We start from the raw sequence: 56,640 nt of genomic DNA on the forward strand, positions 1-56,640 counted from the left end.
CTATCCTATTTTCAGCAAAATATAGTTAAGGCGATTCATCTCCCACTTACTCCGCTTTGCTTCGTTGAAGTGGGAGTCTTCTCGCCTAATTAAGATAAAAATTAGAACATGTCGATCCACTTCAAGTAGACATTCGCCAAGTGTTCGACTTCCCAGTGGTTCGCATGGAAGTCACTCAACATGAGTGGGAAATCAATCGTTTTCAATTCTAGCAATCCTAGTGGTATCGAAAGCCCTTACGAGACTTCCTTAATGTTGATTTCACCGCTAACATTATGGCCAGGATCTCGTCAGTGCTTTCTCTTTTTTGTCACTAAATCACAAAATTTGGTGATGAGCCAAAAAACAACTCGATAAAGCTTAAAAATCTTACTTTATGTGACAAAAAAACAAACAATTCAAATTTTTATTGACAATTTTAGTAAAGGAGAAATATAATCTAATTGTAAAATAAAGGTTAAAAAAGGGGGTGCGAATAGTTGCCGTCAAAATGTTTCGCGCTTAGAGATAGTGGGCAGATCGCGTTGCTTGGCTGCTTTTGGAGGACATAATTTTTGTAATTGGAGAGAGGTTATAATGATAAAAGATCTTCTCAAATCAATCCTTTCTTTTTCGTTAGTTTTCGGTCTGTTGCTGGGTGGCAGTATCATCGCTTCTGCCGAAGAAGGGACTTCAAATGCAGGATGTTCACTCAGTAGCAAGACGAATGTGACAGTAAATGGGTTTTTAGATAGAGCGAAAGAATCGAGTGTGGTCGTATCTCAAAGCGGGAACAAGGTGGTTGATAATAACAGACCTAGAATTTCTTAAAAGATTAGAAACTTCTGTTCCTGGACCAAAAGGGAAAAAACTAGTTGGGGTTTCAATCGCATACACTCAAGCACAAGAGTCATCCCTTCCAGGGGATCGTCCTGTGGTGACTCCACAATTAGGAACGGGTTATTATCTAAAAAACATTACTACTAGTGAAGCATGTGGAACAGAAATAATAAGACAATCTACTTTTAAAGGACCATCAACAGCTACCATGTCTATAAAACAAGGGGTTTCTGCCACATGGTCATCGAACACAAATATAAGCGCTGAAACAGTTTCGGCAGCGTTGGGATTTAACGTAACAAAATCTTATGAAGTTACAGACACTTATCAAATTCAAGTTCCAGCAGGAAAAACCTATACCATAATAGCTAGACCGTATTACAAAGTTTATAACTTTGAAGTTTGGTACGACCCACTTATTGGATGGGATTCTAAAGTAGGGTATGGATATGCTGCTAAGCCTGTAGGGGTATGTTTTTATTACTATGAGTAATGTTCTGTGTTCCGTTATTTATAGAAATATTGAAGCAAGTTTCCTGATGGAACTTGCTTCTGTTTTTTGTGTTTCGTTTAAGCATAACGGATAGTTAAAAAGGGGGATGCAAAATGAATATTTTAAAAAGTCCAAACAAAATGAAGTTTGTTTCACTCGTTCTTTCTCTCATCGGATTGTGGTTGATGTTAAATAGTCCTGAATTAGGGAGTCGTTTTGCTTCATCCTGGGTTCGATCCATGGGGGGATCTGTGGATTCTCAAGAATATTTGCAAATGTTAAAAGAATATATAAGCACTTATAAAACGCTAGGGGGGATTTTTTTGTTTGTGGGCTTGTTTTCTTTTCTTAACGATCATCATCAGTAAACATCGTATTTGCCTACAGGGCAGCGAGAGGTGTGTATTTGCGCATTTTTTGTTATCTTTTTTAATGGAGACGATGGCCGTCTGAGTTGGATGGATCGCGATATAGTGAAGTAAGGTGCGGTGTGAATGATTGCTCCGAAAAGAGCAAAAAGGGGCTGACTCAAAAGCCCCCTTTTTGGTGAAATTTAACCGAAGTATGTGAAAGAGACCACCTCTGAAACCCTTGGTTTTACCGGGTTTTTCGTGGTGGCCTGTTTTTCCATGTCGCCCTAAATAGGAACATTACCGCTCTTTTGGGTCAGCTCCTTTTTTTGCCGCACTTGCCCGTCAGTCAATGCTGCACAGCTCGGGCGGGCAGCCTTCGCAGGCGATTTCGTCGCGCAAGTATTGCAGGTCGTGGACGCGGATTTTGCCTTTTTGCACGGAGATGACGCCTTTTTTCCGCAAATCGCCGAGCATGCGGTTGACGACTTCACGGGCGGCGCCGCAAAAGTTGGCGAGCTCTTGGTTCGTCAGCGGCACGTCGATCAAAATGCCGTCTTCTTTCATGACGCCGTAGCTGTTGCACAAACGGATGAGCGTTGAATAGAGCGCTCCTTTTTTGCCGTGTAAAATCAAGTCGCGGAATTTCGTCTGCGTTTTGCGGAAATGGAGGCTCATCCATTTCATCAACTCGACCGCCAGCGTCGGATTGTTGGCAAGTTCTTGTTCGAGCGTCTCGCGCTTAATGGCGGAAACGACGCCGTCTTCCAGCACTTTCGCCGTCAGCATGTAGCGGGCCCCAGGACAAAACAGTGTCAGCTCGCCGATCAAATCTCCTTGGCTGCAAATGCGCAGCGCGAGCTCCTGTCCGTCCATGTCCATTTTGCTGATTTGGATTTTCCCCGATTGGATATAGTAAATATCGTCTGCTTTTTCCCCTTCTTGAAACAAGTACGTTCCCTTCTCAAGGCGAAGATCGCGCCCAAGCGATGTAAGCCACTTCTGCCATTCACGAGATTCCATCTCGTTCATCTGATCACAACCTTACGTAAAATGTATCGCTATATAAAAGTGTACAGGAAAAAAGAGGGAAGTCAATATAAGGATAGTGAAAAGATTGAAAACTTGTTGAACATCGGTGGAATCGTTTGTGAAAGTCTTTGCATCCCGAGAACATGAGGGCGATGGAGTCAAGGATGCACCTTGGCTGCCGGGACAAATCGGTATTCGTTTCCCATAGACGGAGGGAGGGGCAAGAAAAAAATCCTCAAAAATTATTAAATATACATTTGATTTTATTTTTATACAGTATTATAATGAGAACTACATGAGGCATACGGGTGAGGGGGAACGTCATGAAAGTGGCAATCATCGGGGCGACGGGGTACAGCGGCGCGGAGTTGTTCCGCTTGCTATACGGGCATCCGCATGTGAGCCGCTGCGACGTTTTCTCGTCGTCGCAGGACGGGGTTCATGTATCGGAAAGTTTCCCGCACGTCGGTTCGGTCGATGGTGCGGTGTTGCATAAACTTGAAATCGAGGCGCTTTCTCGTTACGATGCGGTCTTTTTCGCCACGCCGCCCGGGGTGTCCGGGGAGTGGGCGCCGGCGCTCGTGGATCGGGGAGTGAAAGTGATCGATTTATCGGGCGATTTCCGGTTGAAAGACGGCGCGGTGTACGCACAATGGTATGGGCGCGAGGCGGCGCCATCTGCGTATTTAGAGCGGGCGGTGTACGGATTGACCGAGTGGAACCGCGAGGCGGTGCGCGGAGCCGTGCTCCTATCCAATCCGGGCTGCTATCCGACAGCGACGCTGCTTGGCTTGGCGCCGCTTGTCAAAGAAGGATTAATTAAGGAAGACTCGATCATCGTGGACGCCAAATCGGGCGTATCGGGCGCGGGGCGGAAAGCAGGGCTTGGGACGCATTTTTCCGAAGTGAACGAAAACGTGAAAATTTATAAAGTGAACGTCCATCAGCACATTCCGGAAATTGAGCAAACGCTGCAAACGTGGAATGAAGCGATGGAGCCGATTACGTTCAGCACCCATTTGATTCCGATGACACGGGGCATTATGGCGACGATCTATGCGAAGGCGAAACAACCGATTTCGCCAAACGACTTGGTAGATTTATATAAAACAAGTTATGAAGGTTCGCCGTTTATCCGCGTTCGCAAGGTCGGGCAATTTCCGACGACGAAAGAAGTGTACGGCTCAAATTATTGCGACATCGGCCTCGCCTACGATGAACGGACGGGACGGGTGACGGTCGTGTCGGTGATCGATAACTTAATGAAAGGTGCGGCCGGGCAGGCGGTGCAAAACTTCAATTTGATGATGGGGTGGGATGAGGCCGAGGGCCTCCAATCCTTGCCGATCTATCCGTGAGGGAAGGGGAACGAACAATGACAGCGACGAAACAAACGGCGCAAGTAACGGCGGTCGCCGATGGAACGGTCGTCACGCCGAAAGGATTTCAAGCGGCTGGGGTGCATGCTGGGTTGCGCTATTCGAAAAACGATTTAGGGGTTATTCTATGCGACGTGCCCGCTTCGGCGGCGGCGGTGTATACCCAAAGCCATTTCCAGGCGGCGCCGCTCAAAGTGACGCAGGCGAGCCTCGCTGTAGAACAAAAATTGCAGGCGGTCATCGTCAACAGCGCGTGCGCGAACGCCTGCACCGGTGCGCAGGGGCTCAAGGACGCCTATGAAATGCGCGAGTTGTGCGCGAAACAGTTTGGCCTGGCGCTGCACCATGTGGCCGTCGCTTCAACGGGCGTGATCGGGGAATATTTGCCGATGGAAAAAATTCGCGCCGGCATCGAAAAGCTTGTTCCAGGGGCGACGATGGCGGATGCGGAGGCGTTTCAAACGGCGATTTTAACGACGGATACGGTGATGAAGCGCGCTTGTTACCAAACGACCGTCGATGGGAAAACGGTCACCGTCGGCGGGGCGGCGAAAGGATCGGGGATGATCCATCCGAACATGGCGACGATGCTCGCGTTCATTACGACCGATGCCAACATTTCTTCGGCGGTGCTGCATGATGCGCTCCGGTCGATTACCGATGTATCGTTCAATCAAATTACCGTCGATGGCGATACGTCGACGAATGACATGGTTGTGGTGATGGCAAGCGGTCTTGCCGGAAATGACGAGCTGACGCCGAATCATCCGGATTGGGAAAACTTTTATGAGGCGCTGCGGAAAACGTGCGAAGATTTGGCGAAGCAAATCGCCAGAGACGGCGAGGGGGCGACGAAGCTCATTGAAGTGCGCGTGCGCGGCGCGAAAACGGACGATGAGGCGAAAAAAGTCGCGAAGCAAATCGTTGGCTCCAACTTAGTGAAAACGGCCGTTTACGGCGCGGACGCCAACTGGGGGCGGATCATCGGCGCGATCGGCTATTCGGATGCCGAAGTGAACCCGGACAACGTCGATGTCGCCATCGGGCCGATGGTGATGCTGAAAGGAAGCGAGCCGCAGCCGTTCTCGGAAGAAGAAGCGGCGGCGTATTTGCAACAAGAGACGGTCGTCATTGAGGTCGATTTGCATATAGGCGATGGTGTCGGCGTTGCGTGGGGCTGCGATTTGACATACGATTATGTGAAAATTAACGCCAGCTATCGGACGTAAGGAGAGAGAACGATGGGGAAAACGGTCGTCATCAAATGCGGCGGCAGCGTGCTTGATGAGCTGTCTCCCGCCTTTTTTGCCAGCGTCAGAACGATGCGGGAACAAGGGATGGATGTCGTCATCGTCCACGGCGGCGGGCCGGAAATCGGGCAAATGTTGAAAAAACTGGCGGTGCCGAGCGAGTTTGTCAACGGCTTGCGGAAAACGACGAAAGAGGTGCTTGCCGTTGTGGAAATGGTGCTCTCCGGCAAAGTGAACAAACAGCTTGTCGCGATGCTCAGGCAGCACGGTTTGCCCGCGGTCGGTGTTTCCGGCGTGGACGGGGGGCTGCTTGAAGCAGAACCGATCGACTTGGCCAAACTCGGCTATGTCGGCCGTGTGAAAACCGTTCGTTCCCAGCTGTTGCGCACGCTGCTTGCGGCGGGCTACATTCCGGTCGTTTCGCCGCTTGGCATCGACCAAAACGGGCAAACATACAACATTAACGCCGACACGGCGGCTGGGGCGGTCGCAGCGGCCATCGGCGCCAGCCAGCTCGCGTTTGTGACGAACGTGCCCGGCATTTTGCGAGACGGCGCGCTCGTGGCCGAGGCGACGGCGGAAACGATTGAACGACTGATCGAAGACGGCGTCATTACTGGCGGGATGATTCCGAAAGTGCAAGCGGCGCTCTCCGCCTTGTCCGATGCGCTGCCCGAGGTGATGATCGTCAGCGGCAAAACGACGTTTTACCAGAACGGAACATGGCACGGCACAACGATTCGCAAAGAAGTGGGGGTATATTTATGAGCGCGCTGTTTCCGACATACAACCGTTGGAAGATCGCCGTCCAAGCCGCGGAAGGGACGGTTGTGACCGATGTGAATGGAAAACAATATCTCGACTTTGTCTCCGGCATTGCCGTCTGCAATCTCGGCCATCGCCATCCGCACGTCCAAAAGGGCATTGAACAACAGCTGAATCAATATTGGCACGTCTCGAACTTGTTTACGATCCCGATTCAAGAAGAGGTCGCCTCCTTGCTTGTCGCCCACAGCGCCGGCGATTATGTTTTTTTCTGCAACAGCGGGGCGGAAGCGAACGAGGCGGCGCTGAAGCTGGCGCGCAAACATACTGGGAGACACAAAGTCATTACGTTCCGCCAGTCGTTTCACGGCCGCACGTTCGCGACGATGGCGGCGACCGGGCAGGAGAAAGTGCATAGCGGTTTTGGTCCGCTGCTTCCGGAATTCATTCACTTGCCGCTGAATGATGTCGACGCTCTCAAGCAGGCAATGAGCGAAGAAGTGGCCGCGGTGATGCTTGAGGTCGTCCAAGGGGAAGGCGGCGTCCGCCCGGTTAACCCGGCGTTTTTGCAGACAGCGTCGGAGCTGTGTCAACAGCACGGAGCGCTTTTGATCATCGACGAAGTGCAAACCGGCATCGGCCGGACCGGAAAGCCGTTTGCGTACCAGCACTTTGATGTGGAGCCGGACATCATCACCGCAGCGAAAGGGCTTGGCAGCGGCATTCCGGTTGGGGCGATGATCGGCAAAGCGTTTTTGAAAGAATCGTTTGGACCTGGGGTGCACGGGTCGACGTTTGGCGGCAACCCGATCGCGATGGCCGCCGCCAAGGCGACGTTAGAAGTGGTGTTTGATCCGGCGTTTTTGCAAGATGTGCAGGAGAAAGGCCGCTATTTGCTTGCACGCCTCCATGACGCGCTCGCTTCGCTTGACATCGTCAAGGACGTGCGCGGGCTCGGGTTGCTGGTCGGAATCGAGTGCCAAACGGACGTCGCACCGCTGTTGCCATTGATTCACGAAAACGGCTTGCTCGTCCTTTCGGCGGGGCCGAACGTGATCCGCCTGTTGCCGCCGCTTGTCGTGACGAAAGCGGAAATCGATGAAGCGGTGGACATTTTGACAAACGTGTTGAACAACGCCAACGCCTCAGCCGTCTTGTAAACGGACGGCCGACGGCTTAATTTTTATTCCTGTTCATGCATAAAAATTCCTGAACGGTTATAAAAACTCAAACGATGAGGTGGCGCCAATGAAAGCGTATTTGCATGTGGCGAGCGGAAAAACGTTCAGCGGGGAGCTCGCCGCTCCGCTTGAAGAAAAGGTGAGCGGGGAGATCGTTTTTTTCACCGGCATGACCGGGTATCAAGAAGTGTTGACCGACCCGTCGTATAAAAACCAAATCATCGTTTTTACGTACCCGCTCATCGGCAATTACGGCATCAACGAAGATGATTTTGAAAGCAAGCGGCCGCACGTCGAAGCGGTCGTCGTCTACGAAGCGAGCCGAGAAGGGTTTCATTACGGGGCGAAATACAGTCTGGCGGAATACTTGCAGCATTGGAACATTCCGCTTCTCACGCATGTGGACACGCGCGCCCTTGTGAAAGAAATCCGCACCGCTGGAACGATGATGGCGGAATTAAGTTTGTCGCCGATTTCAGCCGTTGGAGGCGAGGAAGCAGTATTTCCCGTGCGCGCGGTGTCAACGAAAACGATCGAAACATACGGCGAAGGCGGCCCGCATTTGGTGCTCGTCGATTTCGGCTATAAAAAATCGATTTTGCAGTCGCTTCTTGCGCGCGGCTGCCGGGTGACGGTTGTGCCGCATGATACGGCGCCGGAAGCGATTGATGCGCTGAAACCGGACGGGCTTGTCCTCTCGAACGGCCCAGGCGATCCGAAACAGTTACGCCATCAGCTTCCCGCTATCCGTCAGCTGATCGACCGGTATCCGACGCTTGCGATTTGCCTTGGCCATCAGCTCGTTGCCTTGGCGTACGGGGCGGATACGGAAAAACTCCGCTTCGGGCATCGCGGCGCCAATCAACCGGTGTGGGACGCGGTGAAGCAAAACGTGATGATGACATCACAAAACCATAGTTATGTCGTCAAAGAAGGCAGTTTGGTGGGCAAACCGTTTGACATTCGTTTCATCAACGTCAACGACGGTTCGGTCGAGGGCATCGTCCATCGCCATAAACCGATTTTGTCGGTGCAATATCACCCGGAGGCGCATCCGGGGCCGCACGATACCGGCTATATTTTCGACGAATTTTTGCAAACCGTGTTCAAGGGAGAGAACGTCTATGCCTAAAGATTCTTCGCTTCAATCGATTCTCCTGATCGGGTCGGGGCCGATCGTCATCGGCCAGGCCGCTGAGTTTGATTATTCCGGCACGCAGGCGTGCATCGCCTTAAAGGAAGAAGGATACCGCGTCATTTTAGTGAACAACAATCCGGCGACGATCATGACCGATGATGTCCATGCCGATGCCGTGTATTTTGAACCGCTCACCGTTGAGGCGGTCGAAGCGATCATTGCCAAAGAACGCCCGGACGGGCTGCTCGCCACATTCGGGGGCCAGACAGGGCTCAATTTGGCGTTTCAGCTGCATGAAGCCGGCGTGCTTGAAAAGTATGGGGTGAGACTGCTCGGAACACCGATTGAAGCGATTAAGCGCGGGGAGGACCGCGAAGCGTTCCGCGCGTTGATGCACGAGCTTGGCGAACCGGTGCCGGAAAGCGAAATTGTTACAAGCGTCGAGGAAGCGGTCGCGTTCGCCGAACAAATCGGTTTTCCGATCATTATTCGTCCTGCGTATACGCTCGGCGGGACGGGCGGCGGCATTGCTGAAAACATGGAGCAGTTTCTCGCGCTCGTAGAAAAAGGATTGAACGAAAGCCCGATTCATCAATGTTTGATCGAACGGAGCGTCGCCGGATTTAAGGAAATTGAATATGAAGTGATGCGCGACCAATCGAATACGTGCATTACCGTTTGCAATATGGAAAACGTCGATCCGGTCGGCATTCATACAGGAGATTCGATCGTCGTCGCACCGTCGCAGACGTTGACCGATGAGGAGTACCAAATGCTCCGTTCGTCGGCGGTGAAGATCATTTCCGCATTAGGGATCATCGGCGGCTGCAACATTCAGTTCGCCCTTGACCCGAACAGCAAACAATATTACTTAATCGAAGTCAACCCGCGCGTCAGCCGCTCGTCAGCGCTGGCGTCCAAGGCGACCGGCTACCCGATCGCCCGCATTGCGGCGAAGCTGGCGGTCGGCTATACGCTCGCGGAACTCGTCAATCCGGTGACGAAAACGACGTACGCCAGCTTCGAGCCGGCCTTGGACTACGTCGTCGTCAAGTTTCCGCGCTTGCCGTTTGACAAGTTCCCGCACGCGGATCGGAAGCTCGGCACGCAAATGAAGGCGACCGGGGAAGTGATGGCGATCGACCGTAACATGGAGCGGGCGTTTCAAAAAGCGGTGCAGTCGCTCGAAGGCAAAAACAACGGACTGTTGTTGCCGGAGCTTTCGGTGAAAACGAATGATGAGCTGAAACAGCTGCTTGTCGACAAAGACGACCGCCGCTTTTTCGCGATTTTGGAACTGCTCCGCCGCGGGGTGGCGGTTGAAGCCATTCACGAATGGACGAAAATCGACCGCTTTTTCCTTTGCTCGTTCGAGCGGCTTGTCGCCCTTGAAAAACAGGCAGCGGCTGCAACGTTGGATACGATTGAGGAGCAAACGTTCCGTTTCTTGAAAGAAAAAGGATGTAGCGACGCCTTTTTGGCCGAAACGTGGGGCGTGACGGAGCTTGATGTGCGCAACAAGCGGAAGGAACTTGGCATCGTGCCGTCATACAAAATGGTCGACACGTGCGCGGCCGAATTTCATTCAGAAACGGATTATTACTACTCAACCTATTTCGGCGAAGACGAGCGAAAACAACCGAGCGGCAAGGAGAAAGTGCTGATCATTGGAGCCGGTCCGATCCGCATCGGCCAAGGCATTGAGTTTGACTACAGCTCCGTTCATAGCGTGTTCGCCTTGCAAAAAGAAGGCTATGAAACGGTGATGATCAACAACAATCCGGAAACGGTGAGCACCGACTTTGCCGTCGCCGACCGTCTGTACTTTGAACCGCTGACGCTTGAGAGCGTCCTCGATGTTATCGAAGCGGAACAAATCAAGCATGTCATCGTTCAATTTGGCGGTCAGACGGCGATCAATTTGGTCAAAGGACTCGAAGAAGCCGGCGTGCCGCTGCTTGGCGTCACGTACGATATGATTGACCAGCTCGAGGACCGCGATCGTTTTTACCAGTTGCTTGAGGAGCTTGACATCCCGCACGTACCGGGCTTGATGGCGAACAACGCCGAGGAGCTCGCCGCCAAAGCGGCTGAGATCGGCTGCCCGGTGCTGCTTCGTCCGTCGTATGTCATCGGGGGCCGCGGCATGTTTATCGTCCATAGCGAGGCGCAGCTCGCTGCTTTGATCGAGCAAGGCGAGTTGACCTATCCGATTTTGATTGATGCGTATTTGGACGGGAAAGAGGCAGAAGCGGACATCGTGACGGATGGAACAGACATCGTGCTGCCGGTCATCATTGAACACGTCGAAAAAGCCGGCGTCCACTCCGGTGACAGCTATGCTTGGCTGCCGGCGCAGACGCTCACAGACGAAGAAAAAGCGAAAATCATCGACTATGCGGGCCGGATTGCGAAAAAACTCGGCTTTAAAGGAATTATGAACATTCAATATGTCATTGCGGACGGCAATGTATATGTCCTGGAAGTGAACCCGCGCGCGAGCCGGACGGTGCCGATCGTCAGCAAAACGACCGGCGTGCCGCTGGCGCAAATTGCGACAAAATTATTGCTTGGGAAATCGCTTGTCGACATCGTGGACGAAAAAGCGCGCGGCTTGGCGGTCATGCCGTACGCCGTGTTAAAGTATCCGGTCTTTTCGACCCATAAGCTGCCGGGGGTTGACCCGGTGGTTGGGCCAGAGATGAAATCGACCGGCGAAGGCATCAGTATCGCCGCAACGAAGGAGGAAGCGGCGTATAAAGCGTTTTATCCGTATTTGCAAAAGAAAGCGAACGCGAACGAGGTCTATGTCATTGGCAACATCGACGCCGAGCTGGAGGCGGAGATGACGGCGAAACAGCTGACCATCGTCGCTGATGTCCCGTTTGCCGATTGGGTGAAGCGCGACACGGCGCTCGCGGTGATCGACTTGGGCAAAGAGGAAGGCGAAGCGAACAAACGAATGACTGCGTTGTCCCGACAATTGCTCGTCTTCACGGAACGTGAGACATTGAAGCTCTTCTTGCAGGCGCTCGATGTCGATCATCTTGATGTGCAGCCGATCCATGGCTGGTTGGAAAAGAAAAAACAGGCAGAACAGGCGGTGATCGCATGAATGCAGTGATGTCATTAAAAGGGAGAGATTTTTTAACGCTTCTTGATTTCTCGACAGAAGAAATTTTGGACTTGCTGGCGTTAGCAACTGATTTAAAAGCGAAACAAAAAGCCGGTGTATCGTATACGCCGCTTTCCGGGAAAACAATGGCGATGATTTTTGAAAAGCCGTCAACGCGCACGCGCGTGTCGTTTGAAGTCGGCATGATTCAGCTTGGCGGCCAGGCGATGTATTTAAACGGAAACGATTTGCAGCTTGGCCGCGGCGAAACGATCGCCGATACGGCCCGCGTCTTGTCGCAATACGTCGATGTCATGATGATTCGCACATTTGCCCATCAAAAAGTCGAGGAGTTGGCCGAATATGCGTCCGTTCCGGTCATCAACGGCTTGACGGACGACGATCATCCGTGCCAGGCGTTGGCGGATTTGCTGACGATTTACGAAGCGAAGAAAACGTTCCAAGGCGTCAAACTCGCCTATGTCGGCGACGGCAACAACGTCGCCAACGCCTTGCTTGCGGCCGCAGCAAAAGTGGGAATGGATATTTTCATTGCCTGTCCGCCAGGCTATGAGCCGAAGGAGGAATACGTCGAGGCAGCGCGCCAGATCGGCGAGAAAACCGGAGCAACCGTTGTGGTGACGCACGACCCGCTTGAGGCAGTGGCCGGAGCGGATGCGATTTATACGGACGTATGGACGAGCATGGGCCAAGAAAGCGAAAGCGCCGAGCGGCTTCAAGTGTTCCAGCCGTACCAAGTGAATGAAGAGCTCGCCAAAGCGGCCAAACCCGATTACCTCTTTTTGCATTGCCTGCCGGCCCATCGAGGCGAAGAAGTGACGGCCGGCGTCATGGACGGCCCGAACTCGGTCGTATTTGAGCAGGCCGGCAACCGGCTTCATGCGCAAAAAGCGATTTTGTTGTCCGTTTTATAGCAAAGGGGGAATTCCCGTTTCGGGAGTTCCTTTTTCACTTTGAAAAGGATTTCGAGGGGAGAGCTCCTTTTCGTTGTGAACAGCTTGGCGTTCCGTTTGCGATCCTCCATCATTTTCCTTCTTATGAACAGCGATGAAACCGGGCATGATAACAAATGCAATCGAAGCAAAGGGGATGAAACAAATGGGCCAACCGCGCCATTTCAAACCAGGCGATAAAGCGCCGAACAACGGCGTGTATATTGAAATCGGCGAAACGGGCGACAATGTAAAGCACCCGAAAAAGCTGAAACTGAAAGCCGGCGATACGTTTCCAGAAACGTCGAACCATAACCGGCATTGGACGTATTTGCGCAAACCGTGAAGCAGAACAAAAGCCATTCCAAGCATGGAGTGGCTTTTCATTTGCCGTGCGCTTTGCGATCCGCTATAATGATTTATGGTCAAAGAAGGTCAAATGGAGGGGACGGCATGGACGCAAGCCGTTTGACGGAAAAACTGCAAGAGGCGCTTATGGCGGCGCAGTCGCTCGCCAAAGAGCGGCATCATCAACAGCTTGATGTCGAACATCTTCTGCTGGCGCTCCTCGAGCAAGAAGATGGCTTGGCGCCGCGGCTGTTTGCCCTTTGCGGCGCCGACCGCGCTCAGGCGATCCGCTGGCTGCAAGACCGGCTTCGCCAAAAGCCGGAAGTGCACGGAGCGGGAGAGGGACAGATGTACGTTGCGCCTGCCTTGGCGCGGCTGCTTGAGGGGGCGGAAAACGAAGCGAAACGAATGCAAGATGAGTACATATCGGTCGAACATGTGCTGCTCGCGCTGTCTCATGGCGCCGAGCCGGTTGCCCGGCAACTGGCATCGTTTGGCTTGACAGAGGAAGCACTGGTAGAAGCCGTGAGAAAGGTAAGGGGGAATCAACGCGTGACGAGTCCACATCCGGAAGCAACCTATGAAGCGTTGGCCAAATACGGGCGCGATCTTGTCGCCGAGGCGAAGGCGGGAAAAATCGACCCGGTCATCGGCCGCGACAGCGAAATTCGCCGCGTCATCCGCATTTTGTCGCGGAAGACGAAAAACAACCCGGTGCTGATCGGTGAGCCGGGCGTTGGGAAGACCGCTATTGTCGAGGGGCTCGCCCAGCGCATCGTGCGCAAAGACGTCCCGGACGGGTTGAAAGACAAAACGATTTTCGCTCTTGACATGAGCGCGCTCGTCGCCGGAGCGAAGTTTCGCGGTGAGTTTGAAGAGCGGCTGAGGGCTGTATTGAACGAAATTAAAAAAAGCGAGGGCCGCATCATCTTGTTTATCGACGAGCTGCACACGATCGTTGGCGCCGGCCGGGCCGAAGGGGCGATCGACGCCGGCAATATGTTAAAGCCAATGCTCGCCCGCGGCGAGCTGCGCTGCATCGGGGCGACGACGCTTGATGAGTACCGACAATACATCGAAAAAGACCCAGCGCTCGAACGCCGCTTCCAGCAAGTGCTCGTCCAAGAGCCGACCGTCGAGGATACGATTTCGATCTTGCGCGGATTGAAAGAGCGATACGAAGTGCACCATGGCGTGAAAATTCACGACCGGGCGCTCGTCGCGGCCGCCGTTTTGTCCGACCGTTACATCTCGGATCGCTTTTTACCTGACAAAGCGATCGATTTGGTCGATGAAGCGTGCGCGACGATCCGGACGGAAATGGAATCGATGCCGTCGGAGCTTGATGAAGTGATGCGCCGCGTCATGCAGCTGGAAATTGAAGAGGCGGCGTTAAGCAAAGAGACGGATGAAGCGAGCCGCGAGCGGCTGGCGGCATTGCAAAAAGAACTCGCTGACTTGCGCGAAAAAGCGAATGCCATGAAAGCGCAATGGCAACAAGAGAAAGAGGCGCTTGACCGTGTCCGCCGCGTGCGCGAGGAACTTGAGCGGGCGAAGCGTGAGCTCGAGGACGCGGAAAACGACTACGATTTAAACAGGGCGGCCGAGCTGCGTCATGGACGGATCCCGCAGCTTGAGAAGCAGCTCAGGCAGCTCGAGCAAGAAATCAGCGAGCAACGGGAAGGAAAATTGCTGCGCGAGGAAGTGACGGAAGAAGAGATTGCCGAAATCGTGTCGCGCTGGACAGGCATTCCGCTCACCCGCCTTGTCGAAGGGGAGCGGGAAAAGCTGCTGCGGCTTCATGAATGGCTCCATAAGCGAGTCATCGGCCAAGACGAAGCGGTGGAGCTCGTCGCCGACGCCATCTTGCGGGCGCGGGCCGGGATGAAAGACCCGAACCGTCCGATCGGCTCGTTTTTGTTCCTTGGACCGACCGGCGTCGGCAAAACGGAGCTGGCCAAAGCGCTGGCCGAGGCGCTGTTTGACAGCGAGGAGCAGCTCATTCGCCTCGATATGTCCGAATACATGGAAAAACATGCTGTCTCCCGTTTGATCGGGGCGCCGCCCGGCTATGTCGGCTATGAGGAAGGCGGCCAGCTGACCGAGGCAGTGCGGCGCAAGCCGTATTCCGTTCTATTGTTCGATGAAATCGAAAAAGCTCATCCGGACGTGTTCAACATCCTGCTGCAGCTGCTCGATGACGGACGGCTCACCGACTCGCACGGGCGGACGGTCGATTTTAAAAACACAGTCGTCATTATGACATCGAACATCGGCTCGCCGCTGTTATTGGAACACAAAGACGGCGACATCGATGAACAGACGCGCAGCCAAGTGTTTGACCAATTGCGCGCCCATTTCCGCCCAGAATTTTTAAACCGGATCGACGATATCGTCTTATTTAAGCCATTGTCGATGAATGAGGTGAAAGGCATCATCGAAAAGTTCGCCCGCGAGCTGTCGGCCCGTTTGGCCGATCGGCATATCGAACTCGTGCTGACCGAAGCGGCGAAGCAATACATCGCCGAAGCGGGCTTCGATCCGGTCTACGGCGCCCGCCCCTTAAAGCGGTTTATGCAAAAGCAGATCGAAACGCCGCTTGCGAAAGAGCTGATCGCTGGGCGGGTGAGAGAGTACAGCACCGTCACGGTCGATGCCGAAAACGGCCGGCTTGTCATTCGCCCGTCAGCATGAAACGAGTCGAAGAGGCGGGGGATAGCCGGGGGAAGAGACGCGCTTCTTGCTGGCAGCGTCAAACGTTTTTATGCCCCCATAAAGCCCATCCCATTGAGCATTGTGGGGCACGTGGCCGGCTGCAGAAAACACCAACCTACACCCATCAAGATGGAATCCCTCCTCGACTTACGCCTATATACGTGTTGGAATGGGGCTTCTCGATGACAAAAACAACGCCTTGGGACTTTCAACCCAAGGCGTTGTCTTATGAGGAGAATGATCAATGGCGATGATCCCCAGCCGGCTCGTCCGGAATCAAAGCGGCGACGACAAGGACTAAAACGGTCACGATCACGCCGAGCAAGGCGCCGGTTGTGAAGTTGTAGCCGATGCCTTGCATCGAGCCCATGACGTACGTCGCCATTTGCACAAGCAAAAACGTCCAAAAAAACGTCCAAAACAAGCGCATCCCATTTCCTCCTATCTTCGCATCATTCCTTTTCCTATCATATCATAATTTGCTCGTTTAGGCATATACCCGGGCGTTTTTTTCTGCCCGGCATATCGTATACTGTACAATTATGTATCGTCAAACAAGGGTGAATGGAAACGATGGCAGGACAACGACGGTTTTTCCAACTCGATGAACAATGGTGCATCGTTCACGTGCCGGAGCGCCCAAACGGGTTTGCCCTTTTTTTAATGGGCGATGGCGACCATTTCGTGAATGAACAGACGAGTTTTTGGCTCGAGCATCCGAGACGGCGCCAGTGGCTGGACGAGTGGCTTGAACAAGGGTACACGGTGTTTTCATCTCATTTGTACGGCCGGCATTGGGGAAGCCCGAAGGCGGTCCGGCTGGCGCGCCAACTCATCTACTCGGTATTGAAAAGCGAGATCGTCAACCGACGCATCTATATCGTCGCCGAAGGAATGGGCGCGCTCGTCGCCCTGCAGTTGCTTGGCGTCATGCCGAGGCAAATCCGCGCCGTCGCCATGCTCAACCCTTGCCTTGATGTGCGCGCCCAGCTTGAACACGAGCGGGGCCACCCATTCGTGTATCGGCGGATGGTAAAAGAAATCGCCCTCGCTTACGGATTGAAGGAAGAGGAAGTGCCGGAGGGTGTCCCGTCTCTTTTCCTTAGCCCGCACGATGTCCCGGTGATGATTTGGCAGCTCGCCGGCGTGAGCGAATACCCGTCCGCATTGCATAGCCGGAAGTACGAACAATGGATGAAAACAACCAACCACCGGGTGCGCATCGTCTACCAGCTGCCGGAAAAGCGGCGCCAGCTTGCTTGGCAGATCGGGCAATTTTTTCGCCAATATAACGAACTCCCGTAAAGAGCGAAGGCAGACGCATGAGGTTGTTGCGTCTGCTATTTTTTCAATCCATCGATGAGCGAGGAGATTTTTTTGATGAGCGGTTTCAGCTGCTGCAACGAGTCCGTCAGCGTACCGACGTTTTCGACGAGTTTCATCAAATCAATGTTTGGCAGCGGGAGCGGCTCCGTTTTTGTTTGTTCGTCCCGCTGGCCGGTCCGTTTTGGAGGAAAGGGGCCGAACATGAGGCGGGAGAAGCGGTCGCGCTCTTCACGGCTTTGCCGGGATGATGGGACGTTCGCCATAAAATCAGTCCTCCTTTTTTCCTCATCGTTTGCTTGTCATTGTATTGTATGGCGGAGGTAAAACGTTGGTTTGGACAAATGCCTTCGGGCGGGAAGAAAGCAATAGGATTCCGGCCGGGAAGGCGCGCTTTTGCTATTGCGCATATGCGCTCTTTCCGTTAAAATTAGTACCAAGTAATAATAATTGGTTATGTGGACTGATTGTACGTTGACAATTGTGCTGTACTTGGGAGGCTTTTCGGTTATTTTGGAAGAAAAAAAGGAGATGAATGGTATGGGAGCAGGAATTATCGGGGTCGGCCGCTATGTGCCGGAAAAGGTGTTGACCAACGCCGACTTGGAGAAAATGATGGATACATCAGACGAATGGATTCGGACGCGCACCGGGATTGAGGAACGCCGCATTGCGGCAGATGACATCGATACGTCCGATATGGCGTATTTTGCTGCCGAAAAGGCGCTTGCGGATGCCGGTGTCGAGGCGAAAGACATCGATCTCATTGTCGTTGCTACCGTAACGCCAGACCGTTCCTTTCCATCAGTTGCTTGCATGCTGCAAGAGCGGCTTGGGGCTGTCAACGCCGCGGCAATGGATCTCAGCGCCGCCTGCTCCGGATTTATGTACGGAATGGTCACGGCTGCCCAATTTATTGACACGGGGGTTTACAAGTATATATTAGTAGTGGGGGCCGATAAGCTGTCAAAAATCACCGATTGGACAGACCGCAATACGGCGGTGTTGTTTGGCGATGGAGCCGGTGCGGTTGTCATGGGCCCAGTGTCGCCAGGGCGGGGCATTTTATCATTTGAATTGGGCGCTGACGGAACAGGAGGAAAACATTTATACAAAGACGAATATATCGTGATGAACGGCCGGGAAGTGTTCAAGTTCGCCGTCCGGCAGATGGGAGAGTCAAGTGTGCGGGTGCTTGAAAAAGCGGGGCTGACAAAAGAGGATGTCGATTTTCTCATTCCCCATCAAGCGAACATCCGCATTGTGGAGGCGGCGAGACAGCGGCTCGAGCTGCCGGAGGAAAAAATCTCGACAACGATTCGCCGCTATGGAAACACATCCGCGGCCTCCATTCCGATTTCGCTCGTGGAGGAGCTGGAGGCAGGAAACATTCGCGACGGTGATCTCATCGTCATGGTCGGGTTCGGCGGCGGGCTGACATGGGGCGCGATCGCCTTGCGTTGGGGCCGTTGATGTTCTGTATCCCAACATCATTATCCAGAATAAAGGAGAGGCAGAGGAATATGGAAAAAAGACGAGTCGTCGTGACCGGAATAGGCGCCGTCACCCCGCTGGGGAATGACGCAGAAACGACGTGGAAAAACATTGTCGCCGGCCAGTCCGGCATCGACATTGTCACCCGCGTCAATCCAGACGATTTTCCAGCGAAAGTGGCGGCAGAAGTGAAAGATTTTGATCCGTCGTTGTTTATGGACCGCCGCGAAGCGCGGAAGATGGACCGGTTTACGCAATACGCCGTGGCGGCGGCGCTCATGGCGGTGAAAGATGCGAATTTGGAAATCGGTGAGCATAACGCCGAGCGGGTCGGTGTTTGGATCGGCTCTGGCATCGGCGGTATGGAGACGTTTGAGCAGCAGTTTGAAATTTTCCAGCAGCGCGGCTATCGCCGGGTGAGCCCGTTTTTCGTGCCGATGATGATTCCGGATATGGCTGCGGGGCAAGTCTCAATCATCCTTGGGGCGAAAGGAATGAATTCATGCACGGTCACCGCTTGCGCGACGGGCGCAAACTCGATCGGCGACGCGTTTCGGGTCATTCAGCGCGGCGATGCGGATGTGATGATCGCGGGGGGAACGGAGGCGCCGATTACGAAAATGTCGTTTGCCGGCTTTTGCGCGAATACGGCCCTTTCGACCAATCCGGATCCGAAAACGGCAAGCCGCCCGTTTGATAAAAACCGTGATGGCTTTGTCATGGGGGAAGGGGCAGGCATTATCGTGCTTGAAGAGCTGGAGCATGCGTTGCGCCGCGGGGCGAAAATTTACGCGGAAATTGTCGGCTACGGCGCGACGGCTGACGCATATCATATCACTGCACCGGCGCCGGGCGGTGAAGGCGGCGTGCGGGCGATGCGACTGGCGCTGCAGGATGCCGGCTTGCAGCCGGAGGACATCGACTACATTAACGCCCACGGCACAAGCACGGAGTACAATGACAAATATGAGACGATCGCCATTAAAGAAGTGTTTGGCGACCATGCCTATAAGCTTGCGATCAGTTCTACAAAATCGATGACCGGTCACCTGCTTGGCGCAACCGGCGCGGTGGAAGCCATTTTCTCTGTGTTGGCGATCCGCGATGGCGTCATTCCACCGACCATCAACTATGAAACGCCGGATCCGGAATGCGACTTGGACTATGTGCCGAACGAAGCCCGCCGGCAGACTGTGCGCGCAGTGTTAAGCAATTCGTTTGGATTTGGCGGCCATAACGCGACATTGATTTTCAAAGCGTATGCGCAATAGATAGCAATGAAGGCCATTAGCCTCGGCCGGACGAACCCGGACCCGTTGGAAGACGGGCGCCGGGCTTCACTCCGGACGGGGCTTTTTTCGTTCACCGTCCCGGTTGCCTTGACATAAGGTAGCAAAAAGGGAGGGAAGACGATGGGACTGGCTCCAACTGATCGTTGGCTTGAACAAGATGAAGGCGATCCGCTCCGTGTTTGCGCCCGGCTGGCGCCGTTTTTTGCCGATGCACCAGCGCGCGCCATTCATCGTTATTTATGCTTATATGGCATGTATCGAAGCGCCCGGCAGGCCGTTCGCCTTTTGCCGGAGATGAAGGCAAAAGGCCTTTGGGAGCGGCTTGCCCGCTTATATGACGAACAGCGGGTGAGATGGAAAGGGCCTGACGTTCCGGTGTTTTTGCTGCCGGCCGATGATGAAAACCGGAAACTTTTGCGCGAGTTTCGCGGAAAAGGAGGAGTGGCGTTTGCCGATAAGCTCGTTTTCTTTTTGCTGCCCGATCATCGCGACGAGGAGGTCGCGGCATTGGTGGCGCATGAGTACAACCATGTTTGCCGGCTGAAGCAGCTGCCGTATGGCGGCAAAGAGGCGACGCTGTTAGATGCGGTGATTATGGAAGGGCTGGCAGAACATGCGGTCGCTGAAACAGTCGGACCGGAACAATGCGCCGACTGGACGTCGTATTATACTGACAGGGAGATCGAGCGGTTTTGGCGCCGCTACATCGCCCCCAATCAAGATGCCGCTGTTTCGCACCCACTCAGCTCCCGCGTTTTATACGGCCTTGGGTGGTATCCGAACATGGGCGGCTATGCAGTCGGTTATGCCATCGTCCGCCGCTGTTTGGAGCGGGGGTATTCATTGGCTCAATTGATGGCGATGGAGGCGAAACAAATGGTTGCTTTAGCCGGTCTGGACAGCCGCGGGTAAGGCGGGATGGACCAGGGGCGATGATAGGCATCTTGTCCACCGAACAGGCATATACGTAAAGAAAGGACGTGGACAAGAAGGAAGGGAAGCCCGATGGTCCGCCTGTTTTTTTATTTGGTCGGCTTTGGTTTTTCGGTCGTCGGCGGCATGATGATGATCGTCTATTTAAACATCATCACCCCGGAGCGCGGGTTTGGTGAATACGCTGCTTATATCGCGACAAGGGAGGAATGTTATTTATTGCCGCTCGGCTTGTTGCTTATGTGGGCGAGCTTGTCGTTTCCAAGCCGTGGCTCATAGTGGGGAAAAGAGGGCGAAATGGAATAAAATTCTGCCCCTCTGCCTATACTGATGGACAAACACGTCTGGAAGTGAGGGGTATCACATGCTTTACCTGCACGACATTTGGGTGAACTGGTTTGAAGGTGAAGAGAACGGGTACAACGTCTGCCATTTTCACGAATGGCGCAAAGACGACCAAATTGAGTTGCTTGACCAAGTGCCGCTGTTAAAAGTGTCCCCGGCTCTATTCCAATATATTGAAAACAGTTTATCCGACCTTCCGAAGCCGCTTTTGGACGATGTGTACCAAAAAGCCTATGTCCGCAAAAACCATGAACGGATTCAGCTCGATTATTGTTTCGTTGTGACCGACGGAGCTGGCATTTTGGCCGTCGATACGATCGGCTATCATATTCCGATCCGCAAAAGCCGCCTCATTCCGCGGCAAGAGCAGCTTGTGTACGAGATGGCCGCCGAGACGGAAGAGCGGGCCTACCCGCTGCCGAAGTACGAAAAAGAGTACCACATTTTGTCGCCGGCGCCGGAGTTGATGTGCGGATTGACACGGAAAGAGCGGCAGTTGAAACAGCTGTTGTTTATGGCGCTTGACCAGCTGCATTCAACGAAAAACAGCGCCGAGGTGCGCTACTGGTATACAGAATGGGCCCCGGAAAAGTACGCAGATATTCAAAAAATGTCGTTTGAGGAAGCGTGGGAACGGCTGTACGAAGAAACGAAACACGGCTGGTCTGCACGGCACGAGCAGCTATGTGAAAACTTAATTAAAGGCCAGCCGTTTTTCGAAAAGCTTTGGGAAATGGAGCAAGAGCCGAAAGTGAATTAAAAAACGGGCCAGGGCGCTATGCGCCCGCCCGTTTTTTGTATGGCGCCTTCTTACCGCCGCCCGAGCCCCATGGCTTGCTCCATTTTGCGCACCATTTCCGATGCAACCCGATTTGCTTTTTCCGCCCCTTCATCGAGCACTCGGTCAAGCTCCTCGCTTTCCATCCAATGGTGATACCGCTCTTGAATCGGTCGAAGCGTTTCGATGACGACTTGAGCGAGGTCTGCTTTGAAGACGCCGTATCCTTTTCCTTCGTATTGCCGCTCCAACTCCTCGATCGATTGACCGGATAGCGTCGAATAAATATTGAGCAAGTTGGAAATGCCCGGCTTTGCTTCTTTGTCGTAGCGGATCGTTCCTTCTGAGTCGGTGACGGCGCTTTTGATCTTCTTCTCGATCGTTTTCGCATCGTCAAGCAGTGTAATGTACGCTTTCGGGTTGGGGTCGGATTTGCTCATTTTTTTCGTCGGGTCGACAAGCGACATGATGCGGGCGCCGACTTTCGGAATGCGCGCCTCAGGGATCGTGAACAGCTCGCCATACCGTTTGTTGAAGCGCTCGGCTAGATCGCGCGTCAATTCGATATGCTGCTTTTGATCATCGCCGACTGGGACGATGTCGGTGTTATAAAGCAAAATGTCAGCGGCCATCAGCGGCGGGTACGTGAGCAGTCCGGCGCTGACCGCCTCTTTGCCGGCCGATTTTTCTTTAAATTGCGTCATCCGCTCAAGTTCGCCGATGTAAACGATGCACTGCAGCATCCAAGCGGCTTGAGCGTGCGCCGGCACTTCAGACTGGATGAACAACGTCGCCTGCGTCGGGTCGATGCCGACGGCTAAATACAAAGCGGCAAGGCGGCGGATATTTTGCCGCAGTTCGTGAGGGTCTTGCCAAACGGTAATGGCGTGTTGGTCAACGATGCAAAAATAACAGTTGTATTCATGCTGCAATTCGACAAACTGCCGCAGCGCCCCGATGTAGTTGCCAAGGGTGATGACGCCGCTTGGCTGAATGCCGGAAAAAATGGTTTTCATCGATCTTCACTCCCTCAAGCCAAAAATAAAAAAGGCCCTGCCAGCCCTCTGATAGGGACGGTAGGACCGCGGTGCCACCCTATTTATTGCGTCAAGAAGCGCAATCGCTCAGCCCATGCTTTGCGCATGGCCCCTGTAACGCGGGGAACGTCCCCGCCTACTGCGTCGCCGGTTCGGCGGGAAGCTCGAAAGCCCATTCCATATGGCTAGCCGCTTGTTCGCACCGTCCACAAGCTCTCTGAAGGCATCGCCAATATGTACTCTTCTTTCTCATCGCTCGGTTGATCCTAGATTTGCCTTATATTATACGGAAAACATTCAGCTGTTGCAACCTTATTGCACGGCATATCCGGCGGCAATCATCGCCAGAAACAGAAGCAGACCGGAAAAGAGAAGCGGATACGTGATGGCGAAACGCCGCGGACCGAGCAGCTCATCCGATTCATGTTCTGCTGCCGCTTCCTCAAGATACCGCTCCACCTTCGTTCGATTCCTGCGCAATCGGCGAAACCCGTATGCGAATCCGCTGAAAAACCCGCGTTCATAAACAAACAAAAGCCCGCCAAGCGACAGAGGCAAAAGGGAGAGCAAAAACGAAACGTTAATAAAGGCCACCGTACTCCATGCTCCTTGCCCTATTACGATGAGTGCGCTTGCCGCCAGCATCGCGGCGACGAGCCATCCAGTCCGCACAGCCGTTTGTTTCATATCGTCTGTTCCCGCCTTTCCCTTCTCACTGCTTATTTTATCATAAATCATGTGGGCGGGAAGATTGTCAAAATTATTAACAAAATTATATTGAAAAATATAGAAGAAACCTGGAAGTTCAGGAGAGATTTGCTTCGAAGCTGAAAGGAAGGGCAAAAAAATTATATTGTAAGCGTTTTCTTTTTTGTGGGCAGAAATTTTTTGTTTACAATGGTGGCAAAAGTCGTTACAATGCAGGTGTAAATGCAATCCGATCCTCTCCCGTTTGTAAGTAGTTTGAAATTTTTTTATTTAAGAAAATAAAAAAATCCTTTTCAAATATACTAACACAGGATATAATAAGCGATGTAAGTACAATCTTCTGAAATCAAATGGTTCAGAAGATTTGTAATACGCTACATAAATTTTAAGGGGGGTTTTTTAGTGAAGAAGCGATTCTCTTTCTTCCTCGTCCTGCTTCTCGCGCTGTCGACGTTTTTAGCGGCGTGCGGCGGAGGCAAGGACAACAACAACGCTCAAGGCGGCCAGGGCGGCGAAAAGCCGGCGGAGAAGAAGGAGCAGGTGCTGAACTTGCTTGAAAGCCAAGAGATCCCGTCGCTTGATTCGGCGCTCGCCACTGATGCGGTGTCGTTCATTGTTTTGAACAACGTCATGGAAGGTCTGTACCGTTTAGGCAAAGACAACAAGCCGGTGCCAGGGATCGCGGAAAGCTATGAAGTGAGCCAAGACGGCAAAACGTACACGTTCAAGCTTCGCCAAGACGCGAAGTGGTCGAACGGCGATCCGGTGACGGCGCACGATTTTGAATTCGCTTGGAAGCGCGTGCTTGATCCGAAGACGAAATCGGAATATGCGTACATTATGTACGACATTAAAAACGCCGAAGAAGCCAACACAGGCAAGGTGCCGCTTGACCAAGTCGGCGTCAAAGCCCTTGATGACTACACCTTGAAAGTCGAGCTGAAAAACCCAGTTCCGTATTTCGTCGGCTTGACGGCGTTTGGCACGTTCATGCCGCAAAACGAAAAATTTGTGAAAGCGCAAGGCGACAAATACGGTCTCGAAGCTAATACGACGCTTTACAATGGCCCGTTCGTGTTGAGCGAGTGGAAGCACGAACAAGGTTGGGTATATACGAAAAACCCAAACTACTGGGACAAAGACAACGTCAAGCTGGAAAAAGTCAATGTGAAAGTTGTGAAAGACACGGCAACGGCCGTCAACTTGTATGAAACAAAACAAGCGGACCGCGTCGGCTTGACGGCGGAGTTCGTGGATAAGTACAAAAACGACAAAAACTTCCATACGAAATTGGATCCGTCGCTCTATTGGCTGCGCATGAACACGAAAAAAGAACCGCTGAACAACGTCAACGCCCGCAAAGCGATTGCGATGGCCATCGACACGCAAGCGATGGTCGATACGCTCTTGAACAACGGTTCGATTCCGGCGAAGTTCACCGTTCCGAAAGACTTCGTCACCGGTCCGGATGGCAAAGACTTCCGCGATGTGAATGGCGATTTGGTCAATTACAATCCGGATGAAGCGAAAAAATTGTGGGAGCAAGCGAAAAAAGAGCTGGGCAAAGACAAATTTACGCTTGAACTGCTGAACTATGACACCGACAACGCGAAGAAAATCGGCGAGTATGTGAAAGCGCAGCTTGAACAAAACTTGCCGGGCTTGACGATCAACATTAAGCAACAACCGTTTGCACAAAAACTGAAGCTCGAAAGCAACATGCAATATGATTTGTCGTTCTCCGGCTGGGGTCCGGACTATCAAGACCCAATGACGTTCCTGCAGCTTTGGACGTCGACAAGCCCGCACAACGAAACAGGCTGGTCGAATCCTGAGTACGACAAGCTGATCAAAGACGCGCAAACGACGCTTGCCAACGATCAGCAAGCTCGTTGGGATGCGATGCTGAAAGCAGAAAAAATCGTCTTTGAAGGAATGCCGATCGCTCCGCTGTACCAACGCGGCGTTGCCTATTTGCAACGCGAGTATGTCAAAGACTTCGTCACGCATACATTCGGCGCCGACTACAGCTTGAAATGGGCGTATGTCGAGTAATCCGTTGTTCTCTTGAAAATGCGGAGGAGAGTATATGCCTAGGCATATACTCTCCTTTTGCCTGCCAAGGCGAAAAATGTCGAAAAACAACGAAGATTATAGAAAAGCAGAGGAGGTGCGGTCATGGCGCGGTATACGCTTCAGCGGTTCGTTTATATGATTATCACGTTATTTATCATTGCGACGTTGACGTTCTTTTTAATGAAGCTGTTGCCTGGTTCGCCGCTTCAGAACCAAGAGAAATTAACGCCGGAACAGAAGGCGCTTATTTTAAAAGAGTACGGATTGGATAAGCCCGTGCCGGTTCAATACATTCAATATTTAGGGAATTTGTTGAAAGGAGACTTGGGGGTATCGTTCCAATATGACAACCGCCCAGTGACAGAGCTCATCAGCGATCGAATCGGCCCGTCGGCCCAGCTCGGGTTTCAGGCGATTGTGTTTGGGACGATCGTTGGGTTGATTCTCGGAATTGTCGCGGCGATTCGACATAATCATTGGGAAGATTACACAGCTACGGTCATTGCGGTGTTGGGCGCCTCGATCCCGTCGTTTGTGTTAGGGGGGTTTTTGCAATATTTTATCGCTGTGAAACTGCAATGGCTTCCGGTCGCCTTTTGGGAAGGCTTCAAATATACGATTCTCCCGACATTGGCGCTGTCTGTCGGGGTCATCGCCAGCATCGCCCGCTTTATGCGCACGGAAATGCTGGAAGTGTTAAGCTCTGACTACATTTTGACGGCTCGGGCGAAAGGGATCAGCCAGGCGGGGGTTATCATCAAGCACGCCATCCGCAACTCGCTTATCCCCGTCATTACCATTTTAGGACCGATGACCGTCAATTTAATGACGGGAACGCTTGTCATTGAGAAACTGTTTGCTGTCCCTGGTCTTGGAGAGCAGTTTGTCCGTTCGATTGAACTGAACGATTACCCGGTTATTATGGGAACGACGTTGTTTTATTCCGCCTTGTTGATTTTGGCCGTCTTTATCGTTGATGTGTTGTACGGGGTTGTCGACCCACGCATCCGGTTAGCGGGAGGGAAAAAATGATGGCGAAACAACAATACGAACAACTTTCACCGGAATGGTTTCAGCCCGCCCCGCCGAACGTCGGTGAGCAGGAAAAAATCAATCGTCCGAGCTTGACGTTTTGGCAGGATGCTTGGCTTCGCCTTCGGGAAAACAAGGCAGCGATCGTGGGGCTCGTGATGATTATCATTTTGACGCTCATGGCGATCATCGCCCCGATGGCGAGCGACCGGACGTATAAAGATCAAAACTTGCGGCATGCGAAACTTCCGCCGAAAATCCCGGTGCTCGAGCATGTTCATTGGCTTCCGTTTGACGGCCGGGATGCGAACGGCGTTGATGTATATAAACAGCGCGGCGTGAAAGAGTACTATTGGTTTGGCACGGATGACTTAGGACGCGACTTGTGGGTGAGAACGTGGTATGGCACGCGCATCTCACTTTACATTGGTTTGCTCGCGGCGTTGATCGACTTATTGATCGGGATTGCGTACGGCGGCATTTCCGGCTACTATGGCGGCCGCGTCGACAATGTGATGCAGCGGATCATCGAAATTTTAAACGGCATTCCGTATTTAATTATGGTCATTTTGTTCATTTTGATTTTTGAGCCTGGAATCATTTCCATCACGTTGGCGATGGTCATTACCGGTTGGACGACGATGGCGCGGATCGTGCGCGGACAAGTGTTGAAATTAAAGAACATGGAATACGTGTTGGCGGCAAGGACGCTCGGAGCGCCGACATCACGGCTCATTTTCAAACATTTGATCCCGAACGTCATCGGCCCGATCATTATTACGACGATGTTCACGATTCCATCGGCCATCTTCACTGAGGCGTTTTTGAGCTTTATCGGCCTTGGCATCCGTCCGCCGGAAGCGTCGCTTGGCTCGCTTGTCAATGATGGATACAAATCGATCCAAACATATCCGCATTTGATGATTATTCCGGCCGTTGTCATCAGCTTGCTCATTTTAAGCTTCAACTTGGTGGCAGACGGAATCCGCGATGCGCTTGACCCGAAAATGCGCAAATAACCGACGGAAGGGGTGAAACCGATGGAGAAAATTTTGCAGGTGAACGATTTGCATATTTCCTTTGACATCCACGCCGGTGAAGTGCAGGCGGTTCGCGGCGTCACGTTCGACTTGTATAAGGGAGAAACGCTGGCGATCGTCGGCGAGTCGGGGTCTGGGAAATCCGTGACATCCAAGGCGTTGATGCGCCTGTTGCCGACGCCGCCGAGCCGAATCAAGCAAGGGGAAATTTTATTTGAAGGAAAAGACTTGACCAAGCTGTCGGAGAAAGACATGCAATCGATCCGCGGGGCGAAAATTTCGATGATTTTCCAAGATCCGATGACGTCGCTCAACCCGACGATGACGATCGGAAAGCAAATTATGGAAGCGATTTTAAAACATCAAAAGCTGTCGAAAGAGGAAGCGCGCAAACGGGCGATTGAACTATTGCAGCTGGTCGGCATTAAAAACGCCGAGCTGCGCATGAAGCAATACCCGCACCAATTTTCCGGCGGAATGCGCCAGCGTGTTGTCATCGCCATCGCCTTGGCGTGCAATCCGAAAATTTTGATCGCCGATGAACCGACGACCGCGCTGGATGTGACGATTCAGGCGCAAATTTTGGAGCTCATGAAAGACATTCAGAAAAAGCTCGGCATGTCGATTATTTTCATCACCCATGATTTAGGGGTTGTCGCCAACATGGCCGATCGAGTGGCGGTGATGTATGCCGGGAAAATCGTGGAGATCGGCACGGTGGATGAAATTTTTTACAATCCGAAACATCCGTACACCTGGGGATTGCTCGCCTCGATGCCGAGCCTTGATCATAAAGATACGGAGCTGTATTCGATCCCGGGCTCGCCGCCGGATTTGTTAAATCCGCCAAAAGGCGATGCGTTTGCGCCGCGCAATCCGTATGCGCTCAAAATTGACTATGAGCTCGAGCCGCCGATGTTCCAAGTGTCTGATACGCACTATGCGGCGACATGGCTGTTGCATGAAAAGGCACCGAAAGTGGAACCGCCGGCGATCGTGCGCGAACGGATGAAACGGTTTGCTGACATCGTCGCCCGGAAAGGAGGGAAGCCGCGTGGCTAAGCAAAAGCTGCTTGAAGTGAAAAACTTAAAACAATACTTCCCGGCCGGCCGCGGCGAGGTCGTCAAAGCGGTCGACGGCGTCACCTTTGACATTTATAAAGGGGAAACGTTCGGCCTTGTCGGCGAGTCGGGCTGCGGCAAGTCGACAACGGGGCGGACGATCATTCGGCTGTATGAGGCGACAGACGGAGAAGTACTGTTTAACGGCGTTAACGTACACGGCAAAAAATCAAAAAAAGAGCTGAAAGAGTTAAACCGAAAAATGCAAATGATTTTCCAAGATCCGTATGCGTCGCTCAATCCGCGGATGACGGTCGCCGACATTATCGCTGAGGGCATTGACATCCACGGATTGGCGAAAACGAAAGAGGAGCGGATGCAGCGCGTCTATGAGCTGCTTGAGACGGTCGGGTTGAACCGCGAGCATGCGAGCCGTTATCCGCATGAGTTTTCCGGCGGGCAACGCCAGCGGATCGGCATCGCCCGGGCGCTCGCCGTCGAACCGGAATTCATCATCGCCGATGAGCCGATCTCGGCGCTGGACGTTTCCATTCAGGCGCAAGTCGTCAACTTGCTGAAGCGCCTGCAGCGTGAAAAAGGGTTGACGTACTTGTTTATTGCCCATGACTTGTCGATGGTCAAATACATCAGCGACCGGATCGGCGTCATGTATTTCGGGAAAATGGTCGAGCTCGCTGAATCGGAAGAGCTGTACCGCAATCCGATCCATCCGTATACAAAGGCATTGCTCTCCGCTATTCCGCTTCCAGATCCGGAAACGGAGCGGACGCGCAAGCGGATCATGTACGACCCGGCGCAACATGGCTACAAAGACGGAGAGGAACTCGAATTCCGCGAAATTACGCCTGGCCATTTTGTGCTTTGTTCAGAGGAAGAATATAAGCGGTATCGGGCGATGTATGCCTAGCCGAATCGAAAAAAGCGCCGCTCCTTCATCGCCGCATGACGCGAACGGTGAAAGAGGCGGCGCTCACCTATGCGCCTGTTTTGGCGCGTTATTTTTTCCTCCGACGACTTTCCATCCTTGTTGGATGCGGCGAGAGGCCTCGACATGCTTTCCGCTTTTGTTTCGGCCGAACAACCGCTCTCCGATCGTGTTGCTGATGTTCCCCATCAATGCGGTGAGGACGACGATCAATGCCGAAGCAATGGCAAAGTCGATGAAATAGCCGGCCATCGGTTCTTCCTCCCTTTTCCTTTTCTACTTTGATTGTAGAGGATTTGCCTTCACTTTGGAAGAGGAAAGAAAGAAAATTGCATTTATCATCGAAAAACTATATCTTTCTTGGCCGATGTATTGTATAATATATTATGTTAAAGTCATTTCAATTTGCAAACGATTGGCAAAGCGGCTGATCGCCAGACTGGCGTCCAGGCCGTGTCGCTATGCTGTCAGACGTCAAACCGGCATAGCGGTGCACGTCTGTCGTCTGACGGACGAGGGAAGCAAGGGATTCCTTGTCAAAAGGAGTGATCGAAGTGGTCAAGCTATACACATCACCGAGCTGCACGTCATGCCGGAAGGCGAAGGCGTGGCTCGAGAAGCACAATATTCCTTATGTAGAACGCAATATTTTCTCTGAACCGCTCACGGTTGAAGAGATTAAAGAAATTTTGCGGATGACGGAAACGGGAACGGACGAAATCATTTCGACCCGTTCGAAAGTGTTCCAAAAGTTGAACATTAACTTGGAAGCTTTGCCGCTGCAAGATTTGTACGAGCTGATTCAGAAAAACCCAGGCATTTTGCGCCGGCCGATCATCATTGACGAAAAACGGCTGCAAGTCGGTTATAACGAAGATGAAATCCGCCGTTTTTTGCCGCGCAAAGTGCGGGCCTACCAACTCCGCGAAGCGCAGCGGCTGGTAAACGGGTAAGAAAAACTTCTACATGGCTTGCCATGTAGAAGTTTTTTCACACTTGCCGGTCAGCGCACGGCGCGCGTCCGCCGGTTGGCCGCAAAGCCGAGCAAAACGGCAAGAATGGCCGTTAAGACCGGAAACAACGCCTCCCAGCGCGGGTCGTAAAACGGACGCAGCCGCTCTTCGGCAGTGATCATGTTTCCGGCTGTGTATGCCAAAAGGGCGCCGCCGGCATAAATCAGAAACGAAAACCGTTCCATGGCATAAAGGATGATTTTGCTGCCTAAAATGATGATAGGAACAGAACAAAGAAAGCCAAAGATGACAAGCCCCATATGGCCTTGGGATGCTCCGGCGATGGCGATGACGTTGTCCATGCCCATAACGACATCGGCGGCGACGATCGTCTGGACGGCTTTCCAAAGCGACGGTTCGGCTTTAATGGCGGCATGTTTTTCGTCTTTTTGCCCCATGAGCTTCAAGGCGATCCAAAACAGGAGGAGGCCGCCAGCTAGCTGCAGAAACGGGATGGTCAACAGCCATACGACCGCTGCGGTCAGCAAAATGCGGACGGCGATCGCCAGCGCCGTGCCGAGGACAATGGCGATGTTCCGCTTTTGTTCCGGCAAGTTGCGGCTCGCTAACGCAATGACAACCGCATTGTCCCCGCCGAGAATGACATCGATGCCAATGATTAATAAAATCGAGATGAAATATTCATCCACCATAGACGTCCCTCATTCCGTCCGTGTTCATCACCATTATAGTAGGACATGGCCGGTTTCATAACCAATTTTTAAAAATACGTTTTTTTATTTCCCTTCTTTCGCTTTTTGTCATAAAATATAAAGTACAAGATAGAAGTTTTGAAGAATGTCCAGGGGAACGATCCCTTCCCTTTTTATTTCTTTGGTTTAGAAGGGAGAGTCGGAGAAGATGGAAATTGAACGCATCAACGACCATACGGTGAAATTTTACATTTCGTATGTTGATATAGAGGAACGCGGTTTTGACCGTGAGGAAATTTGGTACAATCGGGAGCGGAGCGAAGAATTGTTTTGGGAAATGATGGATGAGGTTCACGGCGAAAGCGATTTTTCGCTTGACGGTCCGCTTTGGATTCAAGTGCAGGCGCTTGAGAAAGGACTTGAGGTTGTTGTAACGAAAGCGCAGCTGTCCAAAGACGGAAGCAAGCTCGAGCTGCCGCTCCCGGAAGACAAGTGGCGCGAGTTTTCGCTCTCGGCTGATGAGAAGATCGAATCGCTGTTCGGCCATCACTTCCATTTCGGGCGGAACAATGCGGCCGGAGACGAAGAAGCACAAGACGTGCTTCAATTTATCATTTCGTTCAAAGACATTGAAGACGTCATCTCCTTGGCTCACCGCGCCGACTTTTCAAGTTTGTCGAACCGTTTATTCCAGTTTGAAGGGCGTTATTACTTGTTCGTACAATTTACCGAACAATATAGCGAGCATGATATCGACAATATGCTCAGCCTTCTTCTGGAATACGGAAACGATTCACAGCTGACGATTTACCGCCTTGAGGAATACGGAACTGAAATTATGGGCGACAATGCGCTTGAGACCGTAAAACGGTATTTTCCAGCTCCATAACCTTTTCGTTCATTCGCCGATTTCGCCGCCAGAAATCGGCGTTTTCTTTGTTGGGGCGCTTGGAGGGGGCGGACAGAAAACGCGGGTTGACCCTGTTGTTTTCAAATGGAGAAGCTTTATAACAGCACGCTTTTTCGCACCCGTCGGTCACTTATTTAGAAAATGGCTGCTTTCCCGACCCTTCTAGATAGGAAAGAGAAGGGAAAACCGTGAAACCGTTGGCCGTGAAGTCAAGTATAAAGAATAAGGGGAAAGAGGAACATCAGTTGGAGGGGTTTTGTTGCGAAACACATCGAGAGTGGCGATTCTCGTCGTCATTGTCGGCGCGTTGCTGGCATTGACGAACGGGTTTTGGGAAGGGAAGCTGCTTGGTCTTTTCAGCGTATTGATGTCTTGTTCCGTCATCTTTATTGCGCTGGTCATTTCTCTTGAGAATCGAAAGCCGGCGCAGACGATCGCCTGGCTGGCGGTGCTGGGGAGCTTTCCGATTGTCGGCTTTTTGTTTTATTTATTGTTCGGACGCAACTATTGGCAACAACGGCGCTATAAAAAGAAAGCCGATTTTGATGAGGCAGTGCTGCTCAAGTTTCAAGAGCCGTCGCCGATTGCCGTCGAACGGCTGCCGATGGCGCCCCATCAGCGTCCGCTTTTGCACCTTGCTTATCGCATCGGCCAGCATCCGGTTTCACTTGCTTCGCAGACGGCGGTGTTGACGAACGGAGAGGAGACATTTTCTTCTATTTTTGCTGAACTGGAAAAAGCGGAACACCATATTCATTTAGAATATTATATTGTCCGTCATGATGAAATCGGCCAACAGTTGAAGCGCGTCTTGATGGAAAAAGCGCGCCAAGGCGTGCGCGTCCGTTTTTTGTATGATGCTGTCGGCAGCTGGAAGCTGTCGAACGATTATATCGAAGAGCTGCGCGCTGCCGGGGTTGAGATGATCCCGTTTTCGCCGGTGCGCCTGCCGTTTTTAAGCAACCAAATCAACTTCCGCAACCACCGGAAAATCATCGTCATTGACGGGAGTGTTGGCTTTGTCGGCGGGCTGAATATTGGCGACGAGTATTTAGGAAAAAACGAGTATTTCGGATTTTGGCGCGACACGCATTTGTTGATCCGGGGCGAAGCAGTCCGGACGTTGCAGCTTATTTTTTTGCAAGATTGGTATTATATGACGGGAGAGCGGCTGCTGACGCCGGACTACTTGTCGCCGCCTCTCATTGTAGAAGAAGGGCAAGGCGGCGTCCAGCTCATCGCCGGCGGTCCGGATCAAAAGTGGGAGGTCATTAAGCAGCTGTATTTTGCTATGATCACAGCAGCGAAACGGTCGATTTGGGTGGCTTCGCCGTATTTTGTGCCGGATGAAGACATTTTGACGGCGCTGAAAGTGGCAGCGCTAAGCGGCATTGATGTGCGGTTGCTTGCGCCGAAGCGGCCGGACAAAAAAATCGTTTTTTACGCTTCTCGCTCGTATTTCCCAGAGTTGCTGGAGGCAGGGGTAAAAATTTATGAGTATGAACGCGGGTTTTTGCACAGCAAAGTCATTGTCGTCGATGGCGAGCTGGCTTCAATCGGCACAGCGAACATGGATATGCGCAGTTTTCATTTGAATTTTGAAGTGAACGCCTTTTTGTATTATACCGACAGCATTCATAAACTCGTCCGCGACTTTTTGGAAGATTTTCGCCACGCTTCCATGATCGACTACGAACAGTTTCAACAGCGCCCGTTCCGGGTGCGTATCGCTGAATCGGTCTCCCGGCTGTTGTCGCCTCTGTTGTAACCAACCGCTTGTAAACGCCAGTCCGCCGAATCGGCGGACTTTTTTCGACGCAGTTTGGCTTTGGGCAGGAAAACCGGCGATGGTCAACGAATAAAAGGGAAGAACCGAACGGTGAAGGGGGGGCAGCAGAGAACAATTCCAGCTGTTCCCGCTCACGGACAACTATTTTTTACTGGAAAGGAAGTGATCATGTTGTTTGTCGCTCTCGCCGCTGATGGCAGGACGGTTTCGCTTGCCGGGGCGGAAAGATGGGAACGAGAGGGGCTGATGCGCCTGAAACGACAGGAACCGTTTTTTTGTCCCGCGTGCCGTCAAGAAGTGGTGCTCCGGTCGGGCCGCTACCGTTTGCCGCATTTCGCCCATCGAAAAGGGGCGGCCTGCCCGGTCGAGCATGAACCGGAGTCGGAGCGTCACTTAACTGGGAAGCGAGACTTGTTCGCGTGGCTCATTCGCCAAGGCATGGAGGCGAAGCTCGAGCCGTATTTGCCCGCCATCAAGCAGCGTCCTGACGTATTGTTCCGCCATGGCCCACACCTTTATGCCCTCGAATACCAATGTTCCACGATCGATGAATCGCTGTTTCGCGAACGCAATGACGGCTACCGTCTCCTTGGCATCCGCCCGTTGTGGGTGTTAGGAGCCCATCATTTGCGGCGTTCGCCAAAATATTCGGGGGAAGTGCAGCTCTCCCGGTTTCAATGGTTGTTTGCCCATCGCGCTCCACATTCAGTCGTTCCACATATATGGTACTACAGTCCAGAGACGAAACGCTTCATCCGCCTTTTTCGCCCGTTGCCGCTATCGGTGCAGCGAACATTGGCCGTGGTCGATTCGATTCCGCTTTCGTCGTTTTCGTTCCCCGATTGGATGGCCCCCTGCCCGCTGCCGCTTCCATCCGAGTTTTGGGAGCGATGGCTCGAACGAAAAAAACAATGGCGGCGGACGTTTCCGCTTTATCCGAACCAAACCGTGCGCCGCATTTGTGCTGATTTTTACCAGGCGGGCATCGTTCCGTCACTGTTTCCGACCGAAGCAGGCTGGCCAGTGCCGCGGGGGTATTTATGGGAGACGGCGCCGTTCATTTGGCAGACGTACGTGCTTTTGCCGTTCCTCAGGCAGCCCGGGCGGCCGGTCACGATGGCGTCGTTGTTGGGATGGGTCGACGAGCAAATCCGCACCGGACGGCTTATGCCGCGCCGGCTGCCGCTTGTTGGACGGGATGATTACCGACAGGCGGTCAGCGAATATGTGCATTGGCTCAGGCTGCTTGGCTACGTACGTTGCAAGGACGGTGGACAGTTGTACTTAGCCAAACCGCTGTCATTCCCGGCGACGGTCGAAGATGTCATTCGCCAAGATGCCGCCCTTCTTGAGCAAATCGAGCGGACGCCGGCGCTTGCCTCGTACTGGACAGCGCTCGAGATGTCAGGAGGCGGAAAAAATAAGCAAAAGACAGGAAAAACAGCCAAAAATGGTGAATAATAATTCGTGTATCGATATTAAAAGGAGGGACATAAAGGTGGGAGACAATAAGGCCAAAAAATCGCTTCCGTCCCGGAGCGAAATCCCCGTCGAGGAAACGTGGCGGCTTGAGGATATTTTTCCGACTGATGACGCCTGGGAGCAAGAGTTCCAACAGGTGAAAGCGATGATCCCAAAGCTCGGCGAGTACAAAGGACGGCTTGGGCAATCGCCGCAAGTGCTGTATGAAGCGTTGCAATACCAGGATGAAGTATCCATGCGCCTCGGCAAGCTGTATACATACGCCCATATGCGCTATGACCAAGATACGACCAACTCGTTTTACCAAGGGCTGAATGACCGCGTGAAGGGCTTATACAGCGAGGCGTCGAGCGCCATGGCGTTCATCGTCCCAGAACTTTTATCCATCGATGAAGCGGTGCTTCGTTCGTTTCTTGAGCAATACGAGCCGCTTCGCTTATACGCGCACGCCTTAGACGAAGTGACACGCCAGCGCCCGCACGTGCTGTCGGCGGAAGAGGAAGCGTTATTGGCGCAGGCGGCCGAGGTGATGCAGGCGACATCCGACACGTTCAGCGCGTTGAACAACGCTGATTTGACGTTTCCGACGATCATCGATGAAAACGGTGAGGAAGTCGAAGTCACGCACGGCCGGTTCATTCGCTTTTTAGAAAGCACGGACCGCCGCGTCCGCCGCGATGCGTTCCATGCGGTGTACCATACGTACGAAAAGTTTCAAAACACGTTTGCCAGCACGCTTGCCGGAACGGTGAAAAAACATAACTTTTTTGCCCGCGTCCGCCGTTATGAATCGGCGCGCCAAGCGGCGCTCGATGCCAACAACATCCCGGAGAGCGTGTACGACAACTTGATTGCCACGGTTCATGAACATTTGCCGCTTTTGCATCGCTATGTGCGGCTGCGCAAACAAGTGTTGGGGCTTGACGAGCTCCATATGTATGACTTGTACACGCCGCTTGTGCAAGATGTGAAAATGGACGTGACGTACGAGGAAGCGAAGCAATATATGCTTGACGGGCTGGCGCCGCTCGGCGAGGAGTATGTAGCGATCGTCAAAGAAGGGCTTGACAACCGTTGGGTCGATGTGCGCGAGAACAAAGGGAAGCGGAGCGGTGCGTATTCGTCGGGAGCGTATGGCACCCATCCGTACATTTTGCTCAATTGGCAGGACAACGTTCACAACTTGTTTACGCTCGTCCATGAGTTTGGCCACTCGGTCCATAGCTACTATACGCGCAAAACGCAGCCGTATCCGTACGCCCATTATTCGATTTTCGTCGCTGAAGTGGCGTCAACGTGCAATGAAGCGCTCTTGAACGATCACTTGCTGAAAACGATTGATGATGAGAAGAAACGGTTGTACTTGTTGAACCATTATCTTGAGGGATTCCGCGGCACTGTCTTTCGGCAGACGATGTTTGCGGAATTCGAGCATCTGATCCACCTGAAGGCGCAACAGGGCGAAGCGTTAACGGCTGAGACGCTCACCTCGCTTTATTATGATTTAAACAAAAAGTATTTTGGCGATGAGATTGTGGTCGACCAAGAAATCGGCTTGGAATGGTCGCGCATTCCGCATTTTTATTACAACTATTATGTGTACCAATATGCGACCGGCTTCAGCGCGGCAACAGCGCTCAGCAAACAAATCTTAGAGGAAGGCGAACCGGCGGTGAAACGGTACATTGACTTTTTAAAAGCCGGCAGCTCGGACTACCCAATCGAAGTGCTGAAAAAAGCCGGCGTTGATATGACGAGCGCCGAGCCGATCCGCCAGGCATGCCAAGTATTTGCGGAAAAACTTGAGGAAATGGAGCGGCTGCTTGGGAAATAAAATGGATGCAGCGCCACGCCTGCATCCATATCGAAAAACGTATATCGTCTTATTTTCCCTACAGCCGCAGCCGTTTTGACGAAAATCCCTTAAACTGGCGGCGGCGGTTCCAAGACGCCACGAGTCCAAGCAGCGTCAAAAACAACAGCGGCATCGTCGCCCACAAGGGAAGCAGCCGCATAAGGCCTAAAAGGTTAAGGAAAAATGCGGCGATGGCCGCTGCCGCCCAAACGCATAAAACGATTCGTTTTTTCACGTTGTTCGCCTCTTTCTCGGTTCTTTTATGTTCAATATATGTCCGCTGTCCATGCAGTCATGACAAACAGCGACGGGGAAGGGAATTATGACAATAATGTGAACAAACGAGCAAACGGGTTGTCAATCCGGTCGGGCGTTTGGTAAGATAAAGATGTGAACGGAAGACAAAACCTGATACCCCTTTGTTTGACCGTGAACAAATTCTCCCATCCCCTTTGTTGTCTTGGCAACAAGAAAAAGCCCGGCTTCGGCCGGGCTTTTTCTTGTCGGTCGCACGCTACAGGCGGGCTTTTTCGATATAGCGCCAAAACGTTCCATGCTTGACAGGCACCCGCTCGACCTTTTGTTTCAGCTGCAGCTTTTTCATTTCCGTTTCCGCTTCTTGGATGGTCCAATTGTACACAACGGCAACTTCTTTCGTGGCGACGAACTTAAAATGGCTTAAAAATGATTCCAGTGGAGGGGGAGGAGACGGCTTGGGATGGAAGCCAAGCATTTCGGCGATCAGTTCGACGTAAATGTCATACGGATAGCATCCGGAAATTTTAATGCCTTCATCTTCAATGTTTTCATTAAATAAGACAAGCGTCGGTATTTCGTCGACATCCATTTCCGACGTGATTTTCAAATCACATTGGAACGCTTTTACCGCTCCCGGTGAGTGCATATCGCGCAGAAATTCATCGACGTCAAGACCAGCTTCGGCGGCGCATTCGGCGAGCACCGACAAATCAGAGACATTTTGTTTTTCGAGAAAGAGCTGTTCTTGCAGCTTGCGTAAAAAGCGGAGGCCGGCCCGCTTTCCTTGCATTTCCGCCGCTTTAATGGCGAGCGATGGGGCGAACGGGCTTGAAATCCGATTTTCGAGCCAAACGCTGCCGTCGCATGACATGCCGGTGCGGCAAGCCGCCCATTCCCATGCTTTGGCCATTGCCTCCGGCTTTGTTCCTTTGTGCGCGCCCCATGTCGCCCATGTTCCGCTCAATATGTGCCTTAAGGTAAAAAAACGGCCGTATTCGATCGTCAGTTTTTTGATGACTGGTTCAAGCCCCCAGCATTCCGGGCATAAAGGATCGATAAACAAATACAGCTCGAGCGGTTTGTTCGTGTTGCCTAGCGGCTGGGAAGGGTAGCAAGTTGATGTCGTCTTCCCAGCAAACTTCTCACTCAAGGGTATGCTCCTTTCTGTCCAGATGATCTGGGGTATTGACCATATGATGGGCGGTGAGTACGAGCCGGTGATAAAACTGTTCGCGCGCCGGCCCGGACAAGCCGATTTCGTCCATGGCTGCCCGCATGCAGGCAAGCCATGCTTCCGCCCGCTTCGGCGTGATTTCAAAGCGGAGATGGCGCGCCCTCAGCATGGGGTGTCCATGCTCTGCCGTGTAAAGAGGGGGGCCGCCTAAATATTGTGTTAAAAACTGTTTTTGCTTGCGGGCGGTTTCCGTCAAATCGTCAGGGAAAATGGGCCGCAAGTCCGGATGCGCGGACACGCGACGGTAAAATGCTTCGACAAGTTTCGCAACCGTCTCCTCTCCGCCGATCGCCTCATAAAGAGTTTGCCATTGTTCACCCATCGCGGATGCTCCTTTTGTTTGAAAATCATTCGTTGTCGTTTGATTGCTATTTTATCAACAGCACGCATGGATCTCAAACAAAGTGACTCGAACGCCGCTCGTTTATGTGCGGTAGCTTTTCAACACGCGTTCGACATACGCCCGCGTTTCGGCAAATGGCGGCACGCCCCCATAGCGGTCGACGTGCCCGGGCCCGGCGTTGTAGGCGGCTAAGGCGAGAGTGATATTGCCGCTGTACCGGTCAAGGAGCTGGCGCAAATATTTTACGCCGCCGTCGATGTTTTGCGCTGGATCAAGCGGGTTGTTGATGCCGAGCATTTTTGCCGTGCTTGGCATGAGCTGCATGAGTCCAAGCGCTCCAACCGGGCTTTTCGCATCGGGACGGAAATTTGACTCATGGCGAATGACGGCGCGGATGAGCTGCGGGTCAACATCGTATTTTTCCGCCGCCGCCGCGATTAAAGCATCGATGGAAGAAGATGAGTTGGTTGCAGCACCCGCTTCATGTTCGAGCGGGGCGCTGCGATGGCCGGCGGATGCCGGTGGCTGACCGCTTAGGGCAGCTTGAGGCGCCTCGGCAGAAGATTCCTCACCGCGGCTGAGAGATTCGGCAAGCAAGCTTGAAAACAAGGATGGCACCGGCGATGGCAGCAGGCTGGAGCGTCCGGGTGAGAACGCATTGAGCGCCTGCCATTCGATGAGCAGCTTTAATGGCGAAACGGTCATCGTCTTTCCTCCATTTCTTTCATGCGGGCGTAAAAGCGGGCGATTTTGTTTGGCGCCGGGCGGCGCGGGATGCCGAGCGCCTCAAGCAGGCGCAAAAACCGCTCCTCCCCCGTTTTGGCGTTGTCCGTTTCATATTCGAGTTCGTAATCTTCACTTTGCAAGTAGAAGTTGCGGTCAAGGAAAAGCGTACCACCTTCGTACGGCCATTGGGCGCGTTCGGTGACAAGAGAGCCGAAATGGCGCACGTTGGATGGATCAATGCCCAGTTCCGCAAGCAAGGCCGCGATCGTTCCGTGCAGCGGCACGCCCGTGAGCAGCGCCTCCGCTTCGGAAGGGGTGAGCGGCACGTGCGTCTCGAGAAGCGCCCCATCCGCCCGCGTTTGTTTCAGCGTCAGCGTAAACCGCCCTTCTTTCGCCCGGATGCGCAGCGCTGCCGCCCGTTCTTTTAAGGCGAATGACGGAGTGTCAAAGTAATGGTTTTCCTGGCGGAAGAAAGCGCCATCATCCAACCGGAAGGCGGCGCGGACGGCCGCAAATTCCGCTGCCGTTAACAAGTTTTTCAATTCGATTTCGACCTCTTGATGCATCGTGAATCTCCCTCGGGAAAGATCATCGTCTCCCTCTATTATCAGCTGTTTTTCGGCGAATATCAATTATTTCGCCCGCATAGGCTGAATATGGTAAAATAAAGGGCGGATGGTTGGTGTGGAAGGAGAGAAAGCATGAACGAAAAATGGATCGTCGAGCGGGCAGAGCGAAAAGACGGCCGGCTCTGGCTGAAGGTTGATGATGCGCTTGTTTTGCCCGCCGGTGTTATGCCGAAGCGCCATATGCTTGTTGACTCAGATGCATTGGCGTTTGTGTATATATTGGAAACCGAGGATCGCTTTCTATATGTCATGGTTCCGAAGCCATGGTGGCTCGAGCTGAAAGAGGCGCTTGACGCCAAGGAGCCGGTTTGGCTTCAATGCGGGGGAGAAGTGCTCGAACTTGAACAGTTTCACGATGAATTGTCATATTTGCTCGAAAATATTCGTGACAACGCCAACTATGGCGAGGCGCTTGAACGAGCAGTACAAGAGATGTTTTTTACCGGATGAGCCGTCCGGTTGCCTGCCTTTGGGCGTGAGGGGAGGCGGAGCGCGCCAAAGGCCGCTTACCGTCAAAGCGGCGCTGGGAAGGTGCGGATGCTTTCTCTTGGCCCAGGCTGTCAGGAAATTGAAAATAGATAGGCAGGTGGTACGATGGTAAACCATTGGGATTTGTTTTTAGCCCCGTATAAGCAGGCAGTCGAAGAGCTGAAAGTAAAGTTGCGAGGCATTCGCGCCCAGTTTGAGATGATTGAAGCGCACTCGCCGATTGAGTTTGTCACCGGACGCGTGAAGCCGGTTGCCAGCATTTTAGACAAGGCGCAAAAGAAAAACATCCCGCTCGACCGCCTCGAGGAAGAGATGCAAGATATTGCAGGACTGCGCATCATGTGCCAGTTTGTCGACGATATTAAAACGGTCGTCGAGCTGCTGCGCCAGCGCAACGATTTTACAATCGTCGAGGAGCGCGACTATGTCACGCAAAAGAAAGAAAGCGGCTATCGTTCATACCACCTCGTCATTCGGTATCCGGTGCAGACGATCCGCGGCGAGAAAAATATTTTGGCGGAAATTCAAATCCGCACGCTGGCGATGAACTTTTGGGCGACGATCGAACACTCTCTGAACTACAAATACAGCGGCCGCTTTCCGGAAGATATTAAAGCCCGGCTGCAGCGCGCGGCGGAGGCTGCCTACCGCCTCGATGAGGAAATGTCGAAAATCCGCGTTGAAATTCAAGAAGCGCAGGCCGCCTTTTCACGAAAACAAGAAGCAAAAGGGGAAGGACAATGAAACGAACTGATGCGCCGCTGGCCTTCGCCATTACGTCAAAAGGGGATGATGTGTCGAACGCCCTCGCGCAGAAGATGAAGACGTATTTGCTTGATTTTGATTTGCGCTATGATGAGGAAGCGCCGGATTTGGTCATTTCCGTCGGCGGGGATGGAACGCTGTTGTACGCGTTCCATCGCTATTGCCATCGGTTGGACAAGACGGCGTTTGTCGGCGTCCATACCGGCCATCTCGGCTTTTATGCCGATTGGGTGCCGGAAGAAATCGAAAAGCTCGTGATTGCCATCGCCAAAACACCGTATCAAGTGGTGGAGTACCCGTTGCTTGAGGTGACGATTCGTTACATTAACGGTGGGCGCGAGGCGAAGTATTTAGCGCTCAACGAATGCACGGTGAAATGTGTGAGTGGGACGCTCGTCATGGATGTTGAAATTCGCGGTGATTTGTTTGAGCGGTTCCGCGGCGACGGGCTGTGCATTTCCACGCCGACCGGGAGCACGGCCTATAATAAGGCGCTCGGCGGGGCGATTTTGCACCCGTCGCTCGAGGCGATTCAAGTGACGGAGATGGCATCCATCAACAACCGCGTCTTCCGGACGATCGGCTCGCCGCTTGTGCTGCCGGCGCACCATACGTGCTTGCTGAAGCCGGTCAACCATATCGATTTTCAAATTACGGTCGACCATTTGTCGCTCGTACATAAAGAAGTCAAATCGATTCAATGCCGGGTCGCCGACGAGAAAGTGCGTTTCGCCCGTTTTCGGCCGTTTCCGTTTTGGCGGCGGGTGCGCGATTCGTTCATCGCCGATTGATGCCCATCCGGCTGCTGGTCGGCTGCTGTTTCGGCGGAGGAAGCGCGCCGGCGTCGGTACACGATCACGATTTTGATGGAAAGGTAGACAAACATGCCGCCGTTTACACTGACCGTTTTGATCGATCAACAACATGACGGAAAGCTGCTGCGCCAGTTTTTGCAAGAGAACGGCATTTCGCGGACGGCGCTTACCGATATTAAATTCCATGGCGGGGCGCTGTTGGTTGACGGTCGGCCCGTCACCGTCCGCCATGTGCTGCGTGCCGGTGAGACGCTGTCGGTTGTGTTTCCGCCGGAGCGGACGAGCGATTGGATGGATCCGGAAGAGATGCCGCTTCATATCGTGTACGAAGATGATTACATCCTTGTCGTTGACAAACCGGCCGGGTTGGCCACGATCCCGTCGCGCCATCATCCGGGCGGAACGCTTGCCAACGGCCTGCTGCACCATTACCGAAGGCAGCGGCTCGATTCAACCGTCCATATTGTGACAAGATTGGACCGCGACACGTCCGGGCTTGTGCTCGTTGCCAAGCACCGCCACGTTCACCATTTGTTGTCCACGCTCCAGCAAAAAGGGAAGGTGGCGCGCACATATGAGGCCATTTGCCACGGCGTCATGGTTGATGACGAAGGGACGATTGATGCGCCGATCGGCCGCCGGGGAGACAGCATCATCGCCCGCGAAGTGCGGGAGGACGGCAAGCCGGCGGTCACTCATTTCCGGGTGCTCGAGCGGCTTCGCGGCTATACGCACGTGTCGCTGCAGCTTGAAACCGGACGTACGCACCAAATCCGCGTCCATTTGGCTTATGTTGGCCATCCGCTCGCTGGGGATGACCTCTATGGCGGGAGTCGGGAGATGATCGACCGCCAGGCGCTCCATAGCCGTCAGCTCTCGTTTTTCCATCCGTTTGCGCGCCGCTGGTTGACATTTGCCGCTCCGCTTCCCGGGGACATGGCGCATCTCATTGAAACGATGCGCTCATGAAGCGCCGGTTACGGGAACGAACGGAATTTTTCCGGAACGTATGGCATCGATGACGGAACCGAGACGGTCTCCATTTCCGGGTAGCGCAACGCAGTGAGCGCACCGCCGAACACACAGCCGGTGTCAATGTTGACGGTTCGTCCGACAAACCGCGGAGTTTTGACAGGCGTATGGCCATAGACGACCCATGCGTCGCCGCGATACCGCTTCGTCCAGTCGCGGCGCACCGGCGTCCCGTCCGGGTTCGTTTCGCCGGTGATGTCTCCGTATAGGACGAACGTCTTGACTTTTTGATCCGTCCGCCCGATATAATCATGGCGAATGCCGGCGTGGGCGATGACAAGGCGCCCCTCATCCAAAACGGCGTACAGCGGCGCCTGCTCATACAGGCGGATAAATTTGCGGCGGACCATCTCCTGTTCGCTCGGGGGCAAGGCGCGATATTCCGCGACGGTCGTCTCAAGACCATGGGCGATTTGCACGTTGCGCCCTAAAAAGAAGCGGTACAGCTTATTGCAATGGTTGCCCGGCACGTAGTAAGCCAGCTTTCGCTCGACAAGGGCGGAGACGATCTCAATCATGTTTAGCGACTCGGGGCCGCGATCGGTCAAATCACCGACAAACCCGAGCTTTCGGCCGCCAGGATGAACGGGAATCCCTTCGTTCCATACATACCCTAGTTTTTCTGTCAACGCAACAAATTCTCGGCGACAGCCATGAATATCGCCGATAATGTCAATGGCCATAGGATGCTCTCCTTTCTGACTATGGTCGGTATACTACCAGTATGTCCGTCAGACAATAGAAAGAAAAGAGGAGATTGCGCCGGGACAGCCGCAAAATGGGTGGCGGCCGGCAAAAACGAAGCCGCCTGCCGGTGATGGGCAAGCGGCTATTCATCGCTCGCGAACATAAATTTCCGCGTCCGCGAATGGACATTTAAGACAAGGCCGATCGCCAGCATGTACGTGGCGAGCGAGCTTCCTCCGTAGCTGATAAACGGCAGCGGCAGCCCGGTGATCGGCAGCAGCCCGATCGTCATGCCGATGTTTTGGAACACTTGGAACGTGATCATGCCGACGACGCCGGCGCATAAATAGCTGCCATACAAATCGTTGCTCTCAAGCGCGATATGGACCATGCGGTAAACTAGCAGGAAAAAGAGCGAAACGACGATGCTCGAACCGACGAATCCGAACTGTTCGGCAATAACCCCGAAAATAAAGTCGGTATGCGCCTCAGGCAAGTACACTTGTAAATTGCCGAGCCCCTTCCCGTACAGCTCCCCCGAGCCGATGGCCATCAACGAACGGATGAGCTGAAACCCTTGGTCGGTCGAATATTCATACGGTGCGAGCCATCCGTAAAACCGGTTTAATTGGTAATCTTCTTCAATGATATATTTATGAAAAAAGTCCGGAAAATAAAAGTATATGAATACAATGGATGCCACGGCCGCCACTCCGGAAAAGACGATGCCGAAAATGATGCGCCAACGGATGCCGGAAACGAGCACCAAGGTGGCGGTGATGGCCGTAAATACCATCGACATGCCCATGTCCGGCTGCTTGGCCAACAAGATGAGCGGCGGCAACACGGTGAGGGCGATTTTGCCGAGCAGCTTGAAATCATCGCGGATCATGGGTTCAGGGTATTTTTCCCGATGATTGACGATGATGCGGCTTAGGACGATGATCATAAAAATTTTCATCAGCTCGGATGGTTGAAAGTTGCCTCCAGGTAGATGATACCAGCTCGTCGCCCCCTTAATGGTTACTGATCCTGGGACGTTCAATTCCAGCCCAAGCAACAGCAACATCCCGAATCCATACAAATACCAAGCGATTTGAAACAGCCGATCATAGTCAATGATCATCGTCAAGGCGATCACGACAGCGCCGATGGCGTACCATTGCAGCTGCTTGGAAGCGAAGTTGACGTTCTGCAGCTTCTCGGGAAGCATCGGCTCCGCGCTGTGAATGGCGATGGCGCTCACCACGGCCATTAAGAATAAAAGAAATAATAAGTGATAATCAAGCTTCGATTGGGAAAAACGGTCATGATCCATGGAACGATCCTCTCCATTCAAATGTACCATATACCATATTAGCGAATTGAGTCGGTTTTGCAAAGTGGGAAAAACCGCCGGCAGCATGAAGGAGCCAAAAGGCAAAAAGAAAGCGCGCATTTACATTGTCTGCCGCATCGCCTATAATAGAATTAACACCTGGTGCTAAGAATAAATGATAATTGGGAGGATGAACGAATGGTCTTATCGTTGGAAGGACGTACATATGTCGTGATGGGGGTGGCGAACAAACGAAGCATCGCCTGGGGCATCGCTCGTTCGCTTCACGCTGCCGGCGCTCGGTTGGTGTTTACGTATGCCGGCGAGCGGTTTGAAAAAGAGGTGCGGGCGCTGGTCGATACGCTTGGGGACGAACGTTCGCTTCTGCTGCCGTGCGATGTGGCAAAAGATGAAGACATCGTTCAATGTTTTGCGCAAATCAAAGAACAAGTCGGCGTCATCCATGGCGTCGCTCATTGCATCGCCTATGCCAATAAAGAAGACTTGAGCGGTGAGTATATGAATGTCAGCCGCGAAGGCTTTTTGCTCGCCCATAACATCAGTGCGTATTCGCTCACCGCGGTGGCTCGTGAAGCGAAAGAGCTGATGACGGAAGGCGGCAGCATCGTCACCCTTACGTACTTAGGCGGCGAGCGCGTCGTGCAAAACTACAACATTATGGGTGTGGCGAAAGCGTCGCTTGATGCGAGCGTGAAATATTTGGCGAACGATTTGGGCAAATACGGCATCCGCGTCAATGCCATTTCCGCTGGACCGATTCGCACACTGTCGGCCAAAGGGGTGAGCGATTTCAACTCGATTTTAAAGCAAATCGAAGAACGCGCTCCGCTCCGCCGGACGACGACGCAGGAAGAAGTCGGCGATGCGGCGCTGTTTTTGTTCAGCGACTTGTCGCGCGGCATCACCGGGGAAATTATTCATGTCGATTCCGGGTATCACATTTTGGGATATTAAAGCAGCCAGCCGGCCGTTCCAAATACGGAGCGGCTGTTTTTTGTCTGAAGAGCAATTTGTTGGAACGGGGGGCATACATATAGAAAGAAGGCAAGCATGAAAGGAGGATCGGCATGCGCAAACATAAGGCGATGGAAACAGAGCCGTTGCTTTACATCGTACAGCCGAAACCGGTGCGCGTCACTGCGCATATGCAAGAGACGTTTACGTGGACCAGCCGGACAGAAAAGACGGCAATAGGCGCCATCGATGAACAAGACGAAACAAGAGAAGAAACGAAGGCGTTTCTTTCCAAAAAGGAATTTCAAGCGATGCCGCTTGACGAACAGCTCGTCTTTTTAACAAAGCTGCCCGGCCATTTGCCGCCGCTTAAATGTCAGTTTGTCACGCAGGAGCAAAGCTATGAAGGTGTGCTGAAGCGATGCACAGCGGATGAATTGGTGATCGCCGACGAGCGGGGGAACGAAACCGTTATCGGCCGCGCCGGACTTGTTTCCGTAACGATGATCGGATTTCTGCCATAACGGTTTCCCTTTCCCGCGTCGAAGCACAGCGTTGCCCGGATGCGGTGCATCGTCGGGAAAGGGATGGCCATAGTTCATGCCGCCCCTCACTGTTGCAGGAGACATTCCCGTTTGGCTTGCGGTTTATTTTTTGAGGCTTGCCGCTTTTCTTGCTGACGATGGTCCATTTGCGCCCGGAAGGCTTGCAATTGCAAAAGGCTTGTCATCATGTTTTGCTTGAGCCCGTTTGCGGTTCAAATGCGTTTTTGTCGCCGAGCCTGGCATCTGTCGGTTGCCGCTTGCAATAGTAAAAGGTTTCGAATGGCGGCCGGTTTGCACGTTCCGGGGGGCAGGAGCGCCTTTTGCGCTTTCGGTTTGTGACGCCATCGCCTCTTTTTGTTTGGCGCTCTGTTGATCGTCTGCCAGTGAGGCGGCACGTTTTTTCTTCCGTTTTTCGTTTTTCACATTCGCTTTTTCTGTTTTGGGAGGCATTGTCCGCGCCGCTGTATTCTTTTTCGACCGTTCCGTTTCTTTTGGGTCCGTTTGAGGCGACACCGGTTGTCCGAATGCCTCTTCTGTTTGCAGTTCTGTTGTGAGAGCAGCTGTTGATTCGAATTCTTTGGCTTGCTCCCACACTTCCAATAACTCCGAAGCGACCCGCTCCCAATGATACAGCGAAACAGCCAGCTCGCGTCCTTTTTCGCCCATTCTTTTCATCAAAGATGTATTGGATAATATTTGGGCGATCTTGTCGGCGAAATCGCTTGGGTTCTCTGGGTTTTCCACGATCAGGCCATTTTCATTCGCCAAAATGACTTCTGGATTGCCGCCTCTGGCTGTCGTGACGATCGGAAGGCCTGCCGCCATGGCTTCGTAATGGACGCGCGCCAACGGCTCCTGCCATTGGGAAGTGCAGACAAACACATCAGCAGCCGCAAACCAATTTTGGATTTCATTTGGGGAGACAAAGCCTGTTGTGATGACGGGCACAGGCATTCTTTTGGACAGCGCTCTTACGTATGCGACATAATCGGTAATATCGTTTTCGCTAAACCAGTTACTTCCGACAATGACAAGCGCTATGTCTTTAAACTTTTTGGCCAGCTCCGGCAATGCCAAAACGAGTTTGTCGACTCCCTTATTGCGCGACAGGCGGCCGGCGAACAAAATGACCGTTTTGTTTTCGAGTCCATACGCCCGTCGGATGTCGCTGCGGATTTTTTGCATTTTGGGATGGTTCCCCGGCAAAAATCGTTCACTGTCCACCCCTGAATAAATCGTGCGCAATTTTGGCGATGCCTGCGGGTATAGGCTGCGGATGACATGGCCGATATAATCGCTGACCGTTACGATGGAGGCTGCTTCTGCGATGGCTGCCGCTGCCTCATCCGGGTCGATTTTTTCCGGATGAAACATATCGTTGTGCATGCTTAACGTAATTTTGGCGTAAGGAGCCGCCTGCCGGATCGGAAGGACAAGGCGGGGGCGGTTAAAGATGTGGATGAGATCGAACTCGTTCGCTTCCACATAACGAACAACGTTTTCCCGGTATATTTCAAATACTTTGCCCGGTACGCGCACGTAATGAACCCCGTTGATCGTTTCCTCTTCGGGTAGCGATGAATCGCTGATGCCCAAAATGGTGATATCATGGAAGCGGCTTACATGTGGGAGAATGCCGGCAATATACGTTTGGATCGCCCCGCCGAGCACAGGGGGAACGGGGAGTTTTTCTGTGCAAACCATCAAAATCTTCACGTTGGCCCCACTCCTTTCCAGTCTTTTTCGATCTCCGCCAATACGGGCCATTTTGACTGGTCAGTTTCGACGATTGTTCGAGTTAATTGCGCTGTTTGTTCATTGAGGAAGATTTCGGGCTCGTAGACCATTTCTTTGATGTTTTTGTAAAATTCGTTTGGCATGGCCAAGTCAATCATCAAAATCTCGTACAATTCAGGCGTGATCGGGTTCGCTTCATGGTACGCGAGAATCATTTCCCGAACCCATTTTGCATCCCACCGGTATAAATCCGCCATGGTGCCGCTGATGAGTTTTCGCAAATCGCGAATGGGAAGGTCAAACGCCACTCCATCAAGGTCAATAATCCACATTCCGTCCGCTCCCATTTGGCCGTTGGACCAACCATAGTCTTGATGAGCCAATCCCCAACCAGTCGTCCCTTGTCCGACTAGCTCCCAATATTTCGATTGACGGAATCGTTCCATGCCTTTTCGCGCCTGTTCTTCAAATTGATCGATGACCTCCAGCAATGGCGAGCTTGCCGGCATTTCACGGTAACAGTGGGCAATGTTCCGAAACCAGCTCATTTTGGTGATCATCTTTTCATAGTTTTTTGGCCATTTGTGTAGCCGTGAGGCCATTTCTGCCTTCTGCGGAGGGATGTATCCTTTGCTTAGGCGATGGAATTCGCCAAGGGCGTAACAAAGCTGCTTGGCCCCTTCCAAATCTTTTGTGACTGGCGTCAACGGTTCAATCCATTCGGCCACAAACCACAGTTTTCCGCCTGCTTCCACATAATTGTTCCCGCTCTTCGTTTTGACAATCGGCGGCACTCTCGCCTTGCGCACCTCTGCCAGGTATTCTTGCGCTCCCAAGCTGAATAAGCTTCTTGTTGGCCTTCGGTGCAGCAGTTTCAAACTTTTCGGGCCAGATTTTGTTTCGAGTTTCCAAATCGCCCCCCCTTTATCCGGTTTGGTTGTGACGATTTGCATATTTTGAACGGATAAATCGTAGTGTTTCAGCACCTCTTCTGCCAGCTGGATAATATAATCAGGGACAAAAAATTCATGGGTCGTTTCATCAACAGGCCACGGTTCAATGACGATCGGCTTCACGCTATCCCTCCTGCCGGGTATTTCAGATGGTTTCCTCAAAAGATGAGGGATTGCTACTAGGGTATGTATGTAGAAGGAAATTGGATTGGGTAAGCTCATTACTGTAAGGATATTTCTTCTATGCCTCGGTTGCGGCTGCTGACGCCGGATGCGGCGGGAGGTCATTAACGGGGGCGGCGACGGCCAAAAAAGCGGTGTGGCCGGTTTTGCCGAAGCGGGCTGGGGACAAAAGAAAAGACCGCCTTAAAAAACCATTAGGCAGCCTTATTGGTCTGAAAAAAGAGAGGAGTGTGCTTCCGTATAAACAGTTTCAAACCGCTGGGCCACATGTTCGAATTGAAATTGCTCTTCAACGAGCTTTCGTGCGTTTTTTGCCATGGTTTCCGCCTCCTGTTTGTTTGAAAGGATGTAATCGATCGCCTCCAAAAAAGCGTGCGGGTTTGGATAGTCGTCGATGACTAGTCCGGTTTCGCCATGGCGGACGATTTCGGCGTTGCCGCCGCGGTTGGTCGTGATGACCGGAATGCCGGCGGCCATCGCCTCGTAATGAACGCGGGCGAGCGGCTCGTGCCATTGCGAGCTGCACACAAACACGTCGGCCATTAAGAACAGTTTCGGAATGCGACTGTGCGGGATGTAGTTTGTGAAGATGACGTGCTCCACAAACGGTGCCGCCAGCTCATGCAGCCAGTCGATATATTCGCTTCGGCTGTTGTCGCTAAACCACTTCCCGCCGGCAATGACGAGCACTGTTTCCGGATGGCGGGCCAACAGGGACGGCAAGCATTGCAGAAGCAAATGCGGTCCTTTTGTTTTGCTGAGCCGGCCGAGAAACAGGATGACTGGTTGGTCGGCAAGCCCGTACGCTTGCCGTTCGGCCCGGCGGATGCGCTTTCCTTCTTCCGTCCAGGCAGGAACGTATGGCGCCAGATCGACTCCGGAATAAATGACCTTGACTTTCCGAGGATCGACTTGGTAACGGCCGGTTACCGTCCGTTTGATGTATTCGCTGACAGCCGTCAGCAAGGTGCAGGCGTTGAGCGCCCGCTCTGCCTGCTCTGCTGTGATTTTCAGAGGCGAAAACATATCGTTATGGAGGCTCAATACAAAGGCGCTGTGCGGCGCCGCGGCGTGGTAATCGGCGAGCGCAACGGGCCGGTTGAAGACGTGGACGACATCAAACTTGCACGCCGAAAGCGCACGGGCTACGTCTGTTTCATAAGTGGCCTTTGGAAAACGGATGTAGCGGATGCGTCCGTTTGTCTCTTCTGACGGCAAAAGCGGATCATCAATGGAAAAAATCGTCAGATCATGGCGGCGGGCGATCAAGGGGGCAATCCCGTCGATCATCACTTGAATGGCCCCGCCCCGCACCGCCGGGGCAGGCAGTTTTTCTGTGCAAACGTAAGCGATGTTCATGAACGTTCATCCCCATACAATGAACGGATGTATTCGATTTCTTTTTGCAGGCCGTTCTCAAGTGTCACAACCGGCTTGTACCCGAGCAGCTGCTCCGCTTTCGTTAAGTCGGCCCACGTTTGTTTCGGCTCCCCGCGGGCGGCCGGCGCATAGTGGATGGTCGCCTGTTTTCCCGTCAGCGACTCCAGCAGGTGAATCACGTCATGAACCGATGCCCGTTCTTTCCCTCCGATATTGATCGTTTGCCCGACAGCTTCCTTGCGCTCGAGGGCGGCTGCCGTTCCGGAAATGCAGTCGGAAATATACGTAAAATCGCGCGATTGCGTTCCGTCGCCAAAGACGGTCAATGGCTGGCCGGCCAGCAGCTGGCGGATAAAGCGGTGGAATGACATGTCCGGGCGCTGGCGCGGTCCGTAGACGGTAAAGTAGCGCAAAATGACGATCGGCACGCCGAATTCGCGGAAATAGACGCGGCATAAATGCTCGCCGGTCAGCTTTGTAATGCCGTACGGGGAGAGCGGAAGCGGTTCGAGAGATTCTGACAGCCTGCCGCTCTGCTCGCCGTAAACAGACGAGGTCGAAGCATAGATGAACCGCTCAAGCGGTAAGTCTTTGCACGCTTCAAGCAGCCGCTGGGTGGCGGAAATGTTATGGACGGCATAGGCGGCAAAGTCTGTTCCCCAGCTCGTACGCACACCGGGCATGCCGGCTAGGTGGTACACCGCATCCACCCCTTGCAGCAGCGCCGGCAAATCGGCAGTCAGCAAATCGGCTTCAACTAACGCAAACCGCGGATGGGCTTGCAGACCGGCGATGTTTTTCGCCTTGAGCGGCGCCGGCGTTGGTCCGATGAAGCTGTCAACGCCGATCACCTGGTGTTGGCCATCTTCGAGCAATTTTTCACATAAATGGGAGCCGATAAACCCGGCTGCCCCGGTGACGAGAATGTTCATCCGCGCCCCACCCCCATATAGCATAAACCGCTTTGTTCGACAGCGCGGCGGTCCAAACAATTTCGGCCATCAAACACGAGCGTCCCGTTCATCATCGTTTTCACTTGCGACCAGTCAAGCGTTCGGAATTCGTCCCAATCGGTGGCGATCACTAAACCATCCGCTTCCCGAACCGCTTCGTAAACAGACTTTGCCTGTTTGACATTGGCGGGGGGAGCCGTGAGCTTTGCCTTCGGATCATAGGCGGCGACCGTGCACCCGCTTTCGCTTAAGCGGCGGATGAGCGCTTCGGCGGGGGAAAACCGCGTATCATCCGTATTGGGCTTAAAGGCGATGCCAAGCACGGCGATTTTTTTGCCGGCCAGTGGGGCGAGCTGCTCATGCAGCTTCTGAAGACATAGATCGAGTTGGGTGGTGTTGACGGTCTGCACGGCCTTCAGTAAATGAGGTTCCACTTGCCGTGAACGCGCTGCATGTTCGAGCGCTTTCACATCTTTTGGAAAACAGGAGCCGCCGTAACCGAGTCCGGCTTGCAAAAAGTGCGGGCTGATGCGCGGGTCGAGGCCGATCCCGCGGGCGATGTCATTGACATCGACGGCAAACGCGTCACAAATGCGCGCCATTTCGTTAATAAATGAGATTTTCATTGCTAGAAAGGCGTTGGCGGCGTATTTGATCAGTTCAGCGCCGGTCAAACTCGTTGTGACGTACGGGGCGTTGATGCCGGCATACATTCCTTGAATGACGGCGAGCGATCGGTCATCATCCGGTTCGAGTCCGACGACGATTTTGTCTGGGTGAAACATATCGTAGACAGCCGACCCTTCCCGCAAAAACTCTGGGTTGGATACGATTCGGAACAACTGCGGTTTCACTCCTTTGCGGATAAGCTCGGCACGCATCCATTCATTCGTCCCCGGCGGGACAGTGCTTTTCGTGACGATCGTTTTGTACGATTTGATCGTCGTTGCCAAGCGGTCGAGCACGGCTTCAATATAGCGCAAATCGGTGCTGCCGTCCGGCCGCGGCGGGGTGCCGACGCAAATGACAATGACGGCTGCCCGTTTGATGTAGTCCCAGCGGCCGCTGAATGTTAAATAATTAGAGTTTTTGGTGATCAGTTCCTCCAATCCTGGCTCATAAAACGGGATCTTTCCGTCATTGAGCAGGCGGATTTTCTGTTCGTCATGATCGATGCAATGCACCTCATGCCCCAGTTCGGCAAGGACGGCTGCAGTGGTCAGTCCGACGTAGCCAGCACCGATGATGCAAATGTTCATGACTTATAGACCTCCTTCGCGAAATGTCCGGCTTTTATAGCGTATTAATGGACAAGCTTTGTTTGCCATATGGCAAGCGCCTAAAACGCTGGAAATGACGTGGCCTATTTTCGCCGGACAACCTTCCCTGCCATTCGAAAGCGAATACGATAAGGTATAAAAAGAAGACAAGGGGGGACAACGATGGTCAAAAAAGCGATCATCCCCGCGGCCGGATATGGGACAAGAAGCTTGCCGGTGACGAAAGTGATTCCGAAAGAGATGTTTCCAATCGGCGCCAAACCGGCGATCCAATACATTGTCGAAGAGGCGTTTGCCTCCGGAATCGAAGAGCTGCTCATGATCGTATCGAGGGCGAAAAATTTAATTGTCGACTATTTTGACCGCTCCTTGGAGCTTGAAGCGTTTTTAGAGCGGCAAAACAAAGCGCACTTGCTAAAAGATGAGTTCATTCCGCCAGGACGGCTGTATTATACGCGCCAGCCATACGCGAGAGGATTGGGGGATGCGGTCCGGCTCGGCAAGTCATTTGTCGGGAGCGAACCGTTTGCCGTGCTGTTGCCTGACGACATCGTTTTGCATGACGGCGTTCCAGCCATTCGGCAGCTGATCGAGCATTATGAGCGCTCTGGAAAAAGCGTGGTCGGCCTTAATCGGGTGAAGCCGGAGGAATTGCACAAATACGGGGTTATCCGCGGGAAGCCGCTTGCCGATGGGACGTACCGCATCGACGATATGGTGGAAAAGCCAAAAGCCGATCCGCCATCCGACTTGGCCGTCATCGGCCGCTATGTGTTCACGCCGGCCATTTTCTCGCACTTGGAGGCGCTGCCAAGCTCCGGGGAAGAAGAAATTCAGCTGACGGAAGCGATCCGCCGCTTAGCGGCCAAGGAAGGATGCGAAGGGAAGATCGTCGCTGGAGCGCGGTTTGACATCGGGACATCCGACGGTTATATGGCGCTTCTTTCGGCGGTTTGGAAAGAGAAATGAAAAAACCAGGTATTCATTACCTGGTTTTTTTGGCTATTAAATCATACAGCCGCTCTTGTTCCTTCATTTGCTTAGCAAGGTTAAACCGTTGTTCGATCACCTTGCGCGCCTGTTTGGTAAACAAGGGGGCTTGCTCCGGATGTTCGAGGAAAAAGCAGATGCCGTTCGCGAGCTCTTTGTCGTCTTTTTCTGGGGCGAGGTAGCCGGTGCGTCTGTGTTCGATCAATTCAGGGATGCCGGCATGGTTGGTTGAGACAACGGGCAGCCCGCTTGCCATCGCTTCTTTCAGGACGTTCGGAATGCCTTCGATGTCTCCGTCCGGAGCTGTCTCGCTTGCCAAGCAAAACAGATGGGCGCGGTCCATTTCTTGGGCAATGGCGGCGGCATCCATAGCGCCGGGCAATTCGACAAACGGAGCGAGACCGAGCTCATTGACAAGCCGGCGGATGTTTTCTTCCTCTTTTCCGGCGCCGATAATGCGGAGACGGCAGCGCGGGTGTTTCGCCCGCACGCGCCAAAAGGCGCGCACGAGCGTTAAAAACCCTTTTTTCTCGACGAGCCGGCCGATTGAGAGAATGATGATATCCCCGCTTGCTGGAATGGTCCGTTCGCGGTACGGAAATAAATCAAGCTCAATGCCGCCGTAGAGGACATGGATTTTTTCTGGGGGAAATCCTAACGTAACGAGTTCGTCAGCCAGGTAACGGCAAACGGGAAGAAAGAGCGCTCCGTGCTCTTTAAGCAGGCTGTACCGCTTTTGGTTGCGCCGGAAGCTGTTATATTTCGCCGACCCGTCGCGGCCGCGGATGCTGACAATAAGGGGAATGCCATGGGCAACACAAAGCGGAAGAATTTCAACGGCGTGTTTTCCATGATGGGCGTGAATGGCGACGATGTTTTGCTTTTTGGCGAAGCGGCCGAAATGGCCAATATCGTTAAGATGGTAATAATTGACAAGCGGAAACGGATGGCTGCCGTCATCGGCGAACGATCCGATAATGATCGGCCGGTATTTTTTCAAACGAACCATTTGGTTGTAAATAAACCGTTGGTTAATTTTCATTTTTTCATGGATAAAATGGGCGATCGTTCGTTTCATGTTCTTGATCCCTCGCTTTTCGACAAGTCGGACAAAAAAGCGAACTTTTTCCTTTCCTGCTCAGCGAGGCGGATGAGCAAGTCCAACGGCGGCTGGCTGCCTGTCGCCCGCTTTCGCGTCTCTTGGCCGATGATTTCGCTGTAAAACACATGCGGAAACATGGCATCAGCTAAGTAGACGCTTTGATACGAAGCGTAGAGCGGACAAATGGAGAAATAGATTTCAAATAATGACCGAAGTCTTTTGACCACGTTGTTTTTCGGGTTTCTTGTTAAGGAAATGAGCAAAAAGCGAAAATCATCGAGCGGGAGGCCGTAGTAAGCGCGGTCAAAATCAATCATCATCACGTTATTGTTTTCGGCCAATAAAAGATTGTTGCTGTTATAATCCCCATGGCAAATGGCTTTCCGTTTCGCCGCTTCACGGCAAAAGTCAGCGACATCGCTTTTTTCAAGCAGCGCATAGCTTTTGGCCGCAAGCTGGGCCATCTGTTTCATTATATGAGAAAGAGAGGTCCCATTATTAACGGTCTCTGCCTGTTTCTGTAAATACGCCGTCTTTTCCTGGTGTGCATCCAGTATGTCGGTCGGTTCGGGGAAGGACGGCGGATGGGGATCGATCCAATCGTCGAATAGGCTGTGTTTGTGAAAACGGGCCAACCATTCAATCCGTTGCTGGAATGAGGGCTTGCTTCCGCTTGAGGGAACGTACTCCATCAAGTAGTAATAGTGGTTTTTTCGTTGAACGTAAAGTTGCTTTGTTTTTGTCCGGATCATTTTTGGGACGTGAAATCCAGTTTCATACAGTTTGGAATGAAGCAAAATCGGGAAAGGTGTTTTATCCTCATTCAGCCGTTTTAGTACGCACCGCTCACCCGTTTTTTTGTTTTGCAGAAGCCATACTTTTTCCTTTTTTAGCTCGCCGGCGATATCCACCTCGGTTTCCGACAGGCCGTAGCTGTGCA

At 52.8% G+C, this 56,640-nt stretch carries 55 protein-coding genes and 1 other annotated feature (1 of these 56 only partly in view); of the genes, 34 read left to right on the plus strand and 21 right to left on the minus strand.

What is annotated here, in order from left to right; translation table 11 throughout:
* Positions 1-781: 781 nt before the first annotated feature.
* Together CV944_RS03465 and CV944_RS03470 are read left to right on the plus strand one after the other, a co-directional pair.
* Positions 782-1,312, plus strand: a complete 531-nt coding sequence (locus CV944_RS03465) for a DUF6426 family protein (protein WP_233204966.1) — start codon at positions 782-784, stop codon at positions 1,310-1,312.
* A 113-nt stretch (positions 1,313-1,425) separates the two neighbouring features.
* A complete protein-coding gene (locus CV944_RS03470; protein ID WP_013146091.1) occupies positions 1,426-1,680 on the plus strand; it encodes a hypothetical protein in 255 nt (84 codons plus the stop codon).
* A gap of 327 nt (positions 1,681-2,007) precedes the next feature.
* Here the strand turns inward: CV944_RS03470 and CV944_RS03475 are convergent, their stop codons facing one another.
* Positions 2,008-2,694: a Crp/Fnr family transcriptional regulator gene (locus CV944_RS03475; protein WP_100663817.1), complete on the minus strand. Its 687-nt coding sequence runs from the start codon at positions 2,692-2,694 to the stop codon at positions 2,008-2,010.
* 323 nt (positions 2,695-3,017) lie between these two features.
* Between CV944_RS03475 and argC the strand changes: the two genes are divergently transcribed.
* The 9 genes from argC to clpB all read left to right on the plus strand — a co-directional run bounded on the left by argC (position 3,018) and on the right by clpB (position 15,517).
* A complete protein-coding gene (argC, locus tag CV944_RS03480) occupies positions 3,018-4,052 on the plus strand; it encodes an N-acetyl-gamma-glutamyl-phosphate reductase (RefSeq protein ID WP_100663818.1) in 1,035 nt (344 codons plus the stop codon).
* Between the two features lie 17 nt (positions 4,053-4,069).
* Positions 4,070-5,302, plus strand: coding sequence for a bifunctional ornithine acetyltransferase/N-acetylglutamate synthase (gene argJ / locus CV944_RS03485; RefSeq protein WP_100663819.1), 1,233 nt, complete (start codon positions 4,070-4,072; stop codon positions 5,300-5,302).
* Positions 5,303-5,314: 12 nt separating this feature from the next.
* Positions 5,315-6,091, plus strand: coding sequence for an acetylglutamate kinase (argB, locus tag CV944_RS03490; RefSeq protein WP_100663820.1), 777 nt, complete (start codon positions 5,315-5,317; stop codon positions 6,089-6,091).
* Entirely contained in the window at positions 6,088-7,248 is a 1,161-nt protein-coding gene (locus tag CV944_RS03495) for an acetylornithine transaminase (protein ID WP_100663821.1), read from the plus strand. Before argB ends, CV944_RS03495 begins: the two co-directional genes overlap by 4 nt.
* 88 nt (positions 7,249-7,336) lie before the next feature.
* Positions 7,337-8,401 (plus strand): carbamoyl phosphate synthase small subunit, encoded by a 1,065-nt coding sequence (locus CV944_RS03500; RefSeq protein ID WP_100663822.1) that lies wholly within the window; start codon positions 7,337-7,339, stop codon positions 8,399-8,401.
* On the plus strand, positions 8,394-11,522 hold the full coding sequence (locus CV944_RS03505) for a carbamoyl-phosphate synthase (glutamine-hydrolyzing) large subunit (protein ID WP_100663823.1): 3,129 nt from the start codon (positions 8,394-8,396) through the stop codon (positions 11,520-11,522). The genes CV944_RS03500 and CV944_RS03505 overlap by 8 nt, the downstream gene beginning before the upstream one ends.
* Positions 11,519-12,457 carry an ornithine carbamoyltransferase gene (argF, locus tag CV944_RS03510; protein ID WP_100663824.1) on the plus strand — a complete coding sequence of 313 codons (939 nt, stop codon included), beginning with the start codon at positions 11,519-11,521 and terminating at the stop codon, positions 12,455-12,457. The genes CV944_RS03505 and argF overlap by 4 nt, the downstream gene beginning before the upstream one ends.
* Before the next feature lie 184 nt (positions 12,458-12,641).
* A complete protein-coding gene (locus tag CV944_RS03515; RefSeq protein ID WP_011230299.1) occupies positions 12,642-12,821 on the plus strand; it encodes a YjzC family protein in 180 nt (59 codons plus the stop codon).
* A gap of 107 nt (positions 12,822-12,928) precedes the next feature.
* A complete protein-coding gene (gene clpB, locus CV944_RS03520) occupies positions 12,929-15,517 on the plus strand; it encodes an ATP-dependent chaperone ClpB (protein WP_100663825.1) in 2,589 nt (862 codons plus the stop codon).
* Between the two features lie 262 nt (positions 15,518-15,779).
* Here the strand turns inward: clpB and CV944_RS03525 are convergent, their stop codons facing one another.
* Entirely contained in the window at positions 15,780-15,968 is a 189-nt protein-coding gene (locus CV944_RS03525) for a YjzD family protein (RefSeq protein WP_033009318.1), read from the minus strand.
* A gap of 134 nt (positions 15,969-16,102) precedes the next feature.
* Between CV944_RS03525 and CV944_RS03530 the strand changes: the two genes are divergently transcribed.
* Positions 16,103-16,843 (plus strand): alpha/beta hydrolase, encoded by a 741-nt coding sequence (locus CV944_RS03530; RefSeq protein WP_047817922.1) that lies wholly within the window; start codon positions 16,103-16,105, stop codon positions 16,841-16,843.
* Between the two features lie 35 nt (positions 16,844-16,878).
* Here CV944_RS03530 and CV944_RS03535 read toward each other — a convergent pair whose 3' ends face one another.
* Positions 16,879-17,127 (minus strand): hypothetical protein, encoded by a 249-nt coding sequence (locus CV944_RS03535; protein ID WP_063330044.1) that lies wholly within the window; start codon positions 17,125-17,127, stop codon positions 16,879-16,881.
* 274 nt (positions 17,128-17,401) lie between these two features.
* On the opposite strand from CV944_RS03535, the gene CV944_RS03540 reads away from it, so the two are divergent.
* The 5 genes from CV944_RS03540 (at position 17,402) to CV944_RS03560 (ending at position 21,685) form a co-directional block, all read left to right on the plus strand.
* Positions 17,402-18,334, plus strand: coding sequence for a beta-ketoacyl-ACP synthase III (locus tag CV944_RS03540; protein WP_044743391.1), 933 nt, complete (start codon positions 17,402-17,404; stop codon positions 18,332-18,334).
* 50 nt (positions 18,335-18,384) lie between these two features.
* Positions 18,385-19,626: a beta-ketoacyl-ACP synthase II gene (gene fabF, locus CV944_RS03545; RefSeq protein ID WP_033009311.1), complete on the plus strand. Its 1,242-nt coding sequence runs from the start codon at positions 18,385-18,387 to the stop codon at positions 19,624-19,626.
* Between the two features lie 141 nt (positions 19,627-19,767).
* On the plus strand, positions 19,768-20,559 hold the full coding sequence (locus CV944_RS03550) for a DUF2268 domain-containing putative Zn-dependent protease (protein WP_100663826.1): 792 nt from the start codon (positions 19,768-19,770) through the stop codon (positions 20,557-20,559).
* Between the two features lie 93 nt (positions 20,560-20,652).
* Positions 20,653-20,859 (plus strand): YuzI family membrane protein, encoded by a 207-nt coding sequence (locus tag CV944_RS03555; RefSeq protein ID WP_100663827.1) that lies wholly within the window; start codon positions 20,653-20,655, stop codon positions 20,857-20,859.
* Between the two features lie 85 nt (positions 20,860-20,944).
* On the plus strand, positions 20,945-21,685 hold the full coding sequence (locus CV944_RS03560) for a YjbA family protein (protein ID WP_033009307.1): 741 nt from the start codon (positions 20,945-20,947) through the stop codon (positions 21,683-21,685).
* Positions 21,686-21,735: 50 nt separating this feature from the next.
* On the opposite strand, the gene trpS is transcribed toward CV944_RS03560, so the two are convergent.
* Both trpS and CV944_RS03570 read right to left on the minus strand, forming a co-directional pair.
* On the minus strand, positions 21,736-22,719 hold the full coding sequence (gene trpS, locus CV944_RS03565; RefSeq protein ID WP_100663828.1) for a tryptophan--tRNA ligase: 984 nt from the start codon (positions 22,717-22,719) through the stop codon (positions 21,736-21,738).
* A gap of 50 nt (positions 22,720-22,769) precedes the next feature.
* Positions 22,770-23,002 (minus strand) — a binding site (T-box leader).
* Positions 23,003-23,052: 50 nt separating this feature from the next.
* A complete protein-coding gene (locus CV944_RS03570) occupies positions 23,053-23,427 on the minus strand; it encodes a DUF3899 domain-containing protein (RefSeq protein ID WP_011230311.1) in 375 nt (124 codons plus the stop codon).
* Positions 23,428-23,850: 423 nt separating this feature from the next.
* Between CV944_RS03570 and CV944_RS03575 the strand changes: the two genes are divergently transcribed.
* The 5 genes from CV944_RS03575 (at position 23,851) to CV944_RS03595 (ending at position 29,586) form a co-directional block, all read left to right on the plus strand.
* Positions 23,851-25,503: a peptide ABC transporter substrate-binding protein gene (locus tag CV944_RS03575; RefSeq protein ID WP_100659296.1), complete on the plus strand. Its 1,653-nt coding sequence runs from the start codon at positions 23,851-23,853 to the stop codon at positions 25,501-25,503.
* Positions 25,504-25,626: 123 nt separating this feature from the next.
* Positions 25,627-26,556 (plus strand): oligopeptide ABC transporter permease, encoded by a 930-nt coding sequence (gene opp3b, locus CV944_RS03580; protein WP_011230313.1) that lies wholly within the window; start codon positions 25,627-25,629, stop codon positions 26,554-26,556.
* The gene (opp3C, locus tag CV944_RS03585; protein ID WP_013146073.1) at positions 26,553-27,575 is read left to right on the plus strand and encodes an oligopeptide ABC transporter permease; all 1,023 of its coding nucleotides are present in this window, start codon (positions 26,553-26,555) and stop codon (positions 27,573-27,575) included. The genes opp3b and opp3C overlap by 4 nt, the downstream gene beginning before the upstream one ends.
* A gap of 21 nt (positions 27,576-27,596) precedes the next feature.
* Positions 27,597-28,658, plus strand: a complete 1,062-nt coding sequence (locus CV944_RS03590) for an ABC transporter ATP-binding protein (RefSeq protein WP_049624938.1) — start codon at positions 27,597-27,599, stop codon at positions 28,656-28,658.
* Positions 28,651-29,586, plus strand: coding sequence for an ABC transporter ATP-binding protein (locus CV944_RS03595; RefSeq protein ID WP_033010429.1), 936 nt, complete (start codon positions 28,651-28,653; stop codon positions 29,584-29,586). The genes CV944_RS03590 and CV944_RS03595 overlap by 8 nt, the downstream gene beginning before the upstream one ends.
* A 63-nt stretch (positions 29,587-29,649) precedes the next feature.
* Here the strand turns inward: CV944_RS03595 and CV944_RS03600 are convergent, their stop codons facing one another.
* A complete protein-coding gene (locus CV944_RS03600; protein WP_100663829.1) occupies positions 29,650-29,856 on the minus strand; it encodes a hypothetical protein in 207 nt (68 codons plus the stop codon).
* Positions 29,857-30,158: 302 nt separating this feature from the next.
* Here CV944_RS03600 and spxA point away from each other — a divergent pair, with 302 nt between their 5' ends.
* Entirely contained in the window at positions 30,159-30,557 is a 399-nt protein-coding gene (spxA, locus tag CV944_RS03605) for a transcriptional regulator SpxA (protein ID WP_011230318.1), read from the plus strand.
* 50 nt (positions 30,558-30,607) lie between these two features.
* Here the strand turns inward: spxA and CV944_RS03610 are convergent, their stop codons facing one another.
* Positions 30,608-31,270, minus strand: a complete 663-nt coding sequence (locus tag CV944_RS03610; protein ID WP_063210622.1) for a TerC family protein — start codon at positions 31,268-31,270, stop codon at positions 30,608-30,610.
* A 208-nt stretch (positions 31,271-31,478) separates the two neighbouring features.
* On the opposite strand from CV944_RS03610, the gene mecA reads away from it, so the two are divergent.
* The 4 genes from mecA (at position 31,479) to pepF (ending at position 37,285) form a co-directional block, all read left to right on the plus strand.
* Positions 31,479-32,159, plus strand: coding sequence for an adaptor protein MecA (gene mecA / locus CV944_RS03615; protein ID WP_033010433.1), 681 nt, complete (start codon positions 31,479-31,481; stop codon positions 32,157-32,159).
* A gap of 280 nt (positions 32,160-32,439) precedes the next feature.
* Positions 32,440-33,948 (plus strand): cardiolipin synthase, encoded by a 1,509-nt coding sequence (gene cls, locus CV944_RS03620; RefSeq protein WP_100663849.1) that lies wholly within the window; start codon positions 32,440-32,442, stop codon positions 33,946-33,948.
* Between the two features lie 189 nt (positions 33,949-34,137).
* Entirely contained in the window at positions 34,138-35,430 is a 1,293-nt protein-coding gene (locus tag CV944_RS03625; protein WP_232722018.1) for a competence protein CoiA, read from the plus strand.
* A complete protein-coding gene (gene pepF, locus CV944_RS03630; protein WP_369806426.1) occupies positions 35,420-37,285 on the plus strand; it encodes an oligoendopeptidase F in 1,866 nt (621 codons plus the stop codon). The genes CV944_RS03625 and pepF overlap by 11 nt, the downstream gene beginning before the upstream one ends.
* Before the next feature lie 58 nt (positions 37,286-37,343).
* Here the strand turns inward: pepF and CV944_RS03635 are convergent, their stop codons facing one another.
* From CV944_RS03635 to CV944_RS03655, 5 genes are all read right to left on the minus strand, one after another.
* Positions 37,344-37,541: a hypothetical protein gene (locus tag CV944_RS03635; RefSeq protein WP_033010435.1), complete on the minus strand. Its 198-nt coding sequence runs from the start codon at positions 37,539-37,541 to the stop codon at positions 37,344-37,346.
* A gap of 279 nt (positions 37,542-37,820) precedes the next feature.
* Entirely contained in the window at positions 37,821-38,714 is an 894-nt protein-coding gene (gene spxH, locus CV944_RS03640; RefSeq protein ID WP_047817933.1) for a ClpXP adapter protein SpxH, read from the minus strand.
* Entirely contained in the window at positions 38,707-39,120 is a 414-nt protein-coding gene (locus CV944_RS03645) for a globin domain-containing protein (RefSeq protein WP_100663830.1), read from the minus strand. Before CV944_RS03645 ends, spxH begins: the two co-directional genes overlap by 8 nt.
* Positions 39,121-39,222: 102 nt before the next feature.
* Entirely contained in the window at positions 39,223-39,846 is a 624-nt protein-coding gene (locus CV944_RS03650) for a lytic transglycosylase domain-containing protein (protein WP_100663831.1), read from the minus strand.
* Positions 39,843-40,433 carry a CYTH domain-containing protein gene (locus CV944_RS03655; RefSeq protein WP_094239716.1) on the minus strand — a complete coding sequence of 197 codons (591 nt, stop codon included), beginning with the start codon at positions 40,431-40,433 and terminating at the stop codon, positions 39,843-39,845. Before CV944_RS03655 ends, CV944_RS03650 begins: the two co-directional genes overlap by 4 nt.
* 135 nt (positions 40,434-40,568) lie before the next feature.
* Between CV944_RS03655 and CV944_RS03660 the strand changes: the two genes are divergently transcribed.
* From CV944_RS03660 to CV944_RS03675, 4 genes are all read left to right on the plus strand, one after another.
* Positions 40,569-40,946 (plus strand): UPF0738 family protein, encoded by a 378-nt coding sequence (locus tag CV944_RS03660; protein ID WP_100663832.1) that lies wholly within the window; start codon positions 40,569-40,571, stop codon positions 40,944-40,946.
* A 144-nt stretch (positions 40,947-41,090) separates the two neighbouring features.
* Positions 41,091-41,729 (plus strand): GTP diphosphokinase, encoded by a 639-nt coding sequence (gene yjbM / locus CV944_RS03665; RefSeq protein WP_033010443.1) that lies wholly within the window; start codon positions 41,091-41,093, stop codon positions 41,727-41,729.
* Positions 41,726-42,541 carry an NAD kinase gene (locus CV944_RS03670; protein WP_044743408.1) on the plus strand — a complete coding sequence of 272 codons (816 nt, stop codon included), beginning with the start codon at positions 41,726-41,728 and terminating at the stop codon, positions 42,539-42,541. Before yjbM ends, CV944_RS03670 begins: the two co-directional genes overlap by 4 nt.
* A gap of 93 nt (positions 42,542-42,634) precedes the next feature.
* Positions 42,635-43,534: an RluA family pseudouridine synthase gene (locus CV944_RS03675; protein WP_100663833.1), complete on the plus strand. Its 900-nt coding sequence runs from the start codon at positions 42,635-42,637 to the stop codon at positions 43,532-43,534.
* Positions 43,535-43,542: 8 nt separating this feature from the next.
* Here CV944_RS03675 and prpE read toward each other — a convergent pair whose 3' ends face one another.
* Both prpE and CV944_RS03685 read right to left on the minus strand, forming a co-directional pair.
* On the minus strand, positions 43,543-44,280 hold the full coding sequence (gene prpE, locus CV944_RS03680) for a bis(5'-nucleosyl)-tetraphosphatase PrpE (protein ID WP_044743410.1): 738 nt from the start codon (positions 44,278-44,280) through the stop codon (positions 43,543-43,545).
* 146 nt (positions 44,281-44,426) lie between these two features.
* Entirely contained in the window at positions 44,427-45,602 is a 1,176-nt protein-coding gene (locus CV944_RS03685) for an FtsW/RodA/SpoVE family cell cycle protein (protein ID WP_033010448.1), read from the minus strand.
* Positions 45,603-45,800: 198 nt separating this feature from the next.
* Here CV944_RS03685 and fabI point away from each other — a divergent pair, with 198 nt between their 5' ends.
* Both fabI and CV944_RS03695 read left to right on the plus strand, forming a co-directional pair.
* Positions 45,801-46,577: an enoyl-ACP reductase FabI gene (gene fabI, locus CV944_RS03690; RefSeq protein WP_011230335.1), complete on the plus strand. Its 777-nt coding sequence runs from the start codon at positions 45,801-45,803 to the stop codon at positions 46,575-46,577.
* Between the two features lie 113 nt (positions 46,578-46,690).
* Complete coding sequence (locus CV944_RS03695) at positions 46,691-47,101, plus strand: CotO family spore coat protein (protein ID WP_100663834.1); 411 nt, start codon at positions 46,691-46,693, stop codon at positions 47,099-47,101.
* Between the two features lie 123 nt (positions 47,102-47,224).
* On the opposite strand, the gene CV944_RS03700 is transcribed toward CV944_RS03695, so the two are convergent.
* The 5 genes from CV944_RS03700 to CV944_RS03720 form a co-directional block, all read right to left on the minus strand.
* Positions 47,225-48,838, minus strand: a complete 1,614-nt coding sequence (locus CV944_RS03700) for a glycosyltransferase family 4 protein (protein WP_100659308.1) — start codon at positions 48,836-48,838, stop codon at positions 47,225-47,227.
* Positions 48,835-49,935, minus strand: a complete 1,101-nt coding sequence (locus tag CV944_RS03705; RefSeq protein WP_100659309.1) for a CotS family spore coat protein — start codon at positions 49,933-49,935, stop codon at positions 48,835-48,837. Before CV944_RS03705 ends, CV944_RS03700 begins: the two co-directional genes overlap by 4 nt.
* Before the next feature lie 264 nt (positions 49,936-50,199).
* Positions 50,200-51,354, minus strand: coding sequence for a glycosyltransferase family 4 protein (locus CV944_RS03710; RefSeq protein ID WP_100659310.1), 1,155 nt, complete (start codon positions 51,352-51,354; stop codon positions 50,200-50,202).
* The gene (locus tag CV944_RS03715; protein WP_100663835.1) at positions 51,351-52,307 is read right to left on the minus strand and encodes an NAD-dependent epimerase/dehydratase family protein; all 957 of its coding nucleotides are present in this window, start codon (positions 52,305-52,307) and stop codon (positions 51,351-51,353) included. Before CV944_RS03715 ends, CV944_RS03710 begins: the two co-directional genes overlap by 4 nt.
* Positions 52,304-53,587 (minus strand): UDP-glucose dehydrogenase family protein, encoded by a 1,284-nt coding sequence (locus CV944_RS03720; RefSeq protein WP_100663836.1) that lies wholly within the window; start codon positions 53,585-53,587, stop codon positions 52,304-52,306. The genes CV944_RS03715 and CV944_RS03720 overlap by 4 nt, the downstream gene beginning before the upstream one ends.
* Before the next feature lie 183 nt (positions 53,588-53,770).
* Between CV944_RS03720 and CV944_RS03725 the strand changes: the two genes are divergently transcribed.
* Positions 53,771-54,577 carry a UTP--glucose-1-phosphate uridylyltransferase gene (locus tag CV944_RS03725; RefSeq protein ID WP_100663837.1) on the plus strand — a complete coding sequence of 269 codons (807 nt, stop codon included), beginning with the start codon at positions 53,771-53,773 and terminating at the stop codon, positions 54,575-54,577.
* A gap of 16 nt (positions 54,578-54,593) precedes the next feature.
* Here CV944_RS03725 and CV944_RS03730 read toward each other — a convergent pair whose 3' ends face one another.
* Together CV944_RS03730 and CV944_RS03735 are read right to left on the minus strand one after the other, a co-directional pair.
* The gene (locus CV944_RS03730; RefSeq protein WP_100663838.1) at positions 54,594-55,676 is read right to left on the minus strand and encodes a glycosyltransferase; all 1,083 of its coding nucleotides are present in this window, start codon (positions 55,674-55,676) and stop codon (positions 54,594-54,596) included.
* Positions 55,673-56,640, minus strand: partial view of a phosphotransferase gene (locus CV944_RS03735; protein WP_100659315.1) — the 3' portion only. The gene runs 37 nt beyond the window's last position; only the last 968 of its 1,005 coding nucleotides appear in the window; its start codon lies off the right edge, out of view; its stop codon occupies positions 55,673-55,675. Before CV944_RS03735 ends, CV944_RS03730 begins: the two co-directional genes overlap by 4 nt.

Origin of the sequence: Geobacillus sp. WSUCF-018B (assembly GCF_002809985.1) — a bacterium.
Taxonomy (GTDB): Bacteria; Bacillota; Bacilli; order Bacillales; family Anoxybacillaceae; genus Geobacillus; species Geobacillus thermophilus.

Excerpts from the sequence above, each read along its gene's own strand:
- CV944_RS03540 (WP_044743391.1), top strand. The coding sequence starts at position 17,402 with ATGGGAGCAGGAATTATCGGGGTCGGCCGCTATGTGCCGGAAAAGGTG.
- CV944_RS03675 (WP_100663833.1), top strand. The coding sequence starts at position 42,635 with ATGCCGCCGTTTACACTGACCGTTTTGATCGATCAACAACATGACGGA.
- mecA (WP_033010433.1), top strand. The coding sequence starts at position 31,479 with ATGGAAATTGAACGCATCAACGACCATACGGTGAAATTTTACATTTCG.
- opp3C (WP_013146073.1), top strand. The coding sequence starts at position 26,553 with ATGATGGCGAAACAACAATACGAACAACTTTCACCGGAATGGTTTCAG.
- CV944_RS03550 (WP_100663826.1), top strand. The coding sequence starts at position 19,768 with ATGGGACTGGCTCCAACTGATCGTTGGCTTGAACAAGATGAAGGCGAT.
- CV944_RS03515 (WP_011230299.1), top strand. The coding sequence starts at position 12,642 with ATGGGCCAACCGCGCCATTTCAAACCAGGCGATAAAGCGCCGAACAAC.
- yjbM (WP_033010443.1), top strand. The coding sequence starts at position 41,091 with ATGGTAAACCATTGGGATTTGTTTTTAGCCCCGTATAAGCAGGCAGTC.
- CV944_RS03525 (WP_033009318.1), bottom strand. The coding sequence starts at position 15,968 with ATGCGCTTGTTTTGGACGTTTTTTTGGACGTTTTTGCTTGTGCAAATG.
- argF (WP_100663824.1), top strand. The coding sequence starts at position 11,519 with ATGAATGCAGTGATGTCATTAAAAGGGAGAGATTTTTTAACGCTTCTT.
- CV944_RS03720 (WP_100663836.1), bottom strand. The coding sequence starts at position 53,587 with ATGAACATTTGCATCATCGGTGCTGGCTACGTCGGACTGACCACTGCA.
- CV944_RS03500 (WP_100663822.1), top strand. The coding sequence starts at position 7,337 with ATGAAAGCGTATTTGCATGTGGCGAGCGGAAAAACGTTCAGCGGGGAG.
- CV944_RS03535 (WP_063330044.1), bottom strand. The coding sequence starts at position 17,127 with ATGGCGAACGTCCCATCATCCCGGCAAAGCCGTGAAGAGCGCGACCGC.
- CV944_RS03600 (WP_100663829.1), bottom strand. The coding sequence starts at position 29,856 with ATGGCCGGCTATTTCATCGACTTTGCCATTGCTTCGGCATTGATCGTC.
- prpE (WP_044743410.1), bottom strand. The coding sequence starts at position 44,280 with ATGGCCATTGACATTATCGGCGATATTCATGGCTGTCGCCGAGAATTT.
- argJ (WP_100663819.1), top strand. The coding sequence starts at position 4,070 with ATGACAGCGACGAAACAAACGGCGCAAGTAACGGCGGTCGCCGATGGA.
- CV944_RS03495 (WP_100663821.1), top strand. The coding sequence starts at position 6,088 with ATGAGCGCGCTGTTTCCGACATACAACCGTTGGAAGATCGCCGTCCAA.
- CV944_RS03715 (WP_100663835.1), bottom strand. The coding sequence starts at position 52,307 with ATGAACATTCTCGTCACCGGGGCAGCCGGGTTTATCGGCTCCCATTTA.
- CV944_RS03685 (WP_033010448.1), bottom strand. The coding sequence starts at position 45,602 with ATGGATCATGACCGTTTTTCCCAATCGAAGCTTGATTATCACTTATTA.
- pepF (WP_369806426.1), top strand. The coding sequence starts at position 35,420 with ATGGTGAATAATAATTCGTGTATCGATATTAAAAGGAGGGACATAAAG.
- clpB (WP_100663825.1), top strand. The coding sequence starts at position 12,929 with ATGGACGCAAGCCGTTTGACGGAAAAACTGCAAGAGGCGCTTATGGCG.
- CV944_RS03560 (WP_033009307.1), top strand. The coding sequence starts at position 20,945 with ATGCTTTACCTGCACGACATTTGGGTGAACTGGTTTGAAGGTGAAGAG.
- argC (WP_100663818.1), top strand. The coding sequence starts at position 3,018 with ATGAAAGTGGCAATCATCGGGGCGACGGGGTACAGCGGCGCGGAGTTG.
- CV944_RS03730 (WP_100663838.1), bottom strand. The coding sequence starts at position 55,676 with ATGAAACGAACGATCGCCCATTTTATCCATGAAAAAATGAAAATTAAC.
- CV944_RS03710 (WP_100659310.1), bottom strand. The coding sequence starts at position 51,354 with ATGAACATCGCTTACGTTTGCACAGAAAAACTGCCTGCCCCGGCGGTG.
- CV944_RS03725 (WP_100663837.1), top strand. The coding sequence starts at position 53,771 with ATGGTCAAAAAAGCGATCATCCCCGCGGCCGGATATGGGACAAGAAGC.
- CV944_RS03475 (WP_100663817.1), bottom strand. The coding sequence starts at position 2,694 with ATGAACGAGATGGAATCTCGTGAATGGCAGAAGTGGCTTACATCGCTT.
- CV944_RS03530 (WP_047817922.1), top strand. The coding sequence starts at position 16,103 with ATGGAAACGATGGCAGGACAACGACGGTTTTTCCAACTCGATGAACAA.
- CV944_RS03570 (WP_011230311.1), bottom strand. The coding sequence starts at position 23,427 with ATGAAACAAACGGCTGTGCGGACTGGATGGCTCGTCGCCGCGATGCTG.
- CV944_RS03610 (WP_063210622.1), bottom strand. The coding sequence starts at position 31,270 with ATGGTGGATGAATATTTCATCTCGATTTTATTAATCATTGGCATCGAT.
- CV944_RS03695 (WP_100663834.1), top strand. The coding sequence starts at position 46,691 with ATGCGCAAACATAAGGCGATGGAAACAGAGCCGTTGCTTTACATCGTA.
- CV944_RS03505 (WP_100663823.1), top strand. The coding sequence starts at position 8,394 with ATGCCTAAAGATTCTTCGCTTCAATCGATTCTCCTGATCGGGTCGGGG.
- CV944_RS03655 (WP_094239716.1), bottom strand. The coding sequence starts at position 40,433 with ATGCATCAAGAGGTCGAAATCGAATTGAAAAACTTGTTAACGGCAGCG.
- CV944_RS03590 (WP_049624938.1), top strand. The coding sequence starts at position 27,597 with ATGGAGAAAATTTTGCAGGTGAACGATTTGCATATTTCCTTTGACATC.
- opp3b (WP_011230313.1), top strand. The coding sequence starts at position 25,627 with ATGGCGCGGTATACGCTTCAGCGGTTCGTTTATATGATTATCACGTTA.
- CV944_RS03670 (WP_044743408.1), top strand. The coding sequence starts at position 41,726 with ATGAAACGAACTGATGCGCCGCTGGCCTTCGCCATTACGTCAAAAGGG.
- CV944_RS03650 (WP_100663831.1), bottom strand. The coding sequence starts at position 39,846 with ATGACCGTTTCGCCATTAAAGCTGCTCATCGAATGGCAGGCGCTCAAT.
- argB (WP_100663820.1), top strand. The coding sequence starts at position 5,315 with ATGGGGAAAACGGTCGTCATCAAATGCGGCGGCAGCGTGCTTGATGAG.
- CV944_RS03470 (WP_013146091.1), top strand. The coding sequence starts at position 1,426 with ATGAATATTTTAAAAAGTCCAAACAAAATGAAGTTTGTTTCACTCGTT.
- CV944_RS03625 (WP_232722018.1), top strand. The coding sequence starts at position 34,138 with ATGTTGTTTGTCGCTCTCGCCGCTGATGGCAGGACGGTTTCGCTTGCC.
- fabF (WP_033009311.1), top strand. The coding sequence starts at position 18,385 with ATGGAAAAAAGACGAGTCGTCGTGACCGGAATAGGCGCCGTCACCCCG.
- trpS (WP_100663828.1), bottom strand. The coding sequence starts at position 22,719 with ATGAAAACCATTTTTTCCGGCATTCAGCCAAGCGGCGTCATCACCCTT.
- CV944_RS03660 (WP_100663832.1), top strand. The coding sequence starts at position 40,569 with ATGAACGAAAAATGGATCGTCGAGCGGGCAGAGCGAAAAGACGGCCGG.
- fabI (WP_011230335.1), top strand. The coding sequence starts at position 45,801 with ATGGTCTTATCGTTGGAAGGACGTACATATGTCGTGATGGGGGTGGCG.
- CV944_RS03645 (WP_100663830.1), bottom strand. The coding sequence starts at position 39,120 with ATGGGTGAACAATGGCAAACTCTTTATGAGGCGATCGGCGGAGAGGAG.
- CV944_RS03555 (WP_100663827.1), top strand. The coding sequence starts at position 20,653 with ATGGTCCGCCTGTTTTTTTATTTGGTCGGCTTTGGTTTTTCGGTCGTC.